The organism is Kaistella montana, from assembly GCF_024436175.1.
GTDB classification, from domain to species: Bacteria; Bacteroidota; Bacteroidia; order Flavobacteriales; family Weeksellaceae; genus Kaistella; species Kaistella montana.
Genome location: NZ_JANFQP010000004.1, coordinates 1 through 56707, shown reverse-complemented (window position 1 = coordinate 56707; position 56707 = coordinate 1). Strand labels below are relative to the sequence as shown.

The 56707-nt window shown below is 36.7% G+C and carries 58 protein-coding genes, 1 tRNA gene, 1 pseudogene and 1 riboswitch (1 of these 61 cut by a window edge); of the genes and pseudogenes, 31 read left to right on the top strand and 29 right to left on the bottom strand.

Annotated features, from left to right (window positions below):
• Positions 1-478: the 3' portion of a DUF4136 domain-containing protein gene (locus tag NOV28_RS11065; RefSeq protein ID WP_380265572.1), read on the top strand. Its footprint begins 101 nt before the window's first position; only the last 478 of its 579 coding nucleotides appear in the window; its start codon lies beyond the left edge, outside the window; its stop codon occupies positions 476-478.
• A 69-nt stretch (positions 479-547) separates the two neighbouring features.
• On the opposite strand, the gene pafA is transcribed toward NOV28_RS11065, so the two are convergent.
• From pafA to NOV28_RS11035, 6 genes and pseudogenes are all read right to left on the bottom strand, one after another.
• Positions 548-2194 carry an alkaline phosphatase PafA gene (pafA, locus tag NOV28_RS11060; RefSeq protein WP_255931051.1) on the bottom strand — a complete coding sequence of 549 codons (1647 nt, stop codon included), beginning with the start codon at positions 2192-2194 and terminating at the stop codon, positions 548-550.
• 195 nt (positions 2195-2389) lie between these two features.
• Positions 2390-3316 (bottom strand): malate dehydrogenase, encoded by a 927-nt coding sequence (locus NOV28_RS11055; RefSeq protein WP_255931049.1) that lies wholly within the window; start codon positions 3314-3316, stop codon positions 2390-2392.
• Between the two features lie 213 nt (positions 3317-3529).
• Positions 3530-3745 (bottom strand): annotated as a pseudogene (locus NOV28_RS11050) (T9SS type A sorting domain-containing protein); the annotation flags it as partial.
• Positions 3746-3757: 12 nt separating this feature from the next.
• Positions 3758-4021 (bottom strand): hypothetical protein, encoded by a 264-nt coding sequence (locus NOV28_RS11045; protein WP_255931047.1) that lies wholly within the window; start codon positions 4019-4021, stop codon positions 3758-3760.
• Positions 3981-5459 (bottom strand): immunoglobulin domain-containing protein, encoded by a 1479-nt coding sequence (locus NOV28_RS11040; protein WP_255931045.1) that lies wholly within the window; start codon positions 5457-5459, stop codon positions 3981-3983. The genes NOV28_RS11045 and NOV28_RS11040 overlap by 41 nt, the downstream gene beginning before the upstream one ends.
• A 14-nt stretch (positions 5460-5473) precedes the next feature.
• The gene (locus NOV28_RS11035; protein WP_255931043.1) at positions 5474-6244 is read right to left on the bottom strand and encodes a hypothetical protein; all 771 of its coding nucleotides are present in this window, start codon (positions 6242-6244) and stop codon (positions 5474-5476) included.
• Between the two features lie 429 nt (positions 6245-6673).
• Here NOV28_RS11035 and epsC point away from each other — a divergent pair, with 429 nt between their 5' ends.
• Entirely contained in the window at positions 6674-7489 is an 816-nt protein-coding gene (gene epsC / locus NOV28_RS11030) for a serine O-acetyltransferase EpsC (RefSeq protein ID WP_255931040.1), read from the top strand.
• A gap of 27 nt (positions 7490-7516) precedes the next feature.
• Positions 7517-8449, top strand: coding sequence for a cysteine synthase A (gene cysK / locus NOV28_RS11025; RefSeq protein WP_255931038.1), 933 nt, complete (start codon positions 7517-7519; stop codon positions 8447-8449).
• A gap of 35 nt (positions 8450-8484) precedes the next feature.
• Here cysK and NOV28_RS11020 read toward each other — a convergent pair whose 3' ends face one another.
• A complete protein-coding gene (locus NOV28_RS11020; protein WP_255931036.1) occupies positions 8485-9216 on the bottom strand; it encodes a hypothetical protein in 732 nt (243 codons plus the stop codon).
• A gap of 34 nt (positions 9217-9250) precedes the next feature.
• The gene (locus NOV28_RS11015) at positions 9251-10267 is read right to left on the bottom strand and encodes a nucleoid-associated protein (RefSeq protein ID WP_255931034.1); all 1017 of its coding nucleotides are present in this window, start codon (positions 10265-10267) and stop codon (positions 9251-9253) included.
• Between the two features lie 487 nt (positions 10268-10754).
• On the opposite strand from NOV28_RS11015, the gene NOV28_RS11010 reads away from it, so the two are divergent.
• From NOV28_RS11010 to NOV28_RS10985, 6 genes are all read left to right on the top strand, one after another.
• Entirely contained in the window at positions 10755-12161 is a 1407-nt protein-coding gene (locus NOV28_RS11010) for a TolC family protein (RefSeq protein ID WP_255931032.1), read from the top strand.
• A gap of 33 nt (positions 12162-12194) precedes the next feature.
• Positions 12195-13151 (top strand): HlyD family secretion protein, encoded by a 957-nt coding sequence (locus NOV28_RS11005; protein WP_255931030.1) that lies wholly within the window; start codon positions 12195-12197, stop codon positions 13149-13151.
• Positions 13152-13178: 27 nt separating this feature from the next.
• Complete coding sequence (locus NOV28_RS11000; protein ID WP_255931028.1) at positions 13179-14432, top strand: ABC transporter permease; 1254 nt, start codon at positions 13179-13181, stop codon at positions 14430-14432.
• Between the two features lie 122 nt (positions 14433-14554).
• Complete coding sequence (locus NOV28_RS10995; RefSeq protein ID WP_255931026.1) at positions 14555-15550, top strand: alpha/beta hydrolase; 996 nt, start codon at positions 14555-14557, stop codon at positions 15548-15550.
• Positions 15551-15631: 81 nt separating this feature from the next.
• Entirely contained in the window at positions 15632-16192 is a 561-nt protein-coding gene (locus tag NOV28_RS10990; RefSeq protein WP_255931024.1) for a Crp/Fnr family transcriptional regulator, read from the top strand.
• Positions 16193-16504: 312 nt separating this feature from the next.
• Positions 16505-17005: a GreA/GreB family elongation factor gene (locus NOV28_RS10985; protein ID WP_255931022.1), complete on the top strand. Its 501-nt coding sequence runs from the start codon at positions 16505-16507 to the stop codon at positions 17003-17005.
• 22 nt (positions 17006-17027) lie between these two features.
• Here NOV28_RS10985 and NOV28_RS10980 read toward each other — a convergent pair whose 3' ends face one another.
• The 7 genes from NOV28_RS10980 to crtID all read right to left on the bottom strand — a co-directional run bounded on the left by NOV28_RS10980 (position 17028) and on the right by crtID (position 22874).
• Positions 17028-18323: a cryptochrome/photolyase family protein gene (locus NOV28_RS10980; protein WP_255931020.1), complete on the bottom strand. Its 1296-nt coding sequence runs from the start codon at positions 18321-18323 to the stop codon at positions 17028-17030.
• Between the two features lie 43 nt (positions 18324-18366).
• Positions 18367-18858, bottom strand: a complete 492-nt coding sequence (locus NOV28_RS10975) for an SRPBCC family protein (RefSeq protein WP_255931018.1) — start codon at positions 18856-18858, stop codon at positions 18367-18369.
• Positions 18839-19573: a lycopene cyclase domain-containing protein gene (locus NOV28_RS10970; protein WP_255931016.1), complete on the bottom strand. Its 735-nt coding sequence runs from the start codon at positions 19571-19573 to the stop codon at positions 18839-18841. The genes NOV28_RS10975 and NOV28_RS10970 overlap by 20 nt, the downstream gene beginning before the upstream one ends.
• A gap of 61 nt (positions 19574-19634) precedes the next feature.
• Positions 19635-20102, bottom strand: a complete 468-nt coding sequence (locus tag NOV28_RS10965) for a sterol desaturase family protein (protein ID WP_255931014.1) — start codon at positions 20100-20102, stop codon at positions 19635-19637.
• Positions 20099-20524: a hypothetical protein gene (locus NOV28_RS10960; RefSeq protein WP_255931003.1), complete on the bottom strand. Its 426-nt coding sequence runs from the start codon at positions 20522-20524 to the stop codon at positions 20099-20101. The genes NOV28_RS10965 and NOV28_RS10960 overlap by 4 nt, the downstream gene beginning before the upstream one ends.
• Positions 20525-20550: 26 nt before the next feature.
• On the bottom strand, positions 20551-21396 hold the full coding sequence (locus NOV28_RS10955) for a phytoene/squalene synthase family protein (RefSeq protein ID WP_124784618.1): 846 nt from the start codon (positions 21394-21396) through the stop codon (positions 20551-20553).
• Positions 21397-21410: 14 nt separating this feature from the next.
• The gene (crtID, locus tag NOV28_RS10950) at positions 21411-22874 is read right to left on the bottom strand and encodes a bifunctional phytoene desaturase/3,4-desaturase (protein ID WP_255931000.1); all 1464 of its coding nucleotides are present in this window, start codon (positions 22872-22874) and stop codon (positions 21411-21413) included.
• A gap of 80 nt (positions 22875-22954) precedes the next feature.
• Here crtID and NOV28_RS10945 point away from each other — a divergent pair, with 80 nt between their 5' ends.
• From NOV28_RS10945 to NOV28_RS10915, 7 genes are read left to right on the top strand one after another with little or no spacing between them, the layout of a single operon-like run.
• The gene (locus NOV28_RS10945) at positions 22955-23608 is read left to right on the top strand and encodes a TetR family transcriptional regulator C-terminal domain-containing protein (RefSeq protein WP_255930998.1); all 654 of its coding nucleotides are present in this window, start codon (positions 22955-22957) and stop codon (positions 23606-23608) included.
• 16 nt (positions 23609-23624) lie between these two features.
• Positions 23625-24950 carry an ABC1 kinase family protein gene (locus NOV28_RS10940; protein WP_255930995.1) on the top strand — a complete coding sequence of 442 codons (1326 nt, stop codon included), beginning with the start codon at positions 23625-23627 and terminating at the stop codon, positions 24948-24950.
• The gene (locus NOV28_RS11220; RefSeq protein ID WP_369413228.1) at positions 24916-25047 is read left to right on the top strand and encodes a DUF2256 domain-containing protein; all 132 of its coding nucleotides are present in this window, start codon (positions 24916-24918) and stop codon (positions 25045-25047) included. Before NOV28_RS10940 ends, NOV28_RS11220 begins: the two co-directional genes overlap by 35 nt.
• A gap of 14 nt (positions 25048-25061) precedes the next feature.
• Complete coding sequence (locus NOV28_RS10930) at positions 25062-25337, top strand: TIGR03643 family protein (RefSeq protein WP_255930993.1); 276 nt, start codon at positions 25062-25064, stop codon at positions 25335-25337.
• Complete coding sequence (locus NOV28_RS10925) at positions 25334-25963, top strand: flavin reductase family protein (RefSeq protein WP_255930991.1); 630 nt, start codon at positions 25334-25336, stop codon at positions 25961-25963. Before NOV28_RS10930 ends, NOV28_RS10925 begins: the two co-directional genes overlap by 4 nt.
• Positions 25964-25965: 2 nt before the next feature.
• Complete coding sequence (locus NOV28_RS10920) at positions 25966-26610, top strand: MarR family winged helix-turn-helix transcriptional regulator (RefSeq protein ID WP_255930989.1); 645 nt, start codon at positions 25966-25968, stop codon at positions 26608-26610.
• A 28-nt stretch (positions 26611-26638) separates the two neighbouring features.
• A complete protein-coding gene (locus tag NOV28_RS10915; RefSeq protein WP_255930987.1) occupies positions 26639-27541 on the top strand; it encodes a TIGR01777 family oxidoreductase in 903 nt (300 codons plus the stop codon).
• A gap of 147 nt (positions 27542-27688) precedes the next feature.
• On the opposite strand, the gene dnaK is transcribed toward NOV28_RS10915, so the two are convergent.
• Complete coding sequence (gene dnaK, locus NOV28_RS10910; protein WP_255930985.1) at positions 27689-29581, bottom strand: molecular chaperone DnaK; 1893 nt, start codon at positions 29579-29581, stop codon at positions 27689-27691.
• 222 nt (positions 29582-29803) lie between these two features.
• Between dnaK and ppk1 the strand changes: the two genes are divergently transcribed.
• Both ppk1 and NOV28_RS10900 read left to right on the top strand, forming a co-directional pair.
• Positions 29804-31873 carry a polyphosphate kinase 1 gene (gene ppk1 / locus NOV28_RS10905; RefSeq protein ID WP_255930976.1) on the top strand — a complete coding sequence of 690 codons (2070 nt, stop codon included), beginning with the start codon at positions 29804-29806 and terminating at the stop codon, positions 31871-31873.
• A gap of 33 nt (positions 31874-31906) precedes the next feature.
• Positions 31907-32105: riboswitch (cobalamin riboswitch) on the top strand.
• A 100-nt stretch (positions 32106-32205) separates the two neighbouring features.
• Positions 32206-34119: a TonB-dependent receptor gene (locus NOV28_RS10900; RefSeq protein WP_255930974.1), complete on the top strand. Its 1914-nt coding sequence runs from the start codon at positions 32206-32208 to the stop codon at positions 34117-34119.
• Positions 34120-34354: 235 nt separating this feature from the next.
• On the opposite strand, the gene NOV28_RS10895 is transcribed toward NOV28_RS10900, so the two are convergent.
• Both NOV28_RS10895 and NOV28_RS10890 read right to left on the bottom strand, forming a co-directional pair.
• Positions 34355-35776, bottom strand: coding sequence for a CCA tRNA nucleotidyltransferase (locus tag NOV28_RS10895; RefSeq protein WP_255930972.1), 1422 nt, complete (start codon positions 35774-35776; stop codon positions 34355-34357).
• Positions 35777-35868: 92 nt separating this feature from the next.
• Positions 35869-36120 carry a hypothetical protein gene (locus tag NOV28_RS10890; protein WP_255930970.1) on the bottom strand — a complete coding sequence of 84 codons (252 nt, stop codon included), beginning with the start codon at positions 36118-36120 and terminating at the stop codon, positions 35869-35871.
• A 216-nt stretch (positions 36121-36336) separates the two neighbouring features.
• On the opposite strand from NOV28_RS10890, the gene NOV28_RS10885 reads away from it, so the two are divergent.
• From NOV28_RS10885 to NOV28_RS10870, 4 genes are read left to right on the top strand one after another with little or no spacing between them, the layout of a single operon-like run.
• On the top strand, positions 36337-36795 hold the full coding sequence (locus tag NOV28_RS10885) for a GtrA family protein (RefSeq protein ID WP_255930968.1): 459 nt from the start codon (positions 36337-36339) through the stop codon (positions 36793-36795).
• Positions 36796-36821: 26 nt separating this feature from the next.
• A complete protein-coding gene (locus NOV28_RS10880) occupies positions 36822-37547 on the top strand; it encodes a lysophospholipid acyltransferase family protein (protein WP_255930966.1) in 726 nt (241 codons plus the stop codon).
• A gap of 44 nt (positions 37548-37591) precedes the next feature.
• Positions 37592-39040, top strand: coding sequence for an MFS transporter (locus tag NOV28_RS10875; protein WP_255930964.1), 1449 nt, complete (start codon positions 37592-37594; stop codon positions 39038-39040).
• Positions 39030-40097 (top strand): DUF3810 domain-containing protein, encoded by a 1068-nt coding sequence (locus tag NOV28_RS10870; protein ID WP_255930962.1) that lies wholly within the window; start codon positions 39030-39032, stop codon positions 40095-40097. Before NOV28_RS10875 ends, NOV28_RS10870 begins: the two co-directional genes overlap by 11 nt.
• 330 nt (positions 40098-40427) lie before the next feature.
• Here NOV28_RS10870 and NOV28_RS10865 read toward each other — a convergent pair.
• The 5 genes from NOV28_RS10865 to greA form a co-directional block, all read right to left on the bottom strand.
• Positions 40428-40501 (bottom strand) — tRNA-Met (locus tag NOV28_RS10865).
• 46 nt (positions 40502-40547) lie between these two features.
• Positions 40548-41831, bottom strand: a complete 1284-nt coding sequence (locus tag NOV28_RS10860; RefSeq protein ID WP_255930960.1) for a TlpA disulfide reductase family protein — start codon at positions 41829-41831, stop codon at positions 40548-40550.
• Positions 41832-41963: 132 nt separating this feature from the next.
• The gene (clpX, locus tag NOV28_RS10855) at positions 41964-43145 is read right to left on the bottom strand and encodes an ATP-dependent Clp protease ATP-binding subunit ClpX (RefSeq protein ID WP_255930958.1); all 1182 of its coding nucleotides are present in this window, start codon (positions 43143-43145) and stop codon (positions 41964-41966) included.
• Between the two features lie 79 nt (positions 43146-43224).
• A complete protein-coding gene (locus NOV28_RS10850; RefSeq protein ID WP_255930956.1) occupies positions 43225-43614 on the bottom strand; it encodes an HIT family protein in 390 nt (129 codons plus the stop codon).
• Positions 43615-43745: 131 nt separating this feature from the next.
• The gene (gene greA, locus NOV28_RS10845) at positions 43746-44216 is read right to left on the bottom strand and encodes a transcription elongation factor GreA (protein WP_123903544.1); all 471 of its coding nucleotides are present in this window, start codon (positions 44214-44216) and stop codon (positions 43746-43748) included.
• A 100-nt stretch (positions 44217-44316) separates the two neighbouring features.
• Between greA and NOV28_RS10840 the strand changes: the two genes are divergently transcribed.
• From NOV28_RS10840 to NOV28_RS10820, 5 genes are all read left to right on the top strand, one after another.
• Positions 44317-44766 (top strand): hypothetical protein, encoded by a 450-nt coding sequence (locus NOV28_RS10840; protein WP_255930953.1) that lies wholly within the window; start codon positions 44317-44319, stop codon positions 44764-44766.
• 30 nt (positions 44767-44796) lie between these two features.
• Complete coding sequence (dtd, locus tag NOV28_RS10835; RefSeq protein ID WP_255930951.1) at positions 44797-45246, top strand: D-aminoacyl-tRNA deacylase; 450 nt, start codon at positions 44797-44799, stop codon at positions 45244-45246.
• 101 nt (positions 45247-45347) lie between these two features.
• Positions 45348-45854, top strand: coding sequence for a hypothetical protein (locus tag NOV28_RS10830; protein WP_255930949.1), 507 nt, complete (start codon positions 45348-45350; stop codon positions 45852-45854).
• A 19-nt stretch (positions 45855-45873) separates the two neighbouring features.
• Positions 45874-46656, top strand: coding sequence for an alpha/beta fold hydrolase (locus NOV28_RS10825; protein WP_255930947.1), 783 nt, complete (start codon positions 45874-45876; stop codon positions 46654-46656).
• A gap of 26 nt (positions 46657-46682) precedes the next feature.
• A complete protein-coding gene (locus NOV28_RS10820) occupies positions 46683-47048 on the top strand; it encodes a DUF1304 domain-containing protein (RefSeq protein ID WP_255930945.1) in 366 nt (121 codons plus the stop codon).
• A 69-nt stretch (positions 47049-47117) separates the two neighbouring features.
• On the opposite strand, the gene NOV28_RS10815 is transcribed toward NOV28_RS10820, so the two are convergent.
• The gene (locus tag NOV28_RS10815) at positions 47118-48125 is read right to left on the bottom strand and encodes a DHH family phosphoesterase (protein WP_255930943.1); all 1008 of its coding nucleotides are present in this window, start codon (positions 48123-48125) and stop codon (positions 47118-47120) included.
• Between the two features lie 294 nt (positions 48126-48419).
• Here NOV28_RS10815 and rpmH point away from each other — a divergent pair, with 294 nt between their 5' ends.
• A complete protein-coding gene (rpmH, locus tag NOV28_RS10810; RefSeq protein ID WP_034701860.1) occupies positions 48420-48578 on the top strand; it encodes a 50S ribosomal protein L34 in 159 nt (52 codons plus the stop codon).
• Positions 48579-48755: 177 nt separating this feature from the next.
• On the top strand, positions 48756-49466 hold the full coding sequence (locus NOV28_RS10805; RefSeq protein WP_255930935.1) for a cell division ATP-binding protein FtsE: 711 nt from the start codon (positions 48756-48758) through the stop codon (positions 49464-49466).
• 134 nt (positions 49467-49600) lie between these two features.
• Here the strand turns inward: NOV28_RS10805 and NOV28_RS10800 are convergent, their stop codons facing one another.
• Together NOV28_RS10800 and gltX are read right to left on the bottom strand one after the other, a co-directional pair.
• Entirely contained in the window at positions 49601-50557 is a 957-nt protein-coding gene (locus NOV28_RS10800) for an acetyl-CoA carboxylase carboxyltransferase subunit alpha (RefSeq protein WP_255930923.1), read from the bottom strand.
• Between the two features lie 49 nt (positions 50558-50606).
• A complete protein-coding gene (gltX, locus tag NOV28_RS10795) occupies positions 50607-52121 on the bottom strand; it encodes a glutamate--tRNA ligase (protein ID WP_255930921.1) in 1515 nt (504 codons plus the stop codon).
• Positions 52122-52216: 95 nt separating this feature from the next.
• On the opposite strand from gltX, the gene NOV28_RS10790 reads away from it, so the two are divergent.
• Complete coding sequence (locus NOV28_RS10790; RefSeq protein ID WP_255931097.1) at positions 52217-52582, top strand: phosphomannose isomerase type II C-terminal cupin domain; 366 nt, start codon at positions 52217-52219, stop codon at positions 52580-52582.
• A gap of 20 nt (positions 52583-52602) precedes the next feature.
• On the top strand, positions 52603-53538 hold the full coding sequence (locus NOV28_RS10785) for a beta-1,6-N-acetylglucosaminyltransferase (RefSeq protein ID WP_255930919.1): 936 nt from the start codon (positions 52603-52605) through the stop codon (positions 53536-53538).
• A 4-nt stretch (positions 53539-53542) separates the two neighbouring features.
• On the opposite strand, the gene NOV28_RS10780 is transcribed toward NOV28_RS10785, so the two are convergent.
• The 3 genes from NOV28_RS10780 to rocD are packed head-to-tail and all read right to left on the bottom strand — an operon-like array spanning position 53543 to position 56546.
• Positions 53543-54550 (bottom strand): WaaS/CpsH family glycosyltransferase, encoded by a 1008-nt coding sequence (locus NOV28_RS10780; protein WP_500793332.1) that lies wholly within the window; start codon positions 54548-54550, stop codon positions 53543-53545.
• Positions 54543-55292 carry a glycosyltransferase family 2 protein gene (locus NOV28_RS10775; RefSeq protein WP_255930915.1) on the bottom strand — a complete coding sequence of 250 codons (750 nt, stop codon included), beginning with the start codon at positions 55290-55292 and terminating at the stop codon, positions 54543-54545. Before NOV28_RS10775 ends, NOV28_RS10780 begins: the two co-directional genes overlap by 8 nt.
• A 3-nt stretch (positions 55293-55295) precedes the next feature.
• Complete coding sequence (gene rocD, locus NOV28_RS10770; protein ID WP_255930913.1) at positions 55296-56546, bottom strand: ornithine--oxo-acid transaminase; 1251 nt, start codon at positions 56544-56546, stop codon at positions 55296-55298.
• Positions 56547-56707 lie beyond the last annotated feature (161 nt).

The window sequence follows — 56707 nt, the reverse complement described above, 5'->3', positions numbered from 1 at the left end:
CTGCAGCCCTTTCAACGTGAAATCTGATTACGCAGAAACCGCAAACTTCAATACTTACAAAACGTATAAACTGAGAATCGATGATTTGAAACTCAATGACCTTGACAAAGACCGCGTTTTGAATGAAGTTTCCAAACAATTGCAAACAAAAGGAATGAGCGTTTCCGACACACCGGATTTGATCGTAAATGTTAAAGCCAACCACAAGAAAATTCAGGATGTACAAAGCACGAGACCTTACGGAATGTACGGTTGGGGCGGACCTTTCGGTTGGGGAGTTGGAGTGAACAGAACTTGGACTTCCAACTATAACCAAGGTGCTTTGATCATAGATTTAATTGATGCAAGAACGCAAAAGTTAGTTTGGCAAGGTACCGGAAGCGGAATTTCGGTAGATTCTCCAAAACAGAAACAAAAACAAATCCCGGAAATTGTTTCGGAAATCATGGCAAATTATCCTCCACAAAAAGGAAAATAGTTTTTTTAATGTTAATAAAAAAAGAACGCACTGAATTTTCAATGCGTTCTTTTTTTTGATGTATTAAATTTACTTTCCTAAAGCTTCCACAATCGGGTTTCCGATGTTTCCACTTGGGAATTGTATTCTGAGTAAAGCTGATAAAGTCGGTGCAATATCGGTCATGTTATATTCTCGGTTGCTTTCTCCGTTTTTGAAGCCATATCCCATGAAAATCAACGGAACATGGGAATCATAAGAGTTCCAAACGCTGTGTGTAGTTCCGGTTTTGGAATAAGGCGGCAACATCGAATCGTGGGAAACCAATTGAATATCACCACTTCTTTGCCAGTTGTAACCATTAATAATTCGAGATTTTATCGGTTCCGGAATAGGTGATTGCCCAATCTTTTTCAGATTCACAGCAAAAAGAACAGTTTGATCTTTATTCAACTCATCCACTAAATAATCCGCAACTTCTTCTGCATTGATTTTATTGGCTTTCATGTAATTTTGGTCCAAATAAATCTGGTAATTATCAATGGCAATGATGAGTTTATCGTATTGATATTTTAATTTCAATAATTGGTTGAGATCTTTCTCTGCGTTATCGCCAAAGAATCCGGTTGCCATTTTATGCTCTTTCATGAAACCTTCCGAATGAGCGCCACCATGATCTGCTGAAAGAAAAACGGTGTATTGCCCCTTCCCTACTTTAGCGTCCAACATTTTGAAGAAATCAGCCAAATCCAAATCGAGTCTTAAATAAACATCTTCTACTTCGATGGAATTAGGTCCGAACTTATGCCCCGCGTAATCGGTTGATGCAATATTAATCGCTAGCAAGTCAGTTACATTATCTTTTCCCATTTGTTCACCATCTAAAGCAGCTTCCGCAGCTTTCAGCGTTAAGGTAGAACCAAAAGGCGTATATCGGATATTGTCTTTTTTGGCTTGATAATCCTGAGCCAAATTGCTGTAAGGAAACGTCGGAGTTTTCGCACTTCCGAGCAAGCCTTCCCAAGCAGAATTGTCAGGTGAACTTTCGGTGTATTGATTGATCGGGAGCAAAGTATTCCATCCGTTTGCGATCAGTTTTTCTGGTAAGTTCTGCGCATTGAAATTCTTTAACCATTGTGGCAAATCGTTCATATAATAAGAACTCGTCACAAAGTTTCCTGAAGAATCATCGAACCAGAAAGCACCCGTCGGATTATGCCCCGCCGGAAGAATCGAAGCGCGGTCTTTCAAAGAAACGCCTACCACTTTTGCCTGAAAATTAGTCGCCAATCGCAACTCATCAGTAATCGTGGTCGACCATAGATTTTTCGGAGAATGGCTTCCCACCTTTTTATCGGTAGTCCCCACAGGCATCACGCTTTCGTCCGTGGTGCAATATACATTTTTCCCGGTCGTTTTGTCGGTCCAGTCGTTTCCTGCAATCCCGTGAATCGCCGGAACAGAACCTGTATAAATAGAAGTATGACCTAAAGCAGTAACCGTAGGAACATAATTAATATGAACATTATTTAAGGAATATCCTTCATTTAAAAGCCTTTTGAAACCGTCGTTTCCGAATTTATCGTAGTAGCGGTACAGGTAATCCCAACGCATCTGATCGATCACCAAACCTACCACCAGCTTAGGTCTTTCGAGTTGGGAAGTTTTATTTTTCTGAGCATTCATCCCGAAAACGGACATGAAAACTAGGGCTAAAATTTGAATTTTTCTGGACATGATTTTTACTTTTATTAAAGAATTACAAAGATAAGAGGTTTGTAGAATAATGAAGTTAAGTTCCTGTTAAATCCTTTCAATTCTATGAAAATAAAATATTTTCAACTTTAATTTTAAGTTCATTAAAGGAATAGAACATAAAAAAACCTTCCAGATTATCTTTCCGGAAGGCAATTTATTTAATGAGAGAAATTTTTAGAATTTCAAATCTCCGTTTACTTCTCTTACTGCTTTTGCAGCTTCTGCGAATTTCGCTTTTTCTGCGTCAGTTAAAGTGATGTCTACGATTTTTTCAACACCATTTGCACCGATAATTGCAGGAACACCCAAACAGATATCGCTTTCGCCATACTCGCCATCAAGCATTAATGAACAAGGAATCATTTTCTTTTGATCGCAAAGGATAGATTGTACCAAAACAGAAACCGCTGCGCCCGGCGCGTACCAAGCGGAAGTTCCCAACAATTTGGTCAATGTAGCCCCGCCAACTTTGGTTTCTTCAGCAACGTAAGCTTGTTGCTCTTCATTTAAAAATTCGGAAACAGGCACTCCGTTTCTTGTTGCTTTGCTCAACAATGGAAGCATTCCGGTGTCGCTGTGAGCCGCGATTACCATTCCGTCAACGTCTGAGATTGGGCACTCTAATGCTTCTGCCAAACGATATTTGAAACGTGCAGAATCTAACGCTCCACCCATACCGATGATTTTATTTTTAGGTAAACCTGAAGTCTTGTGAACCAGGTAAGCCATAGTATCCATTGGGTTAGAAACCACGATGATGATAACGTCCGGAGAATGTTTCACCAAATTTGCAGTCACTTCTTTCACAATTCCTGCGTTGATTCCGATAAGCTCTTCTCTGGTCATTCCCGGTTTTCTTGGAATTCCGGAGGTGATTACGGCTACTTTGGAACCTGCGGTTTTGCTGTAATCTCCGGTAGTTCCGGTGATTTTGGTATCAAACCCGTTTAATGAAGCGGTTTGCATCAAATCCATCGCTTTGCCTTCAGCAAAACCTTCTTTGATATCGACTACAACTACTTCTGAAGCGAAATTTTTCATCGCAATGTATTCAGCACAGCTTGCACCTACTGCTCCTGCGCCTACAACGGTTACTTTCATATCTATTATTTAATTTATTATAGTTTAAAAATAATCAACAAAAAGGAAAATTATGTCTAAAAAATCCTTTGATGTCTTAGGACAAATTTAAGAAATATTGAAGTGGTGGGCAAAAATGATGATGCAAAGTTTCGTAAAAGTTTTATGCTCTCAATAGATTGGAATAAAAAAAGACTGCCTTGTGTGGCAGTCTTCATTTAAAATTTAAAATGATTACTTTTTAATAATGAGTTTTATTGTTTTTTCTTGTTCAGAAGTTTTCACTTTCACCAAGTATAAACCACCTGCAAGGTTATAGTTATTTACATTTAAACTTGCGTTATTTCCGTTTCTCATCACTTTATTGCTATAATCTCCGACGAGTTTTCCAGATGCATCATATAAGTGTACAACCACTTCAGTTCCTGCTTTTGCATCGAATTTAACATTAAACTCGCCATTTTAAGGGTTAGGATAAAGAACGATTGCATTAGCAGTTTCAGGGACGATTGCTTGTGGCTGAGCTGTCGATGCGCTAGTTTCACCTTTTGCAGCCTGAGCGCTTGGACAAGGACAAGTAAGAAGTCCGTTGTTTACTTTTCCACCATCATAGTTATTATTGATGGCATCTACAATTCCATTAATTTCCGAAGCGCTGTAAGGTGAAGGTTCACCACCTAAAATTTTATTCGCCCGCCAAGACTTGATTAACAGTCCAGTTTGCAAAAGTTCCTGAATTCACGATCAAATCACCAAGATGCGAAGTACTCGCTGAGAAATTAGGATCGTAAAGATCGAATCTTACATTCAAGGTTAAAGCAACCACTTGGCCGGCTAAAACATTTGCATAAGAACTTCCAGGATTGGTCATCGTAGTTGCATTTAATGCTCTCGGAGTTGTTCCACTTGGTAAGAAATCGTCAACTGCTTTTGCAGATGTAAGTTTCAAGAATCTTGAACCCGATCCAATCACAAGACCTGTTGGGAAAGCGCCTGCGAATTTTGTATCTCTATATTTACCCCAGTTATTTCCGGAAGCTTTTGCGCCCCAACCTCCTTGAGTTACAGTGGTGAATCCACCGCATGAAGGCGCTTTAATTTCTCCGCTTGCAGTTGCTTTACAACCATTCGCATCAGTAACAGTTACGCTGTAAATACCAACTCCTAAATTCGCGGTAGAATCTTCAGAACCATTTGACCAAAGATAGCTGTAAGGTGCAGTTCCGCCGTTTGCTGTTGCAGTAACCATAACAGTTTCGCTACTACATGTGATTGGCGGTGCAGAAAGTTGAACTTTTAGTGGATCGGGCTGTGTAATGGTAATCGATTGAGTATCGCTACAGCCGTTGGCATCGGTTACTGTATAACTATGAGGTCCTGCTATTGCTGTAAAGGTTCCAGTTCCTACATAAGGAGCTTTTCCGCCAGAAGCTGATACGGTAACAGTAGATTGACCTCCATTACAAAGAATTGGTGTATATTCCACTTTAATCACCAATTTATCCGGTTGAGAAATCACAATCTCTTTAGTATCGCTACAGCCGTTGGCATCGGTTACTGTGTAACTATGAGGTCCTGCTATTGCTGTAAAAGTTCCGGTTCCTGAATAAGGGGCGGTGCCACCAGAAGCTGATACGGTAACTGTCGATTGGCCACCGTTGCAAAGAATTGGGGTAGCTTCCACTTTAATCACCAATTTGTCCGGTTCGGAAATCACAATCTCTTTAGTATCGCTACAGCCGTTAGCATCGGTTACTGTGTAACTATGAGGTCCTGCTCCTACTGTAAAGGTTCCGGTTCCGGTGTAAGGAGCTTTTCCGCCAGAAGCTGATACGGTAACAGTAGATTGACCTCCATTACAAAGAATTGGGGTATATTTCACTGTAATTTGTGGAGGAGTATTCACTGTAGCAATAACGGGTACTCTTTCACTTTCACAGTGCGTCTGCTCATTAAAGCATGAAGCATAGAAAGTAGTTGTGGCACTGATATTCGCAGTTAAAGAATTCCCGTTGATAGTAATATTACCACCGGTTGATAAAGGATTAGCCGAATCGGCTTGTGCATACCATTTAACCTGAGTGCCTGTACATTCTGCTGAAACAGTTACGTTACCAGGTCCACAGCTTTTACCAGGTGTCACATTAGGGGTATGGGGTTTCATATTGAATGAACCACTCACAAAATCTTGGAGCGATGCACTAAGGGACTGCGAATTTCGAGTTTCCAAAATGAAACTTGAAAAAAGTGTGAAAGTCCTGAGCCAGGAGAAATATCAACATATCCTTCAAAAAAAGCACCGGTAGCGTAAGTATTGGCAGGAGGAATTCCTACACTTGGCACATTATCACCTTGATAACTCCAGCCGGGATAAGTAGGTGTTGGCTGATAAATGGCATTTACAAATGCATTTCCTGTGGTTCCTATTTTATCCAATGAACCGTCACTACCACCGGAGCCAACCCATCTGTAGATATTGAGATCTACATTTCCACCACCATTAGTAAAATGGCTGAGTACCAGTAAATCGCCCACTGCATGTTCCGGAGAAAATGTTCCTCCTGGATTTTTTTGGGTTCCGTTGGTAAAGAACCAAAAACCAATGGCTGCATCTCCATTGATGGCGGTTCTGTCTGCTGCAAAATAAATCTTATTGTCTATTAAAACCACGGCTGCGTTAGAAATATCGCCTTTGCTATTGGTATTTCCTAAAACCCATGACCACGAGCTAATAAGACCAGGATCCGATGATCCGCCTGTAAACTGATCATCATTGGTTGCATTTGCATCTCTGGTAAAGTTTTTAATAGTATGTCCATTCAGGGCTGCTGCCCAATCATCTGTTTTCCCATCAAGTGTGATGTTCTGTGCAAAAAACAGATTTCCATAAAGCACCATTATCATTGATATGATAACAGCTCGAACTGAAAAAATAAAATGATTTTTCATGGTAAATGTGTTTGTTTACTTAATAAGGTTTCATTTATTCTCAATCTTCGGAGGTTCCACTTCATTTCGGTGTTAAATCGAGGGTTTTCAGTTAATCCTATCTCCAGAGGTTAATTAATAAATTTCATTCATTATTAAATAAGGTTATTATTAGCATCAAAGTTACACCTTGTCAACTTCAAAAAAACCCGTTTTTTAACGGTATTTTTCATGAAATTTCTAATTAAAAACCACTAGTTAAAAACATAATTGATTACCAGAAAAATACCTTTTCTCTCAAAAAACATAGTAATGAAGGGCATTTCGCAATTTTTATTTTTAATGAAAACCAACTAATGATTTTATAAATGATCCCGGTTGATTTTTATTACCTTACATCAACAGATTTGGTTAAATTCTTGTATACCTTTGTTTGAAATTATTCCTTAAATGAGTTTTACCGAGCACCTCCATTTGGGTTATCAAAACAGAAAATTCGATATCGACAAAAGGAAAACCGAAGATTTTATCGATCGGTTTTTCCGTTTTATCTTTTTCTTGGAATACCAACGTTGCTCAGATATCACACAGATCGAGGAACGGCTGAACGCTTTCAAGGCGGAGTTCACAGAAATTCTTTCGTGCGTCATGAAAGGTCAGGAAGCTGTAGAAAGTGAAGTTTTCTTTGCAAAATTCTCCGATATCTACAGGATGCTCGAAAAAGATGCGCAATACATTTGCGAAAATGATCCTGCTGCACAGAATATGGAAGAAGTAATGTTTTCCTATCCCGGTTTCTTTGCAATCGCCGTTTATCGCTTTGCTCATGAGCTTTTCATCAACAATGTTCCGCTCATTCCAAGAATTTGGACAGAATTCGCACACAGCAAAACGGGAATCGATATTCATCCTGGCGCAGAAATTGACGAAAACTTCTTTATCGATCACGGTACCGGAATCGTCATCGGCGAAACCACCGTCATCGGCAAGAAGGTGAAAATTTATCAAGGCGTAACTTTAGGAGCACTTTCCGTAACGAAAGATTTGGAGCATCAAAAAAGACATCCAACCATCGAAGATCACGTGGTGATTTATGCGAACGCAACCATTCTCGGCGGAGAAACCATCATCGGCGAAAACTCACTCATCGGTGGAAATGTTTGGATCACAGAAAGTGTGGCACCAAATTCGGTGGTCTTTCACAAAGGTCAAGTCACCGTGAAAAACAAATTACCGGTGAATGAACCCATCAATTTCATTATTTAAATAAAATTTAAAATAAATATTCTCATCATGAAAATTAATAATGTTTTAGAAGCCATTGGAAATACACCACTCGTTAAGATCAATTCTATTTTTGATAAAAATGTGGAAGTTTGGATGAAACTCGAACGTCAAAATCCAGGCGGCAGCATCAAAGACAGAATCGCTCTTTCTATGATCGAAAAAGCTGAAAAAGAGGGCGAAATAAATAAAAACACGCTGATTGTAGAACCTACTTCCGGAAACACCGGCGTTGGATTGGCAATGGTTTGTGCAGTAAAAGGATATCAACTCGTTTTGGTAATGCCCGAAAGCATGAGTGTGGAACGCAGAAAATTGATGTCATCTTACGGCGCTAAATTTGTGCTGACTCCGAGAGAACTCGGAACTTCCGGAGCGGTGAAAAAAGCATTAGAAATGGCAGAAACCCTCGAAAATGTCTGGATTCCACAGCAATTTGAAAATGCATCCAACCCTGAAATTCACCAAAAAACTACCGCTCAGGAAATCCTCAACGATTTCCCTGAAGGATTCGATTACCTCATCACAGGAGTGGGAACAGGCGGCCACATCACTGGTGTTACGCAAGTTTTGAAACAGCAATTTCCTAATTTAAAAAGCTTCGCTGTAGAACCAAAAGATTCACCGGTTATTTCTGGTGGAAATCCTGGTCCGCACCCGTTGCAAGGAATCGGAGCCGGATTTATTCCGAAAGTTCTAGATACCGAAATCCTTGATGGCGCAATTCAAGTAGAAAAAGAGGAAGCTTACGAATTCACCAAAAAATTAGCGAAACAAGAAGGAATTCTCGCGGGAATTTCGACTGGAGCTTCTTTGGCGGCGATCAACAAAAAACTTTCCGAAATTCCGGAAGGATCAAAAATTCTTACTTTCAATTACGATACCGGCGAAAGATATTGGTCAGTTGATGGACTTTTCGAAGAAAACGCTTTCGAATTTTAAACAAAAAAAAATCCTGTTTCGGCAGGATTTTTTTATTAAAATAATTTCTGACATTTCGGGCAAATGTAAATTTTTCGGTTATTTTCCGAAGAAATTTTCACTTGAATTTCCGATTTATCTTTCGGGCAAATTTTCTTGTCAAAAATCAGCGCTTTTGCGTTGACCTCATCATTTTTATATTGTTCCACAAGTTCATCTGCGTAATTTACTGCGCTTATGATGAGGAAGATTATTTTCTTTTCAGGAATATTTTTCACCAAACTTTCCGGATGAATTTTCGCCCGATAAAGCGCTTCAGTTCGCACCAAATCACCGAATCCGACAAAAACATTTTGATTCATCAAAGCATTTCCGATATTTTCGTCCGCGAAGCTTTGTTGAAGTTGACTTAATGCCAATTCACCATCGAATTTTTGATTCAAAATATCCGTTGGAAATTGGAAAAAATCAGTCGGTTTTCCTTGATGAATTTGGGTTTCGCAAGAATAAAAATTGATTTCAGAATGTGGAAAATGCAGAGAAAAATCGGCTTCGGTTTTCTTGCTTTTATTCACCAATAAACTCCCGGAATTCTCAAAATTCATACTCAAAAAGAAATCATTAAACACAAAAAATATCAAATTTCCGAAAGAATTGATGTCGATAATTTTGATAAAATCAATCGCAGAAAAATCGGTTCCCGACTTTCCGGTAGCGCGCGAAACGGTTTGTCCCTTGAATCGCTGCAATTTGTTTTTCAGAAAAACGATGAAAGAACCTTCCTGCATTTTTGGTGAAATTTGATGTTAAAATAATAGGATATTATTGTTCTTCTTCGAAATAAAGTCGGTAATATTTTCCTTTTTCATCTTGTCCGGTTTCGATGAGTTTTCGGTCGCCATGAACATAAATATGGAAGTTTTTATCCAATTTTATCACGCTTTTGAAACCTCTACTTTGCTTTTTCACCGCCGCTTCACTAATCGCGAAATCTTCCGAAATAGAAACTTGCATTTCCTGTTCATAATCGGATTTGAAATTACTGAAACTCTCGATAACATTAGGATCTTCCAAAACTTCTTTGGTAAATTCATCAAAATCAAATGTCTCCTTTTCCTTGAAAAAATTGATGGATTTGTTCAGAAAATCGGCTTGGTCGGCTTTCGTAGTTTCAAATTCCTGCGGAAGCTGTTTAGTGATATATTCTTTGTAAACGGTGAGCGTTTCTTGGGTTTGAAAATATTCGTCGTCGCGCTGTTTTACTTTCAAAAAATCCTCGAACCAGTAGTACATATCGCCATTTTTGTTGTTATCAACCACCGAAACAGCGTATCCGGTTTCTTTACTGCTGTTGTAAACCAACGCACCTTTATCCAGCTTTGAAAGCCCGATTCCGTAATCTTTTTCGATTTCGAAAGCTTCATTTTGAGGGAAAATTTTCAGGAAAGGATTCTTATTTTCGGTTTTGAAAATTCCTATAGAATCAATTTTGTTTCCGTCGGCATTTTCTTCGCCTTCAAAATAAACGATGAAGAGTTCCCCGCTTTGCATACGCGGATTTTCGGTGATATCATATAAATGTTGCGCAATATTTTCCGCTTCGTAAACGAATTTGCTTTTGTCTTCAAAAATCTCGGAAACTGAGCTGTACACAGGATTATTAACCAAATACGTGTCGCTGTAAAAACAGAACTGTTCCTCTGATTTGAAGGATTTCAGGAAGAAATCTTCGAGCAATTCTTTCATGTCTTCCTCCAGCTGCAATTCTTCCTGGGAAAGGATTAAAGATTCCTGATTGATTCTGTTTCCTACTTTATGAACGATAATTTTTGAGAGCATTTTTAAGTTTTAAATAAAGTTGCAAAGATATTCTAAAAGGAAGAAGCGAGAAAGTTTCCATGGAAATTTCCATAGAAAACATTTTATTCGAAAAATGGTCCATTTTAACGATAAAAACCTTAACATTGATGATTATAAAAACCGGTTTCTGTGCCTATTTTAAATTTGCGTTTCAGGTTTTCGATATGTATGAAAGATTTTTCCATAATTTTAATTTAAATAAAATCCAATCCGGCGGTTGCCATCTTCATCTACTCATTTTCTGTAGTTCCGGATTGGGAAAGGTTTCTCGTAATGAAAAGTCTAAAAAATTTAAACCTTAATCTGACCAAACATATTTCTAATTCTAACATATAACCTCCAATTTCTAACCTCTAAATCTCAAACCTCTAACTTTAACCTCCACCCTACTTTTTTGACATTTGTCAAAGGAATCTTTCTCAAGCGGTCGGAAATTTGCACGTTCAATTTTACAAACAAACAGAAAATGAAAATTATACACAAATTCCTTATTGGCGCAGCTTTTTCGTTGCCGCTCACGCTTTATGCGCAGCAGGCACCTACCCTGCAGGAACTCATCAGCAGTGCTCTGCAAAATAATGAAACGCTCAACCAGCAGGTTTTAGAAAGCAAATTCACAAAACTCGACGATGAAAAGCTGAATGATGTGTTTCTCCCAAAAGTGGAGATTACCGGGAAAACAGGTTATATGTACACTTCGGCGCATATCAATTCACCGGAAATTAAAGTTCCGGCAGTGCCTCCGGTTTTTCCGGGAGCCGTGGTACCTGAAGGACAGATGAGCAATAATATCAACATTTCCGGTATTTCCGCCTCTGCAAAGGCCGAAGCAAGTATGGTGATTTATTCCGGCGGAAAGGTGAAATATCTGAAGGAAGCCAACCGCGAGAAAAATCTTTCGGAAGAAGTGATGATGCAGAAAACCAAGGACGACGTTATTACCGAAATTTCCAAAGCATACGACCAATTGTCGCTGGTTTACGAATCCAAAAAAGTTCTGGATCAGTCCAAAAAACGTTTGGAAATCAATAAAAAAACGGCCGACAAAGCCTTGGGTTACGGTCTGATTACGCCTTACGACCACAAAAAAATCGAACTTGCACAGGCCACTTTGGATTCTAAAATGGTTGAATATGAAGGTAAGAAGGATCTTCTGATCACTCAGATTCATCTGTTGACCGGAATTGAAAGGGAGCGTATTGCTATGATTGAACACGACCTTCAGCCGATAAACTACGAAGTTCTGAACGAAACCGTAGAAAACAGAGCAGAGATTAAAGCACTTCAACACGGCATTAACGCGACAGATTTCAAAATTAAAGCCGAAGAGAGATGGTGGGTTCCGAAAGTTCAGGCGCAGACTTCGCTCTCGTATTTTGGGCTTTACAACAACCACATTACAACCTCGGATGAAATTTTTCCCGGTACGGGAAAAAAACTCGATTTGCATCCTGGTGCCATAAACGTATTTCCCATGTTTACCGCGGGAATTGGCTTCAAATGGGAGGTTTTCGACGGTAATGAAGGCAAACACGCCATTGAAAAAGCCAAAATAGATAAAGAAATTCTGGAGAGCAAACAGAAAGACGCAATTAAAAAATTGAACTTAAACCTCGCCAACAACCAAACCAATTACAACATCACAAATACACAAATCAAACTGAAAGAAAAGGCAAGACAGATCGCGGCCAAAGGTTTGGAACAGGTAGAAAAGGAATTCAGATACGGCACCAAAACCTCCGCCGCGCTTATCGAAGCAGAAACAGATTTACAGAATGCCGAACTAGAACTGCAGACCGCGATTTTCAATCAGAGAGTTTCCGCCATTGAACTGATGAAATCTACACAAAACCTTAATCCTGAAAATCTTTAATTATTTAAAAAAATTAAAAAACAAACAAACGAAATGAAATCTACATTAAAAATACTTTCTGTTCTTACCCTGTTAACTTTGGTCAATTGCAGCGACAAGCCCGCAGAACGCGCCATTGAAGGTAAAACGAGAAAAGAACTCGTCACTTTTTCACCAAAAGTAACCGGCCGAATCCTGGAAATTTATGTGGATGAAGGGCAAACTGTAAAAGCCGGTGATACGCTTGCAAAACTGGATGTACCTGAGGTTTCTGCAAAAATCGCACAGGCAAAGGGTGCAACTTCCGCAGCCAAGGCACAGGCTCAAATGGCAAGAAACGGTGCCACCGCCGACCAAATGCGACAGTTGAGAGCCAAACAGAAAGGGCTTCAGGAGCAGTACCAATATGCGCAGAAAGCCTACAGCAGGGCAAGAAATATGTACCGCGACAGCCTGCTTTCGCCACAGAATTATGATGAAGCCTTTGCGAAATATCAGGGAGCCAAAGCACAGTTGGATGCTGCAAATGCCGAACTCCACGACGTTCAGATCGGTACGCGTTATGAAAAAATAGAAATGGCGGAAGGACAGGCGAATCAGGCAATGGGTGCACTGCAGGAAGCGAATGTGGCTTATTCTGAAAGATATGTGATCGCTACGAACGATATGGAAATCGAAACAGTTTCTTTGAACAAAGGAGAACTCGCGACCGCCGGTTTTGCGCTTTTTTCAGGCTATATTCCGGACACGACTTATTTCAGATTCACCGTTCCGGAAAGTAAAATTTCAGCTTATGAAAAAGGGAAAACCGTAAAGATGGTGGTGAATTACAACCAAAAAGAAATTACCGGGCGTATTGTTTCCATCAAACAACTGGCAAAATACGCCGATATTACGACGGCATTTCCGGATTATAATCCTGAAGATGCAGTTTATGAGATTAAAGTAATTCCAGATAATCGGGCCCAGTTGGGTAATATTCTGGTGAACTCCAATGTGGTTTTAAAATAAAGTGACGAAATTTTTATTCTATTAAAAATGAAACAGTTAACATATTTACTGAGAAGAGAATTCCGGCTCTTTTTTACCAATAAAACCATGCTTTCGGTGTTTTTTATGGCACCGGCATTCTACGCATTGCTCATCGGTTTCACGTATAAAAAAGGTAAGGTTGAAAATATTCCGGTAATCGTCATCAACCACGATAAAACACCGCTTTCCGACCAGGTAACCCAAATGTTTGAGGATAATCACACCATAAAGGTCCTGAATTATATCGATGAGCCGGCTCCCCTGAAAGACGAGGTCATTAAAACCGAAGCGGCCGCCGTTGTCATCATTCCGGAGCGGTTTGAGGCACAGATGCTTCAGAAAAAATATCCGGAAATTACGGTTTACGTCAACACGTCAAATGTCCTCACAGCAAATTTTGCTACGAAAGCCATTCAGCAGATCCTGGGAACATTTTCGGCAGGTGCAGAGATTAAGGCGTTGCAGAAAAAGGGCATGAATGCAGAAATTGCGAAAACCCAGTACGAACCGTTTAAAGCCAATTACATCACGCTGTTCAACACCACGAGCAATTACCTGATTTTTATGTGGCCCGCGATGATGGCGGTGGTACTGCAGCAGGTGATTTTGATGGCAATGGCAGTGACTTTTGCTGAGGAATTCAAGCGCGACAGTTTTAAACGTGATTTTGCCGGAAAACACAAATATGCGATTTTGGTGATGGCGATAAAATGCCTTCCGGTGTGGGTTTTTGCCAATTTCAATATCCTGTTTTTCTACCTATGCAGCCTATATTTTAAAATTCCGTCACCGGTAAATGTGCCCAACTTTTTCCTGCTTACCGCAGTTTTCGTGGTGGCATCAACCAATTTGGGCGTGCTGTTCAGTATTTTGGTTCCTGATGCGCTGAAGGCGACACAATATCTGATGGTGATAGCTTCTCCGGCGTTCATTGTAAGTGGATTTACGTGGCCAACGTCGGCGATGCCTCAGTTTGTGCAGTATTTCAATTCCATTATTCCCTTAACCCCTTATCTGGAGGCATTGAAAATAATGGTTGTGGAGCGTGGTTCAGATTATTTAACCCAAAAATACTTCATCCATCTTTTGATTTTGGCGTTAGTGTATTTTGTATTAGGCTGGATTGCGCTTAAAATTAAAATCAATTCACTCTACAAAAAATACCATATTTCAGAAGATGATGAAAGCGATGATTTTGATGAAATTACAGAATCAGAAAATAACCTCAACGAAAACGGCTCAACACCGCAAGAAATATAAAGTTTTCATTTCTTTATAGTTTGTTTGTTCGTCCGGGAAGCAATTTCCGGACGTTTTTTTGATAAATGTCAAAGCCAAATTTCAAAGAAAGCCCGAACTTTGCGTTAACAAACAACAGGACAATGAAAAAGAACTTTTTACTGCTGATTTTCCTTTCGGGATTTTTCTTTTCGCAGGAATATACGCCGAATATTTTGGGAAACGGTTTTGAGCAGAAAACATTGAATTTTCCCAACGATTATGAAGGGAAAGTTACCGCAACAGTCATCCGCAAAAAAGCGGCAAGTCCTACCCATAAAGCTGTGTTGTATATTCACGGGTTTAACGATTATTTTTTTCAGAAAGAAATGGCCGAAAGATTCAATGAAAAGGGGTTTGACTTTTATGCTTTGGATTTAAGAAAATATGGGCGTTCGTATCTGCCGCATCAAACTTTTAATAATGTCAGAAACCTGGACGAATACAATGCCGAAATCGATGAAGCTTTAAAAATCATTGCTGCTGAAAATCATAACAAAATTCTGTTGGCAGGGCATTCAACCGGCGGCTTGATTACGACACGGTATATGAAATATCACCCTGAAAATCCGAACATTGCCGGACTTTGGGTTAACAGTCCCTTTTATGATTTCAATATGGGGTTTCTGGCGCAAAAAATTGGGGTTCCTATCATCAGTGGTTTGGGAAAACATCATCCTGACACGAAAATTGGCGGTGGATTTTCCACTTTCTACGGTGAAAGCCTACATAAAAATTTCAAGGGCGAATGGAATTATGATTTAAAACTGAAACCCAATGCCAACGGGAAAGTGAATTTTGGCTTTATCCGAGCTATTCACCGTGCACAGAAAGACATCCGCAACGCAGAACTCAAGGTTCCGGTATTGGTGATGCATTCAGAAAAATCGGGCTATCAAAAAGTCTGGAATGAGGAAGTGACTTCTACCGATATCATCCTGAACGTGAAGGATATTCATAAAAATGCTGAAAATTTTAAGGGGAATGTCACGATAATTCCCGTTAAAGGCGGCATTCACGATTTGGTGCTTTCCAAAAAACCGGTGCGCGCAAAAGTGTACAACGAGCTTTTCAGTTGGCTACAGAAGATTAATTTTTAATAGTTTATTTTTAATGTTTAGTTAGTGAATAATGCCTCATTTTTGGGGCATTATTTTTATTTTTGTACAAATTGAAACCTAATGACTTTTCCCGAAATCCTTGCCACCTACATTACCATCGACGATGATATCCGCAGTTTTCTGAACACCCAGACCGAAAAAATATCTGTAAAAAAAGGAACCATTATCAGCGATCAACACACTTTAAACCGCAAGGTGTATTTTGTAGAAAAAGGGCTTCTGCGCTCGTTTTATTTTGAAAAAGGAAAAGACATCACCACCAATTTTTACCCCGAAAACAGCATTCTCGCCAATAAAGACACCATTTTTGAGAGAATTCCGGCACGGCATTCCATTGAAGCCATAGAAGACAGTGAGATTGTCTTTTTCCGTTACTCTAAAATGGAAGAACTCTGCGAAACTTCGCTCACCATAGCCAATTTCAGCCGCCGCGTTTTAGGACTTCTGATGACGAATATGGAAAGGCGCATCAATTCCTTGCAGTATATGACGGCAAAGGAAAAATATATTCAGCTTTTAGAAGATAATTCTGATATCCTTTTGCGTGCACCTCTTGGGATGATAGCTTCCTATCTTGGTATTTCTCAGGAAACTTTGAGTAGGATCAGAAGTGAGGTTTAGAAAAGTTATCAAAGTACAGACAGAGATGCTGCTTGAGTGGCGGTGCGAAAAATAATTGTGCATTTTGTAAATATTTTAAGCTTGCGTCTGAAGAACGGCTAAGTGACTTAAAAAATGTATATTTACAACAAAGACCATGAAGCAATGGCGTCTTTACGGCTGTTGGCTGCGGTGCGTGATTTGTAGTTAAGTGCTTTCGGAACAGGTTTTCAACCTTTATAGCCTTAAAAAGCTTGTGTTTATCTGGTAGTTTTAAACTCAAAACATATCAATAATTTTAAGTGTAACGGAATAAATGTATAACTGGAATATATGAGTAGAGGATTTGTGAAAGAGGGTGATCAGGAGGAAATTCCGCTGATTCCGCCGCGTGCCGATTTACCGCCCGGTACGGTAAACTTCGTTACAGAGATCGGATACGCTCAGTTACTTGCCGAACGTGATCAAATGATTCACGAGCGCGACAATACCTTAATTTCGGACGAAAATGAAAATCGCATTGCCGTAAATTTAATCAATGCGAAATTGCAATTGTTACTCGATCGAATTTCGTCTGCGAAAATTGCTAACCTTGCCAAACAGCCAAAAAATATAGTTAGGTTCGGTGCTGAAGTGTACTTTACGGTTGATTCCGATCCCAAAGTCCAGCATTATCAAATCGTCGGCGTCGATGAGGCAAATGTTGCAGAAGGAAAAATAGCTTTTATCTCTCCTATTGCGAAAATCTTTATGGACAGAAAGGTCGGCGATCGCGTAACATTGAAATTGGGCAAAGCGGAAAAGCAATTTGAAATTGTATCGATAAAGTACTGATGGATTTTAATACATGAGTATTTCAATCACTGTTTAACGCATCTTTATAGTACTCGATGGCTTTTTTTCTTTCCTCATCGTGGTTAACCATTTCCAATGGATACGCTGCTGTTCCAAATTCGGGAATCCATTTTTTTATGTATGTAAAATTTTTATCAAATTTCTCCTGTTGAAGATATGGATTAAAAACTCTAAAATATGGTGAACCATCTGCACCTGAACCTGCTACCCATTGCCAATTTCCAACATTTTGCGCCTGATCATAATCCAACAATTTATTGGCAAAGTATGCCTCCCCGATTTTCCAATCTATATGCAAATCTTTGATTAAAAAACTTGCTGCGAGCATGCGAACTCGGTTGTGCATGAAACCAGTTTCATTAAGCTCTCTCATGCCCGCATCCACAAGTGGAAAACCTGTTCTTCCTTCGCACCATTTTTTAAATTTATCATCGTCGAACTCCCATTTCACCTGATCATATTTAGGCTTGAAGGATTTGGTGACAGTGTGTGGAAAATGATAGAGCAACATCATAAAAAATTCTCTCCAAATTAATTCCCGAAGGAATTTATTACTGTTTTTCCGGGCATAATTCACTAATTTTCGGATTCCCACTGTTCCAAACCTTAAGTGGACTGACACTTGTGAAGTTGCACCTGCTGCGGGGAAATTTCTTTTTGCACCATATTGCTTCAGTAATTCCTCACTTAAATTGGGCTTTTGAAAAATTTCTCCTGCATTTTCAAAACCAATATCTTTCAGAGTCAGAGGATTTGGTGTAAATTGAAAAAAATGATCTAATAAATCTTCTGATTTATACTCTTCTAAATTTTCAGGTAACTGAGATTCCCATTGTTTAGCATACGGGCTGTACACTTGAAACGGCTGCCCATCTTTCTTTAAAACTTCCTGTGGTGCGAAAATAACTTGATCTTTAAAAGTTATAAATTCAATGCTTTCTGCGTGTAGAAATTCACGAATTTGTTCATCTCTTCTCCGGGCATAAGGTTCGTAATCTTCGTTGGTGAAAACGGAATGAACATCATATTTTTTAATAATTTTTTCGAAAACTTCCTTTGGATTGCCATAATACAGATCTATTCCAGAAGCCACCTTTGCTAACTTCCTGTTTAACCTCTCAATTGCCTGGTAAATAAATTGAACGCGCTTGTCTTTCTTATCGGAAAGTTGAGTTAGAATTTGCTGATCGAAGATGAAAATGGGAACTACTTTTAAATCTTCAGATAATGCCTGATACAGCCCATGATTATCATTCAATCGTAAATCTCTTCTAAACCAGAATATATTAATTTTCATTATTAAAACTATATTTTAAAAATGGTGGTATGCCGTGCGCTTACTAACTGTGAGCAGGAAACAAGTCTCCCAAAATTTTGAATCTGCTTTCAAAGATTTTTCTCACTTTGTTTTTCACAAAAAATCCTGCAACCAAATCGCCAACAAATCCCATCGGCAATTTGAAATTAACAATGTCCGTCATCAGAACTTTTCCATCTTGTAGTTCTTCAAAATGGTGTTCATGGTGCCACATCGCATAAGGCCCGAAACGTTGTTCGTCTACAAAAAACTCACCTTCTTTCAGGTGCGTAATTTCCGTTACCCAATTATTTTTAATGAAAGGAAAAACTCCTATTTTATAGGTAATAATTTGTCCCTGATAGGTATAATTTGGTGGATTATTGGTGATGGAAAACGCCATATCATCTGGGGTAATTTTGTCTAAATTTTGCGGCAAAGAGAAAAATGCCCATGCTTTTTCCAGGGGCATTGGCAAAACCTGTCTAGAAGTCAAGGTATAAATGCCGGATTGTTTAGTTATTTTTATGTCCATGATTGATTCTAATAGGTTGATCTAAATTCATTTTTTTCTTTAAAAATTCAAAAAGCAATACACTGCTATAAAGCATCGAAAAGCAATAGAAAGAATCTTCCAGTGGCATGGTTCCCACACGAATTCCAAGATTTTCAGCATTATCATAATAAACTACGGGATTTGCCGAATAACTTCCCGTCAAAGCACCATTTACAAAATAAAATGGCAGGTAAATCAGGATAAAACTTAGATAAAAACGTCGGGCATATTTCCATTGATAGATGATTTGGGTCAACATGAGCAAAGCAAATAAACCGAAACTGCACAAGGTGTACAATCTATCGTAATTACTCAGCACAACTCCCAATGAAATAATTAGTAGCGCGATGCTGATGATCTGGATAGCTATTTTACTTAACTGTAATTTTGGAAAGAAATATTCCAGTGAGTAATGGATAAAATTACTGGAATAAGGAATTAGAAGAAAGAACAGCCATTCCTCTACAGGCAATTTCAATATTCTAAAACCTAATAAGTATTGATCGTTGAAACCCCAAATATCGGAATATGCAAAGAAGACATCCCAAATAATAAAGAATAAACCAACGCTGATAATTGCTAAAAAATATGGTTTCCAAAATCTTGCAAAATGCATCCACTTCTTTTCAAAACTAAAAAAAAATGGCACTGAAAATGTCGCGATATTCAAAAGGATGTAGTAATATTTCTCCATAATAACGGTTAGTTAATCGTTAATCATTAATGTAAAAAGTCCAACAAAACATCATGATCAACTATTTACGCATTTTCCTGGCTTCAATAAAATATTTTTTGGGAACGTATAGCATTCCAAAACACTCACCGTCTTCTTTTCCTAAATGTTTGTGGTGAATTTTATGTCCTTTTCTCAACCCTCGGAAGTACCAATGGTCCACTTTATCAAACCATTTAAATCTTCGGTGTATCAGTACATCATGGACCAAAAAATAGCAAATTCCGTAGAGTAAAACTCCCGTTGCTAAAAATGCTAACCAGGTAATTCCGCCCACAGTACCGAGATAAAACAAAATCATACAAGGAATAGCAAAAACCACAAAGAAAAAATCGTTCTTTTCGAAAACATGTGGATAGCCAGGTTGGTGATGATCTTCGTGAAAATACCAGCCGAGAAATCCATGCATGATGTATTTGTGTGTCAGCCAGGTAATGCCTTCCATTGCTACAAAAGTAACCACTGTAATTGCCAAATATAATAGAATCATTTTTTTAAATATTTTTTAATGAAAATCTTCAAATCTTCGTCCGTTTCATTGTCATAATTTTTCAAGATAAATGACCGATCTTCTTTAATATTATCTGTATAATTCAGAAAAGCTGGTGCCTGTTCTTGGGTCATCAGTCTGAACAATCTCAATTCCAAATTTTTCGAATCGCTATTAATCGCATGATTTAAGCTTTTTTTTCCTTCTTTAAAATAGGATAATTTTTTAAAAGGATTGGCAGCGTGTTTCGCCATGAAAAATTGTCCAACACTGTAAAAACCTTTATAGATAGGCAATTTACTTTGTTTAAAAAGCGCCTCAGACTTTTCAATCAATTGTATTGCTGCAACTGAAGATTTTTCACCTTTAATTAAATAATTTCTCAGCTCTTTAAGGTTTTGAGCAAAAATAACATTGCACATCAGCGTAAAAATTATGACCAAAAATTTCATCGAATAAAATATAAATTCTTAGTTAGAAGCATCTCTCCCATCAGATAAATTTTCCTTGCGTTAGAAACACGGATTCTACTTTTCATGAGGGTTTCTGCGCGCTGTTTTTTGATCTTCTTGAAAAGACTGATGTAATACTTGTACGCCATAAAAACTGCACTTCTGCTTGATAAAGGAAGCATCTTGATTCCAATCAGCGCCTTTTCAAAATCGCTCTTAATATTTAATTCTATTTCTGTTTTTTCTTTTTCTGAAAAATCCAGAAAATTCACATTGGGGAAATAGGTGCGATTCAAATCGTTGTAATCAGCGGAAATATCCCGAAGAAAATTGATCTTTTGAAAAGCTGCACCAAGACTTTGTGCATAAGGTTTCATTTTTTCGTAGTCCTCTTGCGTTTTCACAAAGACTTTTAAACACATTAATCCCACCACTTCTGCACTTCCATAAATGTAGAGATTATACAATTCATCATTCAAATCTTTAATCTCGCCTAAATCCATTTTCATGGAATATAGAAAGGCATCGACCAAATCCTGAGGAATATTATTTTCTTTTTGAGTTCTGCAGAATGACTGAATCACAGGATTAAGTGAAATTCCGTCTTCCAAAGTTTCTCTGTAATTTCTTTCGAATTCATTAAGCAATTTCTGCTTATCATAATCATGGAAGGTATCCACTATTTCATCAGCAAACCGTACGAAACCGTAAATATTATAAATATGCTGACGAATCTCCCGACTGAATAACGAAGAAGCCCAGTAAAAAGAAGTGCTGTACTGTTTGGTTACCAACTGAGAAGTACAATCTGAAATTTTATTGAATTTTTGGAAATTATTCATAATGATCTTCTTTATTAATTAAGTTTTGCTTTGCTTAAAATATATTCACTTACTACCTTTCCGGAAATTAATGCGGGCGGTACCCCAGGACCAGGAACGGTTAACTGACCTGTATAAAAGAAATTATCTAATTTTTTATTTCTTATGGAGGGTCTTAGCACAGAAGTTTGCATTAACGTATTTGCTAAACCGTAAGCGTTCCCCCGACAGGAATTATAGCGATTTTTGAAATCTTGGGTTCCAAAACTTTTTTTGAATAAAATCTTCGGCCTCAGATCTTCACCGGTTGAATCCTTAATCCTATCTAAGATTAAATTAAAATAATGCTCATGGATCTCTTCCGAATCTTCTAAATCCACCGCAATAGGAATAAGGAAAAATCCAATTTCTTTACCTTCCGGACAAAGAGAGCTGTCCGTTTTGCTGGAAAAATTAGCGTAGAACAAAGGCGCTTTCGGGAAGGTCATTGTGTCGTAAATTTCCTCAGCGTGCTGCTCAAAATCGGTGTCAAAAAATAGATTATGATGTTCCAAAGTTTCAACCTTCTTATCAAAAGCAACATAATAAAGCAGCGAACTGGGAGCAAAAGTTTTCTTTTTCCAGGATTCTTCGCTGTAGTTTCTGTTATTCTGCAGTAAATTTTCAGTGTGGGCATAATCCGCTCCCGACACAAAAACATCGGCAGCGAAGGTTTCATTTTCCGTAAAAACACTCACTACTTTACCTTTTTCTGTCTGTATAGACTGCACCGCAGCATTGGTCTTGAAATCCACACCTAATTCCTTGGCCAGCTTCACCATCCCTAAAGCAACGGCATTAAAACCGCCTTTCGGATACCAAGTTCCCAAACCAAAGTCGGCATAATTCATAAAATTATAAAAAGCTGGTGTATCTTTTGGTTTCGCGCCCAAAAACAGGACGGGAAACTCCAAAATGCTTCTTAGCTTTGGATTTTTTATATTTTTTCGGATTTGTTGACTGATATTTTTCACGAAGAGACCTAGTCGCGTTGCTGTTTCCCACGACACCAATTCGGTTACAGAAAGCCCCGGCTGATAAACCAAATCCTTCATAGCGATATCATAATTCTCTTGCGATTCATTCATGAATTTTTTCAGATGCTTTCCCGAACCTTTTTCAATTCTTTCAAAGGTTTGGATAATTTTTTCGGGGGTATCTTCTATATCAATGAAATCATTTTTACCAAAAACCACACGGTAGGCCGGAGAAAGTTTTTCAATCGTGTAATATTCTGATACGCTTTTTCCAAAATCTGCAAAAAAACGTTCGAAAACATCAGGCATCCAATACCAACTCGGTCCCATATCGAACTTGAATTCATCAATCTCCATCATGGAAGCCCTTCCTCCCAGCTGTTCATTTTTTTCTAAAACAGTTACATGAAGTCCCGATTTTGCAAGGTAGCACGCAGCAGACAATGAGGAAAAACCGGACCCAATAATTATAGCTTTTTTCATGAGTAAAAATAATTGTCCAAATATATACTTTTATTTTTATATTTGTAAAATATTTTACAAATAAATAAATCACATATAAAATGAAAACACAAACAATCACAAAAGACAGCATTATCGAAGCTTATTCTGACTATATTTTGATTCATGGCGAGCGTCCAAAAAATATTTACCAATTTACTAAAGATTTAAACACCACAGAGCAAGAATTTTATAAATATTATGGAAACTTTGAAGCCATCGAGCGAGATTATTTGAAAATTTTATTTGAAAAATCGCTGGAATTAAGTATCACTGCGGAGGGATACGCATCTCAATCTTCAAAAGAAAAGTTGCTGAATCTCTATTATATTTTTATTGAAAATTTAACATTAAATCGCTCATTCGTCCTAGAATTACTGAAAGGCAATGCAAGACAGATGATGATCAAAATGCAATCGCTGAAAAATTTGCACAGGCAATTTGTGGAAACTTTGCATTTTGGGGAGTTAGAACTATTAAAAAAGACCTCGAAAGATTTCCAAAGATGGAACGAAAAGTCTCGTGAAGAGATTCTTTGGATACATTTTGTATCAATAATCGAATTTTGGAAAAACGACCTGTCGCCTCAGTTTGAGAAAACCGACCTCTACATTGAGAAAACAATTGACACTGGTTTTGAATTGATCGACAACGAACCTATTCGAAAATTTATTGATTTAGGTAAGTTTCTTTATCAGCAAAAATTCGGGAAATAAACAAAATCCATTAACAATGAAAACGCTGAATAAAATACCGACTGGAAAAATAGAACGCACTACAAACTTGCTAAAAGCAGGTGCCAAAGTTGGCGTAAATTATATAAAATATTTCGGCAACAAAATCACCAAAGACGAAGAACAAGCCAAGCAAATTCTACATGAAGATAATGCTGCTGATATCTATGACAGCCTAAAAGAATTGAAAGGCTCTGCTCTAAAAGTGGCACAAATGCTAAGCATGGAGAAGAGCATTATGCCACAGCAATATGTGGAAAAGTTTTCTTTATCACAATTTTCTGTTCCGCCACTTTCCGGAGCATTGGTTAAAAAATCGTTCAGAAAATATTTTGGGAAAAATCCTGAAGACCTTTTTGATGAATTTTCAGCCGAATCAGTAAATGCAGCCAGTATCGGGCAAGTGCATAAAGCGAAAAAGGGAGGAAAAGAGTTAGCAGTGAAAATCCAGTATCCTGGCGTACGGGAAAGTATTTCTACAGACTTAAAAATGGTTAAACCTATTGCGATGAGAATGTTCAATATTCAGAAAGAAGGTTCAGAATCTTATTTTAATGAAGTAGAAGAAAAACTTTATGAGGAAACGGATTATGAGTTAGAAATCAAACAAAGCCAAGAAATCGCAGCAGCATGTAAACATTTACCCAACCTTAAATTTCCGAAATACTATCCGGAATTTTCTTCTGAAAGAGTGATTACTATGGATTGGATGCGCGGCTTGCATTTCTCTGAATATATTTCAACAAATCCCAGCCAAGAGCAGAGAGATAAAATTGGACAAACGTTGTGGAATTTTTATATGTACCAACTACACCACCTGAGAAAAGTGCACGCAGATCCTCACCCGGGAAATTTCCTGATTTCAGGTAAAGACGAGCTCCAAGTGATCGATTTCGGCTGTATCAAAGAAATTCCCAATGATTTTTATGTCCCCTATTTTGAATTGGCAAAAGAAGGAAACCTGAATAATCAGGAATATTTTATTAAAAAATTGTATGAATTAGAAATTTTGCTCGAGAAAGATAGCGAGGAAGAAAAGCTGTTTTTCAGTGAATTGTTTCATGAAATGCTGCGTTTGTTTACAAAACCCTTTAATCAAGAGACATTTGATTTTTCGGACGAAATCTTTTTCGCGCAAATTGCAGAACTGGGCCAAAAATATTCAAAAATGAATGAACTGAGAAACATGAATACCAACCGTGGATCCAGACATTTTATTTATATGAACAGAACATTTTTCGGTCTTTACAATATGCTGCATGATTTGAGAGCAAAAGATATTGAGATCAATGAGTGGCAAACAATTTCTTTGGTTACCATTTAACTTACTGAAGAAGAAATCCGACTTACCCATGAAATTTTGCGCTGATTGCAACAGAACATTTAGTTGGCGCAAAAAATGGCAAAAAGTATGGAAATAACTCTTAAAAACGCTATGCTTATAGAACAGAAACAAATAGACAGAATCATAGAAATGGCCTGGGAAGATAGAACTCCTTTCAAAGCCATCGACTATCAATTTAAGCTCTCGGAATTCGAGGTGATTAAGCTGATGCGAAAGCACCTTAAGCCCAGTTCCTTTCGAATGTGGAGAAAGAGGGTGAATTCGGGAGTCAGCCAAAAACACCTCAGGAAAAGAAATCCTGAAATCAGCAGATTCATGTGCTCAAGACAACGTAACATTTCATTTAATAAAATATCAAAACGATGATTCAGATTTCCGGCAGTGATTTAAAAAATTTAGATAAAAGATATAGAACAACACTAATTAACTCGCTTTCAGGCATTAGGCAAGTTGCGTTGGTAGGAACAATGGATAGAAATAGGCAATCTAATTTATCCATCATTAATTCGGTCACCCATTTGGGTGCGGAACCTTCGTTATTTGGTTATATTTCCCGTCCACACACCGTAGAAAGGCATACCTTGGAGAATATTTTGGAAACGAACTACTATACATTTAATTTTGTTACTCAGAATTTTATAAAAAATGCACATCAAAGCTCTGCACGGTATCCTAAAAATAAGTCCGAATTTAAGGAATGCGGTTTCCAGGAGGAAATTTTTGAAAATCAGTTTGTTTTTGTGAAAGAAGCGTCGGTAAAAATGGGAATGAAATTTCTGGAAAAGATCACTATAAAACAAAACAAAACGGATTTGGTTGTCGGCGAAATCCAAAATGTGTTTATTGAGCCTTCTCGCTTAGAGAAAGACGGATTTGTAAACTTAGATAATACACTGATGAATTCCGGGTTGGATACGTATTATGTACCCGAAAAAATTGCGAAGTTGTCTTATGCAAAACCAAATTCAGAACCTCAATTTTTAATCTATTAATCATGAATACCAATTTTTTTATCAATTTACTTTTAGAAGTTCAAGAATTTGAAAATTCCGGACGTTCTAAAAACGATTCCACCATTGAGGATTTTCGTAATTTTTTAAATGACAAGCATTACAAAAGTCAAAGCCCACGATTTATCTCGGAGAGTGAACACAAAAAGGTCAACGATTTAGAAAATGAAATTGCCAAGCAAGTAATCCTGTTGTCTCGTTTTACAAAGCAAATGATTCGCAGGGGTTTACAAGAATTTCCGGAATTATACAACGAAGAGTTCACCTACCTCTACAGAATTATGGACGAACCTTTGCTAACCAAAATGCAACTGGTAGAAAAGAACGCGCATGAAAAACAGACCGGAATGGAAATCATCAGAAGATTAGTGAAAAACAACCTGCTGGAGGAAATTCCGGACAGCAAAGATAAGCGGGTAACCCGATTGAAAATTTCCGAACTTGGCAAACAGTATTTTGATCAATCCGTTGAATCTGTAAGCATCACTTCCAGAGTTTTATCTGCAAAATTAGATTTTGAAGAAAAGAATAATTTACTTAAAACGTTAAAAAAATTAAACGAATTTCACTTTAATGTCTATCACCAATACAAAGATTCTGATATTACTGAAATTAATAATTTGATCTAAATCTCCACAACATTAAAAAAAAATCAAAATGAAAAAAATTTTAATCACGGGAGCTACCGGAATGGTAGGGAAAAAATTGTATTCTGCGCTTAAAGAACGAGGTTATACTGCACATTGCCTCGTGAGGAAAAAACAAAACATTTTCGAAAATGAATTTGTCTGGAATTATGAAAATGACTATTTGGAAGAAGGTGCACTGGAAGGTATTCACAGCATCATCCACTTGGCAGGCGCAACAATTGCTAAACGGTGGACTGCGGCATACAAGAAGGAAATCATCAGTTCCCGCGTGGATTCTGCCCTATTTTTAGAGAAAAAAGTTAAAGAAAAAAACATTAAATTACAGTCATTCATTTCGGCTTCAGGAATTAATTATTACGGTGACTGGAACGATGAAAAAGCTGCTACGGAAAATGATGAGCCGCAAAAAAAAGATTTTCTTACGGAAGTTTGTCGCTTGTGGGAAGATTCCGCAAACCGCTTCGAAGCAATTTCGGAAAGAATTGTAAAACTTAGAATTTCTCCTGTAATTTCAGCTCACGATGGATTTCTGGAACCTTTAAAAAAATTAACCAATCTTCATCTTGCTTCACCTGTTGGTAGTGGTAAGCAATATTTTCCGTGGATCCATGTGGACGATTTGGTTGGCATGTTATTATTCGCTCTTGAAAATGAAAACGTGAATGGTCCCTTCAACGCTTGTTCGGACGAAGTTCCCACAAATGCACAATTAATGAAAACCTTAGCGAAATCGATGGATAAAAATTACATTCCAATGGCAGTTCCTGCCGTGGTTTTGAAACTTACCATGGGTGAAATGAGCGAAATGATTTTAAATGGAGTCAATGCCAGCAACCAAAAAATTAAATCAAAAGGTTTCATGTTTAAATACAATGATCTTCATCACGCCTTGAAAAATGTTGTAAACTAAGCATCAGCACCTTTAGATTAAGATTAATCCACCATAATTTTTAAGGATCTAAAAAAAACTGTAAATTTTAAAAAAAACAAAAAAAACGCTGTAAACTGATAGTTTACAGCGTTTTTATGATTATTGTAAATCGGTTTTATTCGATCCTTATTTTACTTCTTCGAAGTCTGCATCTTGTACATCATCTGCATTGTTTGCTTGACCTTGAGATTGACCAGCATCTGCACCCTGTGCTTGCTGACCAGCTGCGTACATTTCTTCGGAAGCAGCCATCCAAGCAGCGTCTAGAGCTTCAGTTTTGGTTTTTACAGAATCTAAATCTTTAGCTTCGAAAGCTGTTTTCAATTCAGCAACTGCAGTTTCGATGGCTGTTTTCTTGTCCGCAGACAATTTATCGCCAAATTCTTTCAATTGTTTTTCGGTTTGGAAAATCAATCCGTCCGCTTTATTGAATACTTCAACTTCTTCTTTTTTCTTAGCATCTGCTGCAGAGTTTTCTTCTGCTTCACGCTTCATTCTTTGGATTTCATCGTCAGAAAGCCCTGAACTTGCCTGAATTTTAATGGACTGCTCTTTTCCGGTTCCTTTATCTTTAGCAGAAACTGAAAGAATTCCGTTGGCGTCGATATCGAAAGTTACCTCAATTTGTGGAACTCCTCTTGGAGCTGGCGGAATATCTGTTAAATCAAATCGTCCGATTTCTTTGTTATCGTTGAACATTGGTCTTTCTCCCTGTCCTACTCTGATGCTTACAGCCGGCTGATTGTCAGACGCGGTAGAGAATACTTCAGATTTTTTAGTTGGGATTGTAGTGTTGGCTTCAATTAGTTTAGTAAAAACAGAACCCATGGTTTCGATACCCAAAGAAAGTGGAGTAACGTCTAATAAAAGAACATCTTTCACATCACCAGTTAAAACTCCACCTTGGATTGCTGCACCAATCGCTACAACTTCATCTGGATTTACTCCTTTTGAAGGTTTTTTACCAAAGAATTTTTCTACTTCTTCTTGGATAATTGGGATTCTTGTAGAACCTCCTACCAAGATCACCTCATCGATATCTGAAATAGTAAGACCTGCATCAGCTAAAGCTTTTTTACAAGGCTCCATAGATCTTCTTACCAAATCTGCTGACAATTGCTCGAATTTCGCTTTGGTCAAAGTTTTCACCAAGTGTTTTGGACCTGTAGCAGTTGCAGTGATATATGGAAGGTTGATTTCAGTTTGGGTTGAAGAAGACAACTCGATTTTTGCTTTTTCAGCAGCTTCTTTCAATCTTTGCAATGCGATTGCATCAGATTTTAAGTCAACACCTTCTTCAGATTTAAATTCATCTGCCATCCAGTTGATGATTACATCATCAAAATCATCACCACCAAGATGGGTATCTCCATTGGTTGATAATACTTCAAAAACTCCGTCACCAAGATCAAGGATAGAAACGTCGAAAGTACCACCACCTAAATCGTAAACTGCAATTTTTTGGTCTTTATGATTTTTATCTAAACCATACGCCAAAGCTGCAGCGGTAGGCTCATTGATAATTCTTTCAACCGTTAAACCAGCGATTTCACCAGCTTCTTTAGTAGCTTGTCTTTGCGCATCGTTAAAGTATGCAGGAACGGTGATTACCGCTCTGGTTACTTCTTGTCCCAAATAATCTTCCGCAGTTTTCTTCATTTTCTGAAGAATCATTGCAGAAATTTCTTGTGGGGTATATTCTCTGTCGTCGATTTTTACTTTTACAGTATCGTTTGGTCCGCTTACCACTTGGTAAGGAACTCTAGAAACTTCTTTAGCATCATCTTTAAAGTGGGTACCGATAAATCTTTTGATCGAATATACGGTTTTGGTAGGGTTGGTTACTGCTTGTCTTTTTGCAGGATCTCCTACTTTTCTTTCACCATCTTCGGTGAAGGCAACAATTGAAGGCGTGGTTCTTTTACCTTCAGCATTAGGAATTACAACAGGGTCTTTACCCTCCATTACAGCAACACAAGAGTTGGTTGTTCCTAAATCGATTCCAATTATTTTACTCATATTTTTATTTTTTTTAATTTAAAATTTACAAACTGAGTTTCTCCAATTTTGTACCAAGACAAAAAACATGACAAATTGACATAGTCTCACCGTTCTCACCTTTCGAAAACAGTTAATTAGTGGCCCTATCAATACGATTTAACGATTTTTTATTGTAAATGACAATATTTATTATGACTTAAAATTCTTATTTTTGACCAAATCATAATTTCATCAATTACCATGTCGAATCAGTTTAATCCAAGAGATGTAACTTGGCTAGCCTTCAACGAAAGAGTTTTGCAAGAAGCAATGGATGAAAACGTGCCACTCCACTTGCGAATCCGTTTTCTAGGAATTTTTTCGAATAATTTGGATGAATTTTTCCGGGTAAGAGTCGCTGGATTAAAACGTGCAATGGATTTCAAGAGCAAATACATTTCCGAATCTTTCTACCAGCAACCTACCAAAATCTTACAGCGAATCAACGAAGTGGTGATTAAGCAACAACAAGATTTCAACAAAACCTGGAAGAAAATTCAGCTGGAAATGGCGGATCAGAATATCTTCATTAAAACTGCCAACAATCTTACTGCAGAGCAAAAATCATTTGTACAGCAATACTTCGACGAAATGGTGGAAAGCAACGTGATTCCGATTTTGCTTCATGACAATTCACCAATGCCCTATTTAAGGGACAAATCGCTGTATCTCGGTATAGCGATGCGCAGAAAAGATTTCTTATACGAAACCAAATTCGCCATTATCGAAATTCCCTCCAGGGAAATCGGAAGATTTGTTTTGCTTCCTTCTGAAAATCAAAACGAAAAAAACGTAATGCTTTTGGAAGATGTTATCACCTTCAATTTGCCGCATATTTTCTCCTATTTTGGTTATGATGAATTTTCGGCGCACTGTTTTAAAGTAACCAAAGATGCAGAATTTGATTTGGATAATGACATCAAAACTACCCTCGCCGAAAAGATCGAAAAAGGCATTAAATCCCGAAGAAAAGGGAAACCCACCCGTTTTGTTTTCGATAAAGACATGGATAAATCTTTAATAGAATTCCTAATCCGAAAACTGAACTTATCCAAGAAAGACAGCATTATTCCTGGTGGAAAAATTCATAATTTCAGACATTTTATGGATTTTCCGGACGTTTTCAAAACTTATACAAAACCGGAAGAAAGAACCTCTTTCGACCACCCGGAATTCATCGGAAAACGTGTAACAGATGTGATTCAGAAAACTGATGTTTTGCTTACTTTTCCGTATCACAAATTCAATCCAGTTATTGATTTGTTGCGGGAATCTGCGATGGATCCTGATGTGAAAACCATACAAATTACTGCTTACCGATTGGCGAGCAACTCGAAAATCATCAATGCTTTAATCAATGCAGCCCGAAACGGAAAAGATGTGACCGTAATGGTAGAACTTCGCGCCCGATTCGATGAAGAAAGCAACTTGGTTTGGAAGGAAATTCTGGAACAGGAAGGCGTGAAAGTATTGGTCGGAATTCCTAATAAAAAAGTGCATGCAAAGCTTTGTGTCATCAAGAAAAGAGCGCATAACAAAACCATTCAATACGGATTTGTAAGTACCGGAAACTTCAACGAGAAAACGGCAAAAATCTACGGAGACCATTTGTTGATGACTTCTGACAGAGGAGTTATGGCAGACATTAATAAAATTTTCCACGTTCTACGAAAGCCAAAAGAAGATATTTTGCCAACCTTGAAGTCGTGCAAGAAACTTCTCATTTGTCCGCAATTTATGCGTGAAAAAATCATTGCTCATATCGACCGCGAAATTGAAGAAGCCAAAGCCGGCCGTAGATCCGAAATGATCATTAAAACCAATTCCCTGAGCGACCGTACCTTAATCGAAAAACTATATGAAGCCGCAACAGCCGGCGTGAATATCAGATTGATCGTACGAGGAATTTATTGTGCAGTAAATCAAAAGGAATTTAAAGAAAAAATAAAAGCGATAAGCATAGTGGATGAATATTTGGAACACGCGCGGGTAATGTATTTCTACCATAAAGGCGCCGAAGATCTATACATTTCTTCCGCCGATTGGATGACGCGAAACCTCGATCACCGAATCGAAGCTGCCGCAAAAATCACTCAGAAAAACCTGAAAAAAGAGCTAAAAGACATCCTCGAAATTCAGTTGAGCGACAATGTAAAAGCCAGAATTCTCGATAAAAAACTACGAAATGAGTATGTGAGCACCGATAACAAAGAAATTCGCTCGCAAATAGAAACTTATCATTATTTGAAAAATAAAGTTCCGAAAGAATAAAAAATACAAAACCCGAAAATTTTTTCGGGTTTCTTTTTTGCCGCTGTTCTTGAAATATCAGCACAAAAACAGTACATTTGCACCACTTTTAGAAAAGGGAATTGTGCGCAAATCACAAACTGTCCCCGCAACTGTAAATCACAATAAAAAAATTGTTTCAAAAAAAACCACTGGAAACGGGAAGGTGAAACAATGTGAAAGTCAGGAGACCTTGCTAAAAGAACGTTTATTAAACGCTTTCGGAGGAAGAGTCGTGAATTGCTGAATGTTCTGTTCAGTACTTTTACCTACATTTTTCCGATAAGTAAATTCTTAACTCAATTTAATTTTTAATGAAAAAAAGATTAATTTTTGTTGGAGCAATGCTTGTCGTAAGTTCAAACATTTTTGCACAACAAGAAAACGAAACCCAAATCGAGGAAATCACCATTGCCTCCAAAACCAAACAACAGCTCTACAAAACCGGAAAAAATGTACAGCTAATTACCGGAAAAGACCTGGAAAAATACAAAGGTCAGGATCTTCCAAACGTTCTGAACCAACTTGCAGGTTTTCAAATCAGTGGAAACCAAAACAACAACCAGGAACCTAAGTCGTTGAAAATACGCGGCGGAAAAAGTGCAAATGTATTGATTTTGATCGATGGAATTCCGTTGAAAGACGTTACAGGAAACGATTATGTGGTTTCAGATTTAAGGTTGATTGCTCTAGAAAATATTGAAAGTCTGGAAATTTTGAACGGCGCTTCTTCGGTACTTTACGGAAGTAATGCGACGGTTTCTGTCATCAATATTACCACCAAAAAATCTTCAACTAAAAAGATTGAAGGTGTTCTAGGAGCGAGAGCCGGATCTTTTTCAACCTTTGCGCAAAATGCTTTGGTTAAAGGAAAAATCAATCAATTCAATTATCAAGTTTCAGGTTTTAACGAAAAATCGCAAGGACTTTCTTCCGCAGAAGGCGAAAATTTCGAAAAAGATGGTTTTGAAAAGCAAAACATCAATGCAAATTTCGGTTACACCACTGAAAACTTCAATATCAACATCAACGGAGGCTGGAATCATCATCTTTTCAGTTATGACGAAGGTGCTTTCACCGACGGAAAATACCGTTCTGATGACCAACAAAGTTATATCGGCGGTAATGCAAATTACAAATACAAAAACGGCGAAATCACTTTAAACACAAGATTTTCAGGGAATGAAAGATTGGGACAAAACTTCGTTGGCAACGAATATCAAGACCAATTTTCCTACACCGGACGCAATTTTTTCACTGAATTGTTTAACCATTATAAAATTTCCGAAAACGTAAGTTTCACCGCCGGAATTCAGTATGAAGACCAAAAAATGGGAGCAAAATCACTTCCTTGGGGCGGAACTTCTTTGGTTGAAGATTTAAAAAGAGACGATACCAAAATCAACACATTCGATGCTTTTGCTAATGTAAATTTGAAATATCAATTTCTGAATCTAGATGCGGGAGCCAGAATGACCGATCATTCCAAATTCGGAAATCATTGGGTTTACAGCATTAATCCTTATGTTTTAAAGGAATTGGAGACATTGTATTTCAAAGTTGGATATTCCTATTCCACGGCATTTATTGCACCGACGCTTTATCAAAATTATGGCTCATTACCTTATGTTTTAGCCAATTTCGACCTGAAACCTGAAACCAATTCTTCCCATGAAATCGATTTGAGTTTAGGCAAAAAAGACCAAAGTATTGTCTTTAATGCAAGTCTTTTCCAAAGATCAGAAGAAGATGCTTTTGCCTACGAAACGGTAGATTTTACCACTTTTGCGGGTCAATTTAAAAATGTTGGTGATAATAAAGTGAAAGGTTTTGAACTTGCATTGAAATACAAATTAAACGAAATGATCAATTTCGGTGGAAATTTCAGTTTTGTGGAAAAAGATAAAGAAGAAACCATGTTGCGACAACCGAAACAGCGCGTCAATTCTTACCTCGAAATCCTTCCGTTTACTTCCACAAGAATTAATTTGAGCCATCAATTTGTTTCAAAAAGAACAGATTCTTACTACAATTCAGCGACTTTTTCAGTTGATAAAGTGGATTTAGAGAGTTATAATCTCTTTAATTTGAACATTAATCAGAAAATCAATTCAAAAATTGAAAGTTATTTGAATATTGGAAATCTCTTCAATACTTCTTATGTTGATGTAGTTGGATTCACCACAAAACCAAGAAATTACACGTTTGGCGTGAATTATAAATTCTAAATTTTAAGGTTTTTATTGTTAAAAAAAAACGGGTGCAATTTTCTTGCGCCCGTTTTTGTTTTGACTTTATTAAATGTAAATTGTAACCGCAAAAGGCGCAAAAGCTTTTTTAAGTTATTCAAAAGTTTGCAAAACGATTAATCGATAAGAATTTCTACTTTTTCATTTTTTTGAATTACTTTCTAAAGTCATTATTCTTTGTTAAATCTTTTGTGTTAAAAAAAAATCGCTTTACTTAAGCAGGCTTCAATCCTAATATTTCCGCTTCTTTGATGACGAAATTTCGGGCTTGGTCTTTATCATTTTCGATTTCACCTTCCAAGATCGCTTCTTTCACTTTTTCCTTTAAAATTCCGATTTCTCTTCCGGGTTTCAGGTTGAAAAGCTCCATAATTTCCTCTCCAGAAATCGGCGGTTGGAAGTTCCGAACTTGATCTTTTTCTTCAACTTCCTTTATTTTCAACGCAACATATTCAAAATTCTTTTTGAATTTTTGCTGTTTTGAAGCATTTTTCGTGGTAATATCAGCTTTGCAAAGTGTGAAAAGATCCTCCAAATCATCACCAGAATCAAAAAGCAATCGTCGAAGCGCCGAATCCGAAGTTCCATCGTCGATTAATGCAATCGGTCGTGACGAAAGTTTAACCATTTTTTGTACATACTTCATATCGCTCCCCATCGGTAATTTCAGTCGGTAGAAAAGACTTTTCACCATTTTTGATCCCAAAAATTCGTGTCCATGAAAAGTCCAGCCGGTTCCTTCCACGAATTTTTTGGTCGGTGCTTTTCCGATATCGTGAAGCAAAGCCGCCCAGCGAAGCCACAGATTTTCGGTATTTTCCGAAATATTGTCAACCACTTCCAGCGTATGCCAGAAATTGTCTTTATGCGTTTGTCCTTCCACTTCTTCGATACCTCTCAACGCGGTCAATTCAGGAATAATTATTGGCAAAAGTCCTGTTTCTTCAAGCAGTTTCAGTCCAATTGACGGTTTTTCAGAAAGCATAATTTTGTTGAATTCTACCATAATTCTTTCCATGGAAACAATTTTGATTCTTTCCGCTTCTTTTTGAATCGCTTGAAGTGAATTTTCTTCGATTTTAAAATTTAAAGTGGAAGCAAATCGAATCGCTCTCATCATTCGCAAAGGATCGTCGGAATAGGTTTGGCTGGGTTCCAGCGGTGTTCGGATGATTTTTTTCTCAATGTCGGAAATACCATCGAAAGGATCAATCAATTCCCCGAAATTGTCTTTATTTAAGGAAATCGCCAATGCGTTGATGGTGAAATCTCTACGTTTTTGGTCATCTTCCAAAGTTCCGGTTTCTACCGATGGTTTTCGGGAATTTTCGGCGTAACTTTCTTTTCGGGCCCCCACAAATTCCAGCTCCAAACCTTCGTGTTTGAACATTGCGGTTCCGTAATTTTTGAAAACAGAAACTTTCAATTTTGGATTGATTTCATTCGCTGCAGCACGCGCCAAATTGATTCCGCTTCCTTCGGTTACAAAATCGATATCGGTGGGAACTTTCCTTTTCATGAGCAAATCACGAACGTAGCCGCCTACGATGTAAACGGTTTGGTTGTTGTGTTCTGCAACTTCTGAAAGGGTTTTGAATAATTTGAAATTTCTATTTTGGGTAAGGTTGATCAGCATACTTTGGAAATCCGAATTCCGGAAATTTCTGCAAAGATAATTAAAATAGAAAAAGTGGCTTTTTCGGCTCTATTAAATCAAAAAAAATGATTCTACTGAATCGGATTCTCTAAATTAAGGAGCCAATCATCAATTTCATCTTCCAGATATTCAGTTTGGAGTTTTACAGCGTTGAGGAAATCGTCAGGAATATTGGTAACATCACTGTTTTCTAAATCCCATAGTTCATCAGACATTAATTCATATTCTGAATAGATTCTTTTGAACAATGGACTTTTTTTTTCCAATGCTTCGATTTTCTGTTGTTGGGGAGTGAATTTTCGGTACTTTCTAGGTCGGTTCATGAGTTTGGTTTTTAGTTGTCATCAAGAAAAAAAATAGGTCAATGTGGTGTTTTAAGATAAAAACCATTCTCACAACCAATTGAAAATGAAAATTTTATCAGGATGTATTTCTTATTTGGGAAAATAAAGTTATACATATTTCTGAAATAAAAAAATATTTTAACAAGAATTCTAATTGTTTAACATATAGTTATAAATTTGCAGTGATTAGATCCTATGAAAGAACTTTTACTGAGACAGAAACAGGTTTTGCTTTTCATCATTGCAGGTGCGCTGAGCGCGATTGTTGAAATCGGCTCTTTCAAAATACTGAGTGTGCACTTGCCTCAGATTTTTATTCATGAAAACAATTTTCATGGAATTCATTATCCTTTAAGCAACATTTTTTCTACAAGTTGTGGAATCATTACCAATTATTTTCTGAGTATTTGGTTTGTTTTTGAACGAGGCAAACATTCAAAAAGAAGGGAATTTGCCTATTTCATGTCGGTTTCTTTTTTATCAACCATTTTGAGTTTGATTGTTTTCCAGATGTTCTTCCGTTTTGTATTTACGGATGTAATTAATGTGGGATTTTTTGTCTTCAGCCAAGAAATGATCAGTAAAATTGCTGCAATATTATTGGTTTCGATGTTGAATTATACGGTAAAAAAGAAGGTGATCTTTAACGGCTGATTTTCTCAGAAAAAGAAAAATTTTATATGAAAAAAATCTTGAATTATATATGGCGCGGATGGATGGTTATTTTGGGAGCGGTGCTTACCATCATTCTGGGAATTCCGGTTTTGCTGCTATCGATAAGAAAAAAAGATTACAAATACGCCTATAAATTCATCCGAATTTGGTGTTTCGGTATGTTTTACGGAATGGGATTTCGGTATGAACTGAAAAAACTCACCGATAAAAAGATCGACAAAAACACTCAATATGTTTTCATTTCGAACCATACTTCGATTATGGACGTGATGCTTCCTTGTATTTTGATGCCGCACCATCCGCTTTGCTATGTAGGAAAGAAAGAACTGGTGAAGATTCCGATTTTTGGAATAATTTATAAAAGAATTTGCGTGATGGTGGATCGAAGCTCTGCCAAAAGTCGTGCAGATGTGTACCGCAGATGCGCCGAACGTATGGAAGAAGGTCAAAGTATCGTTATTTTTCCGGAAGGTGGCGTTCCCGATGACACTTCGATTGTTTTAGATTATTTCAAAGATGGAGCGTTTATTTTAGCCTCGAAACATCATTCTCCTTTGGCGGTTTTCACTTTTGTTGGCTTAAAGGAAATGTTTCCGTTTGATCATTCAAAAGGTTATCCTGGGAAGGTAAAAGTTTATTTCACCGACATTCTGGCTCCAGATCAATCGACTGCCGAATTGAAAGCGTATGCCCACAACGAAATAAAAAAAGTTCTGGAAAACTCAAATTGAGAAAATAAATAGTTATATTTGTTTTTAAGAAATTATTAACAAATATGTCTACAAACTATTCTAAACAAACCAATTGGGGACAATTCGTTCCACTGGTTACTGTGTTTTTCTTTTGGGGATTTGTTGCAGCGAGCAACGATATCTTAATTCCTGTTTTCAAAAAAGCATTTGATCTTACCCAAAGTCAAAGCCAATTGGTATCTGTTGCATTTTATGTAGCATATACAGTAGGTTCTTTGATCTACATGGTTATTTCTAAATCAATAAAACAAGATTTGGTCAACAAAATCGGCTACAAAAATGGGTTAATTACAGGACTTTTAATTTCAGCAGCAGGAACTTTATTGTTCTACCCCGCAGCGAATTTAGGTTCTTTCCCTTTAATGATTACCGGCTTGTTTATTTTAGGACTTGGTTTTTCATTACAACAAATTGTAGCTAACCCACTTGCAATTGAAGTAGGTCCATCCGAAACCGGCTCTCAAAGACTTACCATGGCGGGAGGAATCAATAATTTGGGAACGACTATCGGGCCGCTTATCGTATCATTTGCTATTTTTGGTTCCGCAACTGCATCCAATACCGAAGCAAGCATTGAATCGGTGAAAATTCCTTATATGGTTTTAGGAGCAGCGTTTGTTTTGGTGGCAATTTTATTGAAGTTTTCATCTCTTCCGCAAATTACACCTACTATTAGTGAAGATACTGAAGATGCTGTTGTTGGGGAACACAGAAGTTCTGCTTTAAAATACCCTCAACTGGTAATGGGAATGATTGCCATTTTCGTGTATGTTGGCGTGGAGGTTTCTACAGCAAGTAATTTACCCGCATACATGGAGAAATCATTAGGGTTTGCAACCAAAGATATTGCTCCTTATGTATCACTTTATTGGGCTTCATTGATGATCGGTCGTTGGACTGGTGCTGTTGAAGCTTTTGATATAAGTGCTGGTTTTAAGAAAATCCTAAGATTTTTAGCTCCTTATCTTGCTTTTGGAGTTTTCCTTTTGGTCAATGCAATCGCGAAACACGATCTTACTCATTTCTATGTTTATGGAGTGATTATTTTGGTAATGATTGCTTGTGATATTTTAAGTAAAGGAAATCCGGCAAGAATGCTCCTTATCTTCTCTTCAATGGGAATTTTGGCTTTGCTTATCGGTATGTTAACTTCCGGAATGATTTCTGTTTATGCCTTTACAAGTGTAGGTTTATTCTGCTCTACTCTTTGGCCATGTATTTTCGCTTTAGCGATTAATGGTTTAGGAAAACACACCAACCAAGGTTCGGGATATTTGATTATGATGATTATGGGAGGCGGAATTATCTCTTGGCTTCAAGGAACTTTAGCTGATATAACCAATATTCATTTCAGTTATATTGTGGGCATTTTGTGTTTTGCTTATCTTGCGTTCTATGCCGTAAAAGTTTCCGGTATATTAAAAGCTCAGGGAATTAATCTTGATCAAGTGAAAAACGAAGGTGGACACTAATCAACAACCATATTATCAAAGAAAAAGATTTTGGGCGGGTATTTTACTTGCCCAATTTCTTTTGTTCTATTTGTTCTCGAAAACGCCGTTTTTCGTCGATAAATTTTCCACATTTTTCGAGTGGCAAAAAGGTTTTCATCAAAAACTATTTTCATCGATTCCTTTTTCGGTTGGAGACGTTTTCTATACCATTCTTGGAGCTGCTCTTCTTTTATTTTTAATTAAAATTTTAAAAAAGAAAACACGAAACGGTTATTTCGTAAAGTTTTTAGTTGTTTTAAATTTGGTCTATTTCACTTATCAAATATTTTGGGGACAACTCTACTTCCAGAAACCAATTATCGATCAATTACCTCCCGAAGAAATCTCTTTAGAAGAAACAAAATCATTAACCTTAAAATACTTGAATCTTTGCAAACAAACTCGAAACCTTCTAAAAGAGGATGAAAATGGTATTTTTAAAATACAGAATTTACCTCTAATTGAATCCGAAATTCTTTCTAATCAAAGTCAACTTCCAACTTTTATCAGCTCTAAGAAAAGTACAGAAATCAACAATTTCAAACCCAGTTTATTTCGCAAAATAATGAGTTACACTGAGATTTTAGGATATTACAATCCGTTTACCGCTGAAGCGCAATACAATGCAGAACTACCTTCAACTCAAATTCCTTTTACGCTAGCTCACGAAAGCGCTCATCAATTGGGATTTGCGCGAGAACAGGAAGCCAATTTTATCGGATATCTTTTAGGAAAAAATTCAGAAAATGTAGAATTGAAATACAGTGTTGAATACTTTGTTTTGCGATCATTATTGAACTCATTGGTCGAAAAAAATCCCCAATTTGTGAAGCAAATACTTGAAAACTACTCTCCTGCTATGAAAAGGGATCGAATTGCCGAAAAAATATTCGCCAAAAAACATGATGGATTTCTTGCCATTTTCTTCGACCTCAGCAATGATTTATTCCTGAAAAGCAATCAACAACAAGGCAGCATCACTTACTCCTATTTTGTAGATTTGATGGTACGTTACGAGAGATTGAACACCCGATAAAACAAAAAAAGAATCGCATCTTGCGATACGATTCTAAAAACACAAATGATGAAAAAAAATTTATTGTCCTTTTGATAATTTGCATCATCATTAAGACTGCGTAAAATTAATACTAATCTTTGAAATGACAAAATTATTTGGATAAAAATCTATTTTTTCTAGATTTTACAATAATTTTAATTGGACGATTGACAATCTTAGCTTATTTCAATCTAAATATCGTCAATAAATAAGATAAATTGAATATTATTCTTTAGAAAAACTATATTTTTTATGAGAAAAAAAAATTATGAAAATAAAAAAACCCAACATTTTGTTGGGTTTTTTTCGTAGCGAAGACGGGAATTGAACCCGTGACCTCAGGGTTATGAATCCTGCGCTCTAACCAACTGAGCTACCTCGCCTTTTGAGTGGTGCAAAGATAAAAATATTTTGGAATGTAGCAAAAAATTAATTCAATTTTAAATAGGAAATTACATCTTCAGCGTGATCCGGCTTGGCAATAATCTTATTATTTGAATCCAAAACAAAATAAGTTGGAGTAGCTCTCACGTTATAAGTCTCTGCAAATGAGCTGTACCAGCCTTTGAGTTCGGTATCATTAATCCAAGGAAGGCTTTTCACCTTAGCATCATAATTTGCTTTTTCAGAATCCAAAGAAAATGCAATTACTTCGGCATTTTGAGATTTTATTGCATTATATTTTTCAATAAGCTTTGGCAATTCAGCTTCACAGTGGGAACAAGTTGATGCCCAGAAAACAATAATTTTCTTACTTGCCTTCACTTCTGCTAGCGATTTCGCTTTCGTATTTGTCGGATTCTGGAAAATATAGTTAGGGAAAATGGCTCCCAATTCAGTATTTTTATTTGTTGCAATCGTGCTACTCAATCGATCATTGATGGTACATTTTAGATTTTTTGCTTCGGTAAGATATTTTTCCTTCAAATCAGCCATATCATAAGTATCAAAAATCTCGATCAATTCTGACAAAATAGTTTGTCCGCGAGGAGTTTCTACATTGACAGCTTTTAATAATTTATCGACATCGTTGGTTACATTTGAACTTGGACCCACGTTCAAATAAGCCATCAAAACAGGCCTCAGGAGTGAAGACGTTTCAAGCATATCATTGGAATTGCTCAGATAATGGATGATTTCATCATGAGTAATGTCCTTTTTTGCGGTTGTTTTATCTAAAAATTTAGAGTAATTGGTATTGTAATACTGTATGAATGGATATTTACTAAGATCCGTTACACTTCCGGAAAGTCTATCAATTTCATCATTCAGAGCCTTTCTAAAAACTGTGGAGTTCTCATAATAATCTTTGATTTGAACCAACGCTGGCAAAATATATTCTTTTTTCTGCTGAACATCTTGTAAATTATTCATCACAGAATTACTTTCATCCAGGTACTGAACATTGGTGATTTTACCTTTATCAGAATCAAATTTTAGTTTTACATCTTTGTTTTCTGAAATGAAATTCAGCGAGATATTACCTTCTGGGAAATAAAGCTTCATCATTCCTGTATAAGGTTTTGCCACTTTAAATTGCCAATTATTTCCTTTTCTGATTTCTTTGGTATTTAATACATCTTTGGAGCCATTTAAAGTATAAAGATATACTTCTTTTGGAGTAAATGTATTGGGAGCTTCAATATCGATTTTAAACTGTGCCGATAGCGAATTCAGCACCAACAAGCATGTAATTCCTAAAACTTTTTTCATAATGTAAATATAAAAAAACTCACCGAGTTTCGATGAGTTTTGTATTGTTAAAAATTATTTATCCTAAGCTTTTTCGAGTTTTAGAATGACACCACATTACATCATTAAGTGACACTACAAAACCACAAATAATTAGAAAATAAGTTGATCTTTAGTAATAATGATTTCTTGTTGTTCCGCGATGTTGAACATATAATCTTCCAGCACTTTCTCTGTAGTACCTCGCAAACCTCTTGCACCAAGTCCTTTCTCCATAGTTTCTTCTACGATTTTCTCAATCGCATCATCAGTAAATTTCAAATCAACTCCATCCATTTTGAAAAGCTCTACAAACTGATTGATAATCGAGTTTTTGGGCTCTTTCATAATCCGAATCATGGTCTCTTTGGTGAGTTTGTCCAGATAAGTTACGATTGGAAATCTTCCCAATAATTCCGGAATCAACCCAAATTTTCTTAAATCTATCGCATTGAGTTGGCTCAAAATATACTCTTCATCTTCCGTTTTAGTCAATTTTTCAGCGCTAAAACCAATAGCTTGTTTATTGAGTCTTCTTTCAATAATTTCTTTAATTCCATCAAAAGCGCCACCCGCGATGAACAAAATATTTTGGGTATTTACCTGAATATATTTCTGGTCAGGATGCTTTCTTCCGCCTTGTGGTGGTACATTGACGATACTTCCTTCCAAAAGCTTCAACAAACCTTGCTGAACCCCTTCGCCCGAAACATCTCGTGTAAGACTCGGATTATCGGATTTCCTGGCAATTTTGTCGATCTCATCAATAAAAACGATTCCTTTTTCTGCCTTTTCCACATCATAATCTGCCACCATCAAAATTCTGGAAAGAATACTTTCCACATCTTCTCCTACATAACCTGCTTCTGTTAAAATCGTAGCATCTACGATACAAAACGGAACATTCAATTCCTTAGCAATCGTTTTGGCCAAAAGCGTTTTCCCCGTTCCGGTTTCACCAATCATGATGATGTTGGATTTTTCAATCTCTACTTCACGGTTTTCGGTTTTAGCATGCAAAAGCCTTTTATAATGATTATATACAGCGATCGATAGCTGTTTTTTCGCTTGATCTTGTCCAATTACAAATTGATCAAGATGTTCTTTTATTTCTTTTGGTTTTTTTAAATCTTCCATGTTATCGGCTGGTGAAAAGCCTTCGCTTTTGGCATTTTCCACCACGATAGCATGCGCTTGCTCGATACAGTTTTCGCAGATAAAACCTTCGTTTCCGGAAATCAATATTTCTACATCTTTTCGTTTTCTTCCGCAGAAAGAGCATTGGTTTGAATTCATATCTCTTTTTATAATAAGTGTAAGATTGTTTGTTTAAAAAAATTTTGTCAAAGCTTTTCGACCTTGACAAAATAATATTTTATGAATTGAGGATGGTATCTTGTATTTGCCTGTATTCATCCACTGAAAGTTTCAACCTTTCGTTTCTGAAGTTCATGTCGTCCATTTTATCAATCGGAATCAAATGAATGTGCGCATGAGGAACCTCCAAACCTACCACTGCAACCGCAATTCTTTGGGTCGGATAGGCTTTTTCAAGTTTCTTGGCAACGGTTTGTGCAAAACTCCACAGGTTTTTGAAATCCTCATTTTCAAGATCGAAAATAAAATCGATTTCTTTTTTTGGAATCACCAAAGTATGTCCTTTTACCAAAGGCATAGCATCTAGAAAAGCCAGATGTTGCACGTCTTCAGCAATTTTGTAGGATGGAATTTCTCCTGAAACAATTTTTGTGAAAATAGAACTCATGACTTTTAGATTTAATTTTTAGTTAACTGATAAAAAAGAAAATTCTTCATTTTCTTATTGTACAAATTTAAGGCTAAAATAAAAAACGAGGCGAAAAATCTACATTTTTTTACCTTTTGAAAATCACTTTTTTACAAAGTAATCTCTAAAACTTCAAAAGAAAGCTTGTTCCCGTTTGGCAACACGATATCGGCAGTTTCGCCCACAACTTTCCCTAAAAGTCCTTTTGCAATCGGTGTGTTTACCGAAATTTTTCCTGCTTTCAAATCGCTTTCGTTATCGGGAACCAAGGTGAATTTCTGCTCAGCTTTGGTCGCATTATTTTTCAATCGAACTGTTGTCAGGATTGAAACTTTCGAAGTATCAAGTTGGGTTTCATCAATCACTTTCGAGTTGATGATGAGATCTTTCAATTTCGAAATTTTCATTTCCAACATTCCTTGGGCTTCCTTGGCAGCGTCATATTCTGCGTTTTCAGATAAATCGCCTTTATCTCTAGCTTCAGCAATTTGCTGGGTAATTTTTGGTCTTTCGATGGTTTCCAGTTGTTCCAGTTCAACTTTCATTTTATCTAAACCATCTTTGGTAACATAACTTGCCATAATTTTCTGTAATTTGCGTTAGTATAAAAAAATAATCCGACATTTGTCGGACAATGATTTCTGTTTGTATTCGTTTTACAAATATATAAATTTATTTTAAATGAAAAGAAACATTTCGGTTCTACTTTTATTAACAACACTCATTTTCAGCACTTTAAGTCTAAATTCTTGCTCAACACGCGAAGAAACCGTGAGTTGCTTTCCGAATGTTCCGATTAACGTTGTTCTCAACCTTAATTTGCCTGCTTATTACAATCTTCAGAATGTAAATGGATGGATTTATGTGAACCAACAAGATTCCGGAACACGCGGACTCATTGTGGTTCGTACTACGAATGGATTTAAAATTTATGACCGAAATGCTCCTCATATTTGTCCCGACAACACGACAACGCTGGAAGTTAAAGACAACATCAAAGTAATTTGCCCGAAAGATGGTGCAGAATGGATTCTGATTACCGGAGAACCCACCAAAATAGCGCAAATAGCTCCCAAAACTTATCGATACAACTATGATGCAGCGACGGGAACACTTTCTATTTTTGATTAATTTTTATTTTTTTTAAGTATCTAAATCTCCATGAAAATTGTTATTCAAAGAGTTTCCGAAGCCAATGTAAAAGTTGAAGGAAAAATTGTTGGTGAAATCTCAAAAGGCTTATTATTGCTGATCGGAATTGATGAAGAAGATGAAAAAACCGACGCCGATTGGCTCGTTCAAAAAATCTTAAACCTAAGAATTTTCGGTGATGATGAAGGGAAACTGAATCTTTCGGTGACCGATATTTCTGGGGAAATCCTCTGCATCAGCCAATTTACCTTAATTGCCGATTACAAAAAAGGAAACCGCCCATCTTTCATAAAAGCTGCAAAACCCGACAAAGCCATTCCTCTTTTTGAATATTTTAAAACTGAAATCGCAAAATCTGGATTGAAAACTGAAAGCGGAATTTTCGGCGCGGATATGAAAGTTTCTTTACTTAATGACGGTCCGGTAACGATTGTGATGGACTCCAAAACCAAATCGTAAAGCCCAAGCGATTGCTTTCGTCCCTTCATTTCCTTTTTCACAAAAAAAAGTGGAATGTTTAGATTTTTAACTAAATTTGAATCATTCGATTATGAATGGTTATGAAAAAAAACATCATTATGCTCTGCGGTATTTTATTGCTCTCCTGCTCCAAAAAGGAGGGCGAATCCACCAATACCCAATCCGACAGTACTAAAATCATTGATTCTATAAACGCGGTCCGGAGCCAAATCAACGATAGTATCAAATTAAAGAACGAACAAAATCGGTTTTCAGACCTGAGTGGAAATCATCAATTAAAGTTCAGTTCAGATGCGATTTCACCAATCCTGGGAAGTGCAAAATTTGAAAAAATCGGAAGAGATGAATATTCCGTTTCGGGAAAAGCAGCTTCGGGGAAAAACACTTTAACAATCGAAGGAAAAGTTTCTCGGGTTTCCGATAAACACCTGAATTTTGACGGAAAAATCAACCAAAATATTCAAGGAGAAAAATATACGCGAACCAAGAAAACAACATTTTTCAATGAAAGGAAAGGAAAATTCTGGCGTTTGCAAGATAAAGTGAATAGCTCCGGATTTGTGGATTATATTGACATTTATTTTTAAACCATTTTAAATTAAAATCATGCTGCACTACGAAATATCCGGAAAAGGAAAGGAATATCTGGTTCTACTCCACGGTTTTATGGAAAATTCTATGATTTGGGATGACTTAGAGAAATACCTTTCCAAAGATTTTACTTTAATAAAAATTGATTTACCGGGACATGGCTTATCGAAAATTTACCATGAAATCCATACGATGGAACTGATGGCAGAAGAAGTGAAAAAAGTCGCCGACAAGCTGGGATTAAAAGAATTCCATCTGCTGGGACATTCAATGGGCGGTTACACTTCGCTGGCTTTTGCAGAGAAATTTCCGGAAGTTTTGAAGAGTTTCACTTTGTTTTTTTCTACTTTTTTTCCGGATGATGATGAGAAAAAAGAACAGCGCAGAAAAAGTTTCAGGATCATTCAGGAAGCATTTCCGAATTATGTTCGCGCGGGAATTCCCAATTTATTTAATGAAAATGAAAAAGATATTTTGGAAGGAAAAATAGAACTCGCCAAAGAAATTGCACTTTCCACGAAGAATGAAGGTGCTCTCGCCGCTGTAAAAGGAATGATCGAACGAACCGACAAAACTTCAGTGATGCAAAATTTCGCTGGAAAAATCCTAGTAATCGCCGGAAAACACGATAATGCCGTGAAATCTGAGCTGTTACTGAAAAATCTTCCTGATAGAACCAATATCAAGTCGTATCTTTTGGATTGCGGACATAACGGACATTGGGAAAAACCGGAAATCTGTGCGGCAATCCTCAACACAGAACTTCTTCATAATCTTCCGAAAAACCTCATTTTCTAAAAACAACCATTTAAAATAAATAAAACATGGAAATCTTATCAAAAATACTAATCGGATTAGTTGCCATCGAGCATCTTTACATTTTATACATGGAAATGTTTGCTTGGGAAACTTTGGGCAGAAAAACGTTTAAAGGTTCCTTAAAAGACGAACTTTTCGAACCAACGAAAGGTTTGGCAGCAAATCAGGGTTTGTATAATGGTTTTCTGTCGGCCGGATTAATCTGGTCTTTCTTTATCGAAAATGAAATCTGGGCTAAAAATGTAGCTGTATTTTTCTTGGGATGCGTAATAGTAGCCGGAATTTACGGAGCATTATCAGCTTCAAAAAAGATATTTTTTGTACAGGCTTTACCAGCGATTATTGCTTTGGCGGTTTTGTTGTTGAAATAAAAACAACAAGAAATAAACAAAGGAAGCTGCCAAAAATTGACAGCTTCTTTTATTTTTATTTACTAGAAACTAAAATTCCTCCAACTCTATTCTCTCTTTAAAATCCTCAATCGTTTCTTCAATGGTTTTCATATACTTTCCGCCGGCCGCGTTGATGTGTCCACCACCGTTGAAATATTTTCTTGAAAACTGATTTACATCTACATCGTCTTTCGAACGGAAAGAAATTTTAATAAAATCTTCATAAAGATCTTCCATGAAAAATGCAGAAACCCGTGTTCCCATAATACTTAAGCCATAATTAACAAAACCTTCAGTATCCCCTTTCTGGAAACCAAATTCTTTCAATTCATCTCTTTTTAACCAAAGAATTGCCACTTTTCCGTCTTTTACCACTTCAATTCTTCCCAAAATAAGAGCCAGCAAATGCAATCGAGAAACCGTGTTGGTATCCCAAGTATTTGAAGAAATTTTGGCTGGATCCGCTCCTTTTTCTATTAAATTCGCTACAATTCGATGAGTATCAGCACTTGTTGAACGGAAACGGAATCCTCCGGTATCAGTCATAATTCCGGTGTAAAGACACTCCGAAATCTCCTGATTCACGAGATTCTCTTCATTCATTGTCTGAATAAAATGATAAATCATTTGGGAAGTTGCCGGAACCGTCACATCAGAATAAACAAAATCAAAATGATCCGGTTGCTGATGATGGTCTATAAGAATTTTTTTAGCTTTAGCCTTTTCAATCCATGGTCCTACAAGATTTCCACTTCGGTGGGAAGCATTGAAATCGAGAATAAAAATTACATCCGCATTATAAATAGCTTCTCCTGCTTGTTTTCTTTTATAATCTGCAATGATTATTTTCTTGGAATCCGGCATCCATTTCAGAAATTTAGGAAAATCATTCGGAACGATTACATCCGCTTCCAAACCTTTTTGTTGCAAAAAATGTTTTAGTCCCAAACTAGAACCAATCGCGTCTCCGTCGGGGTTGTAATGGGTAATAATAACGATTTTGTTCTGCGGTATAAGAAGTTTTTGGATTTCTGAAATTTCTGAAGAAGTAAACATATTTTAGTGTAAATTTTGATGGCAAATATATGTTTTTTGATGGGAGAAATCGAAAACAAATGGCAAGAAAGCATTTGAATTTATTTTAAACAACCTCTAAAACTGATTAAAAATAGTGATATAGAAAAGGAATTGGTTAAAAAGAACTGATTAAAATCAACAGGTTGAATAAAGTAGGAAAATCTTATTGATATTATTTTTGAAAATAACTGAAATATATTTGCAGAAAATAAAAACTTTCCTATCTTTGCAATCTGAAAAATAAGAGATAGTTTTTACTAAAAAATATAAGCAATGAGCAAGAGAACATTCCAACCATCAGAAAGAAAGAAAAGAAACAAACACGGTTTCAGAGAAAGAATGTCAACCCCAAACGGCAGAAGAGTTTTGGCGGCTAGAAGAGCAAAAGGTAGAAAGAGCTTAACTGTAAGTGCTGCGCGCGCTAAGAGATAATCTCAGAAATCATCATATACAAATATGCTTGAAAAGAACATTTTCAGGCATTTTTTGTTGTTAAAATTTGCCAAAATTTAGCTAAACGAAAAAGTTTTCTTTATTTTTGAATAACTAATCAACCTCTCGATTTTATTTAGGTTTTGATTAGCATTTATCTTTAATTAATTATACCTTATGCCACATTCATCTCACGAAGGACAAAATGTAATCCAACTGAAAAATGCCAAAATTGCTCAGAAAAATTTCACTGTACTTAATGATGTAAACCTTAATATCAAACAAGGAAGATTCTGCTATCTGATCGGGAAAACTGGTTCCGGAAAAAGTTCATTGCTGAAAACCCTTTACGGACACATCCCAATTTCAGCTGGGCACGGAAATGTTGCAGGCTTTGATTTGGAAAAGCTTCGAGCTTCGGATGTACCGAATTTGAGAAGAAAATTAGGCATCGTTTTCCAGGATTTCCAATTGTTGACAGACAGAACGGTGGAGAAAAACCTCCGATTTGTTTTGGAAGCAACTGGTTGGGATGATAAAACCAAAATTGATGATCGAATTAATGAAGTTTTGGGAAGCGTAGGGATGAAATCGAAAAAACACAAAATGCCTCACGAACTTTCTGGTGGTGAACAGCAACGTATCGCCATCGCTAGAGCGCTTCTAAACCATCCAGAATTGATCCTCGCTGATGAACCGACAGGTAACCTTGATCCTGAGACTTCCAACGAGATTATGACCCTTTTGAAGCAAGTTGCTTTTGAAAATAATTCTGCGGTAGTTATGGCAACCCACGATTATCACATGATTCAAAATTTCCCAGGTGAAGCCATCCGTTGTGAAGACGGAAAAGTGACTGTTCTGAATACGGCTGAGCTTTTTGAATAAAATTCAAATTGATAAATAAATAAAAATCCTGTAAAATAATTACAGGATTTTTTTTGAGTTCGTCTAAAGCATCTGAAAATACTCCACAAAAAAAAACGGGCTGAAACCCGTTTCTATTGATATAAAATATTTTTTTATCCTTTAAATTGCCCCATTGCAATAAATTTCTCTTGTCTTTGAGATTCAAGTTCCTTTCCTGAAAATTTAGAAAAGGCTTTAATATTTTGTAAAATCGAAGCCTTTAAATGATCATAAGCAACTTGTGGGTCATAATGGGCACCACCAAGCGGTTCTTCTACAATTCCGTCGATAAATTTCTCTCTCAACGCATCTTGTGGAGTCAGTTTCAATGCGTTTGCTGCATCTTCTTTGTGATCCCAGTTTCTCCAAAGAATTGATGAACAACTTTCAGGAGCAATTACTGTGTACCAAGTATTTTCCAACATATAAACCTTGTTTCCAACGCCAATTCCCAATGCTCCTCCACTCGCTCCTTCGCCAATAATGTAAACGAAAATTGGAGTTTTCAGCATGGTCATTTCGAAGATGTTTCTGGCGATTGCTTCACCTTGTCCACGTTCTTCAGCCTCCAAACCAGGATATGCTCCTGGAGTATCAACAAAGGTAATTACTGGAATTTTAAATTTCTCTGCGAGTTTCATCAAGCGCAAAGCTTTTCGGTATCCTTCGGGATTACTCATCCCGAATCTTCGGAGCTGACGTTCTTTGGTTGTTCTTCCTTTTTGCGTTCCAATGATCATCACTCGTTGTCCATCTATGGTTGCTAAACCACCAATCATTGCAGGATCATCAGCAAAATTTCGGTCGCCATGCAACTCTAAAAAACTGTCTTTATCTGTAATTCCTTTAATAAAATCTAGAGTATAAGGACGATCCGGATGACGAGAAAGCTGAACTCTTTGCCAAGGGGTAAGGTTTCCGTAAATTTCTTTTTTCTTTTCTATAATTTTATCTTCGATTTGCGAGCAAGCCAATTTCACATCTACTCCGCTCTCTTCACCTACCAATGAACAAGTTTGGTACTGATCCATCAGTTCTTTTATGGGAAGTTCAAAATTTAAGTATTCCATTTCTTTAGTTAAGAATTAATCTTTCAAATTTAATAAAAATTATAGAAAATTAGCCGATATTATTCACCGCATTTTTTATTCTTTCGATGCTTTCCTCTTTTCCAATGATTTCAACGATTTCCGGAACATCTGGCCCTTTCAGTTCTCCTACGAGGCTCAGACGAAGTGGCATCATCACTTTTCCCATACCGAGTCCTTTTTCTTCAGCTACATCGTGGATGGTTTGTTTAATTTCAGCAGCTTGAAAATCAGTAAGATTCATTAGTTTTTCAGAAAAATCGTTCAAAATCGCAGGAGTTTCTTCATTCCAAGCTTTTTTCACTGCTTTTTCATCATAAGAAATTGGAGCTTCAAAGAAAAATTTCCCTTCGTTGAAAATATCTTTCGCAAAAGTTGCCCGATCTTGCATTAATGAAATGACTTTCAATAATTTTTCGTCACTTGAAGCATTTAAATTAATTCCTTCAACAGCTTTTAATAAAGATAAAATCTCTTCACCGGATTTTGATTTCAGGTATTCTTGATTGAACCATTCTGCTTTTTCTTTGTTGAATCTTGCACCGGCTTTATGAACTTTATGCAAATCAAATTCTTTGGTCATTTCCTCTAAAGAAAGGATTTCTCTATCATTTGCAGGGCTCCATCCAAGCAACGCAACCATATTAATGAAAGCTTCGGGAAGATAACCTTCTTCGCGGTAACCTTTTGAAATATTTCCGGTTTCAGGATCTTTAAAATTCAAAGGGAAAACTGGGAAACCGAATTTGTCTCCATCTCTTTTACTGAGTTTTCCTTTGCCTTCTGGCTTTAAAATCAACGATAAATGTGCAAATTCTGGTCTTTCCCAACCCATTGCTTCATACAAAAGGTAGTGTAAACCTAAAGAAGGCAACCACTCTTCACCTCGGATCACATGCGTGATTTCCATTTCGTGGTCATCGATAATATTGGCAAAATGATAAGTCGGCATTCCGTCGTTTTTCACCAAAACTTTATCATCTAAAGTATTTGTATTTACCGAAGTTTTTCCACGAATAATATCTTCCAAATTGAGCACACGATCTACCGGCATTTTGAAACGTACTACATAAGGTACTTTTTCGTCCAACAACTTCTGAACTTCCTCTTTTGAAAGGGTTAACGAGTTTCTCAAACGGTTTCTAGTGATATAATTATAGGCGAAAACATCCCCATTTTGTTCGAATTCTTTGCGAATTTCATCCAATTCTTCCGGTGTATCGAAAGCGAGGTAAGCATAATCGGTTTTTAGGATTTCGGCTAAATGTTTATCGTAAATGTCGCGTCTTTCAGATTGTCGGTAAGGCGCAAATTTTCCACCGTGTTTTGGACTTTCATCCGGTATAATCCCACACCATTCCAACGCTTCCATGATGTATTCTTCGGCACCTTCCACATATCTTGCGGTATCGGTATCTTCAATTCTCAACACGAAATCTCCGCCTTGATTTTTGGCGAAAAGATAATCATACAATGCAGTTCTCACTCCACCTAAATGTAAAGGTCCGGTCGGACTTGGCGCAAAACGCACTCTTACTTTGCTCATTATTGTTCAAAATTTAGGGTGCAAATTTAAGGAAAAAAAGGGTGTTGAGAGAATTTGAGATATTTTATTTAGTTTTGCAATAAATTAGAATGAAAATGTTAGAAATCGGCGAAAGACCTTGGGGAAAATATTATGTTTTGGCAGATGAATCTCATTATAAATTAAAGAGAATTGAAGTAAACCCTGGGCAAAGACTTTCTTACCAATATCACCATCATCGCCAAGAATTCTGGACGGTAATCGCCGGTGAAGCGGTTGTAGTCTTAGACGAAGTAGAACATATCGTAAAATATGGCGAAAGCATTTTCATCCCACTTGGCGCGAAACACCGAATCGAAAACCGAACTTCAGAGTTACTAGAATTCGTCGAAGTACAAACCGGAACTTATTTCGGGGAGGATGATATCGTGAGAATTCAAGATGATTATGAACGCTCCGATGAGACTTCAGTTTCGGAATAATTAATTTTCTCACCATTTTCATGAAAAAAAAATACCTCATCCTTTCTCATAAAAATCCGCAACAAATTTGCAGATTAATCAACAGATTGGATGATGGAAGCTCTCAATTTTTCGTTCATGTAGATTTAAAAAGTGATTTAAAAGAATTTGAAATTTTAAATTCATTAAAAAATACGCACATAATTCCCGAAAGAGAAAATTGTATTTGGGGAGATTTTTCTATCGTAAAAGCCACTTTACATTTGCTTGAGAATTCCATTAAAAGTGGAAATGAAGGCTTTACTATTTTGCTTAGCGGACAAGATTACCCGATAAAACCGAATCAATTTATCAATCAGTTTCTTTCTGAACATAGTGATTTTAATTTCATTGAAGTTGTTCCTATCGAAGAAAAATGGAACAAAAAAATGGTTCGAGACAAGGTGGAACATTACCATTTCATTCATTCCGAACAGAAAAGCGATAGCAATAGTTATGCGCCTTTTCACCATACTTCTTTGAAAGAAAAAGCGCGAAACATTTTTCACCTCATCAAAGGTAGAATGGCATTGAAAACCTTTCGGGAATTGTTGGTTCTTCCCAAAAGGAAACCATTTTTCGAAAAACAATTTGCAGGGTCTCAATGGTGGGCATTCAATGAAGAAACCTCGAAATCGGTTCATGATTTCATCAATAAAAACATCAAGGAATTAGAAGATTATTACTGCTACACTTCGGCGGCTGATGAAATTTTTTTTCAATCAGTAATCATGCATTTAGCGGAAAACAATGGAAAAATTAAGATAAAACCATCCCAAACCTATGTCAATTGGGAAAGAAAAGACGTTGTGCTTCCGGTAACTTTTGACGACAAAGATTTACAGGAACTTTCTGAAGCTAAACATTTATGGGCAAGAAAATTCGATATCGAATATAATGAAAAAATCCTCGATTTGATCGACGAAAAACCGCTATAATTAATTACAAAACATATTTGCTCAACCAACTGCTGAACGAGTATTGATCAACGATTTCCTTTGGAATTTCTTTATATGGTGAGCTGATAAATTCTCCTAATCGGCTCATATCATCATGATGTATTATAAAAATATTTTGTGGATCATAGAAATCATAATCCATCACAGTTTTATTATTCGTAATGATTTTTTTCTGATATCGAAGTGCTTCAAAAAACCTTAAGGACAAACCATCATGGTCCACTACTTTAAAATCCAAGATCACACTTGAAGATTTTAGTCTTCTGATATTATCTTTAAAAGTAAAATTGTCTTTGAAAAACTTAATATCAGGTCTATTGATCGGCCTTTTACTTCGGTAATACTTTAAATTAATATCAAAATTTACATCAAATTTGTTGAGTTCTTTCATTGTATAAATCAAATCGTCAATCCGATTTTCTATGTAAGAACCTACGTAATAAATGACATTATTCTTCTGACAGTTTTCGGCTTCTTCATCATAATCAAAGAAAAAATTCTCGCATAACTGGATATTCGGATATTTGATGTGATAATTATTATAATCATTTTCATCAAAAATAAGGAATTTTTCGAAAAGTTGAATATAATTGAATACTTCCGGATAACGCTTCAAACCATCCCATTGATAAGCAACAACTTTTTTACCAATCTTCAGAAGTTTTTGAATGGTTTCTTTGTCAAAAATATCAGGTCGAATAATTAAAATATAATCAATACTTTTTTCACTTAAATGCCCAATTTCCTGACACATGTGACTTGAACGAAATTGACGAATTAGTTCTTTTTTATAATTTCGATTCCGGAAAAAATTCTTTAAGAAAAAGTTTTTGACCCGTAAAACATTATTTTCATATTTAAAATCTGCAGGAACAATTGAAGTCAAATCAAAACCAAATTTTTGAATATTAAATTCAAAGATTTCATAAATTTTAAAATCATTAGGAATAATTAATATAAAAGATTTGCCTTTAACAGATTTTTCAAGCATCGGATTCGGATTCTATAATTTTAGCTAGAGTATTAAATTTATATTGTGCTTTCAAAGTAGCAAATATTAAGCCTTCTTTGCCATCTAAAAATCCTTTTTTGATAAAATAATATTTAAAAAACCAAAAAAATGGTGAATAAATAAGCTTTCCAAAACTTACTTTTTTCCCTTTTCGTTTAGCTATTTCTGCCGTGGAATAAGTATTATTTTTCTCTAAAATCACTAAAATTGAATCATCTGCAAGATGCTCTAACGCAAGATTTTTCTCTTGTGGAGAAATCTTCACTACTTTTCCGCTGATTTCCGGTTTCGAATGTATGAACGGCGGCCATGCGATGCTGTCTTTGCGAAAAAATCGATAAACATAATCTGGATATGCTGCACGCATCCATTTTCCTAAAAAATAATTTTTCCGAGGAATTGCCAATGCAGTATTGCCTTCTTGGTTATTTTTAAACTGATATAACTTTGCTTTTAAGTCGGTAGTTATTACCTCATCGGCATCCAAAAGAAGGATCCAATCGTTTTTGGCACTTTGTATCGCAAAATTCCTCGCTGGTTCTACAAAACTTATTTTTTCGTGAAAAATAATATTGCAATTGTATTTTCTTGCAATTTCTAAGGTAGAATCCGAACTGTGCATATCGCAAATTAGAATCTCATCAAAATCTTTCACAGATTCCAACACTTTTTCCAAATGCAAAGCCGCATTATAGGTATTGATTACTACAGAAATTCCCATCAATTATTTCTTATACTCCGTTACCGTTTTCTCAATAATTGCTACACATTCTATCAATTGCTCTTCGGTGATCACCAAAGGTGGAGCGAGGCGGATAATGTTACCGTGAGTAGGTTTTGCCAATAAACCGTTTTCTTTTAAAGCCAAGCAAAGATTCCACGCAGTGGAACTTTCCGGTGTATCGTTGATTAAAATAGCATTAAGCAATCCTTTTCCACGAACTTTGGTAATTAAATCTGTTTTTTCGATAAGTTTCTCGATTTCCGATCTGAACAATTTTCCCAATTCTTCTGCTCTTTCCGAAAGCTTCTCTTCTTCTACTACATCCAATGCTGCAATGGCAACCGCACAAGCGATAGGATTTCCTCCGAAAGTAGAACCGTGCTGTCCTGGATGAATCACATTCATGATTTCATTATTGGCTAAAACTGCTGAAACGGGATACATGCCTCCGGAAAGTGCTTTTCCTAAAATCAAAATATCAGGTTGCACATTTTCATGATGACAGGCAATCAATTTTCCTGTTCTCGCAATTCCTGTCTGTACTTCATCAGCAATGAAGAGTACATTATATTTCTGGCAAAGTTCAGCCGCTTTTTTAAGATAATTTTCGTCTGGAACATATACTCCGGCTTCACCTTGAATTGGTTCTACCAAAAATGCAGCAATATTTTGAGCATCATTTTCAAGAGTTATTTCTAAAGCACCCAAATCGTTGTAAGGAATTTTCACAAACCCTGGAGTGAAAGGTCCGTAATTGTTGTTAGCATCCGGATCGTTGGAAAAAGAAACAATGGTAGTGGTTCTTCCGTGGAAATTGTTTTCACAAACAACTATTTTTGCAGCATTTTCAGCAATTCCTTTTACTTCATAGCTCCATTTTCTAGCCAATTTCACGGCAGTTTCAACAGCTTCTGCACCAGAATTCATTGGCAAAACTTTATCAAAACCAAAAAGTTCAGTGATTTTTTTCTCGTATTCACCTAAATTTGAATTATAAAAAGCACGAGAAGTTAAAGCTAATTTTTGAGCTTGATTAACCAACGCATTAACGATTTTCGGATGAGAATGTCCTTGATTTACAGCAGAATAAGCAGACAAAAAATCATAATATTTCTTTCCTTCCACGTCCCAAACATATACTCCTTCCCCTTTTTCTAAAACCACCGGAAGCGGATGATAATTGTGAGCGCCATATTGGTTCTCTAAATCGATGTAATATTGTGAATTTTTTGTGATTGATGTTGTCGACATAAATTTTGCTTTTTTACAAAGTTAATAATTTAATTGTAAGCTCCCCCGAAAACAGTACGGTTTAAAAGTATAAAAATTATTAACTTTAAATCGTAATTAAGACAATGAAAAAGAGTACATTCAATCCTGCAAAGATTGCAGGTGTTTTAAAGGAGTTTGCC

Coding starts and splice junctions, on each gene's coding strand:
- pafA (WP_255931051.1), bottom strand. CDS start 2,194: ATGTCCAGAAAAATTCAAATTTTAGCCCTAGTTTTCATGTCCGTTTTC.
- NOV28_RS11055 (WP_255931049.1), bottom strand. CDS start 3,316: ATGAAAGTAACCGTTGTAGGCGCAGGAGCAGTAGGTGCAAGCTGTGCT.
- NOV28_RS11040 (WP_255931045.1), bottom strand. CDS start 5,459: ATGAAACCCCATACCCCTAATGTGACACCTGGTAAAAGCTGTGGACCT.
- NOV28_RS11035 (WP_255931043.1), bottom strand. CDS start 6,244: ATGAAAAATCATTTTATTTTTTCAGTTCGAGCTGTTATCATATCAATG.
- epsC (WP_255931040.1), top strand. CDS start 6,674: ATGAGTTTTACCGAGCACCTCCATTTGGGTTATCAAAACAGAAAATTC.
- cysK (WP_255931038.1), top strand. CDS start 7,517: ATGAAAATTAATAATGTTTTAGAAGCCATTGGAAATACACCACTCGTT.
- NOV28_RS11020 (WP_255931036.1), bottom strand. CDS start 9,216: ATGCAGGAAGGTTCTTTCATCGTTTTTCTGAAAAACAAATTGCAGCGA.
- NOV28_RS11015 (WP_255931034.1), bottom strand. CDS start 10,267: ATGCTCTCAAAAATTATCGTTCATAAAGTAGGAAACAGAATCAATCAG.
- NOV28_RS11010 (WP_255931032.1), top strand. CDS start 10,755: ATGAAAATTATACACAAATTCCTTATTGGCGCAGCTTTTTCGTTGCCG.
- NOV28_RS11005 (WP_255931030.1), top strand. CDS start 12,195: ATGAAATCTACATTAAAAATACTTTCTGTTCTTACCCTGTTAACTTTG.
- NOV28_RS11000 (WP_255931028.1), top strand. CDS start 13,179: ATGAAACAGTTAACATATTTACTGAGAAGAGAATTCCGGCTCTTTTTT.
- NOV28_RS10995 (WP_255931026.1), top strand. CDS start 14,555: ATGAAAAAGAACTTTTTACTGCTGATTTTCCTTTCGGGATTTTTCTTT.
- NOV28_RS10990 (WP_255931024.1), top strand. CDS start 15,632: ATGACTTTTCCCGAAATCCTTGCCACCTACATTACCATCGACGATGAT.
- NOV28_RS10985 (WP_255931022.1), top strand. CDS start 16,505: ATGAGTAGAGGATTTGTGAAAGAGGGTGATCAGGAGGAAATTCCGCTG.
- NOV28_RS10980 (WP_255931020.1), bottom strand. CDS start 18,323: ATGAAAATTAATATATTCTGGTTTAGAAGAGATTTACGATTGAATGAT.
- NOV28_RS10975 (WP_255931018.1), bottom strand. CDS start 18,858: ATGGACATAAAAATAACTAAACAATCCGGCATTTATACCTTGACTTCT.
- NOV28_RS10970 (WP_255931016.1), bottom strand. CDS start 19,573: ATGGAGAAATATTACTACATCCTTTTGAATATCGCGACATTTTCAGTG.
- NOV28_RS10965 (WP_255931014.1), bottom strand. CDS start 20,102: ATGATTCTATTATATTTGGCAATTACAGTGGTTACTTTTGTAGCAATG.
- NOV28_RS10960 (WP_255931003.1), bottom strand. CDS start 20,524: ATGTGCAATGTTATTTTTGCTCAAAACCTTAAAGAGCTGAGAAATTAT.
- NOV28_RS10955 (WP_124784618.1), bottom strand. CDS start 21,396: ATGAATAATTTCCAAAAATTCAATAAAATTTCAGATTGTACTTCTCAG.
- crtID (WP_255931000.1), bottom strand. CDS start 22,874: ATGAAAAAAGCTATAATTATTGGGTCCGGTTTTTCCTCATTGTCTGCT.
- NOV28_RS10945 (WP_255930998.1), top strand. CDS start 22,955: ATGAAAACACAAACAATCACAAAAGACAGCATTATCGAAGCTTATTCT.
- NOV28_RS10940 (WP_255930995.1), top strand. CDS start 23,625: ATGAAAACGCTGAATAAAATACCGACTGGAAAAATAGAACGCACTACA.
- NOV28_RS11220 (WP_369413228.1), top strand. CDS start 24,916: ATGAGTGGCAAACAATTTCTTTGGTTACCATTTAACTTACTGAAGAAG.
- NOV28_RS10930 (WP_255930993.1), top strand. CDS start 25,062: ATGCTTATAGAACAGAAACAAATAGACAGAATCATAGAAATGGCCTGG.
- NOV28_RS10925 (WP_255930991.1), top strand. CDS start 25,334: ATGATTCAGATTTCCGGCAGTGATTTAAAAAATTTAGATAAAAGATAT.
- NOV28_RS10920 (WP_255930989.1), top strand. CDS start 25,966: ATGAATACCAATTTTTTTATCAATTTACTTTTAGAAGTTCAAGAATTT.
- NOV28_RS10915 (WP_255930987.1), top strand. CDS start 26,639: ATGAAAAAAATTTTAATCACGGGAGCTACCGGAATGGTAGGGAAAAAA.
- dnaK (WP_255930985.1), bottom strand. CDS start 29,581: ATGAGTAAAATAATTGGAATCGATTTAGGAACAACCAACTCTTGTGTT.
- ppk1 (WP_255930976.1), top strand. CDS start 29,804: ATGTCGAATCAGTTTAATCCAAGAGATGTAACTTGGCTAGCCTTCAAC.
- NOV28_RS10900 (WP_255930974.1), top strand. CDS start 32,206: ATGAAAAAAAGATTAATTTTTGTTGGAGCAATGCTTGTCGTAAGTTCA.
- NOV28_RS10895 (WP_255930972.1), bottom strand. CDS start 35,776: ATGCTGATCAACCTTACCCAAAATAGAAATTTCAAATTATTCAAAACC.
- NOV28_RS10890 (WP_255930970.1), bottom strand. CDS start 36,120: ATGAACCGACCTAGAAAGTACCGAAAATTCACTCCCCAACAACAGAAA.
- NOV28_RS10885 (WP_255930968.1), top strand. CDS start 36,337: ATGAAAGAACTTTTACTGAGACAGAAACAGGTTTTGCTTTTCATCATT.
- NOV28_RS10880 (WP_255930966.1), top strand. CDS start 36,822: ATGAAAAAAATCTTGAATTATATATGGCGCGGATGGATGGTTATTTTG.
- NOV28_RS10875 (WP_255930964.1), top strand. CDS start 37,592: ATGTCTACAAACTATTCTAAACAAACCAATTGGGGACAATTCGTTCCA.
- NOV28_RS10860 (WP_255930960.1), bottom strand. CDS start 41,831: ATGAAAAAAGTTTTAGGAATTACATGCTTGTTGGTGCTGAATTCGCTA.
- clpX (WP_255930958.1), bottom strand. CDS start 43,145: ATGAATTCAAACCAATGCTCTTTCTGCGGAAGAAAACGAAAAGATGTA.
- NOV28_RS10850 (WP_255930956.1), bottom strand. CDS start 43,614: ATGAGTTCTATTTTCACAAAAATTGTTTCAGGAGAAATTCCATCCTAC.
- greA (WP_123903544.1), bottom strand. CDS start 44,216: ATGGCAAGTTATGTTACCAAAGATGGTTTAGATAAAATGAAAGTTGAA.
- NOV28_RS10840 (WP_255930953.1), top strand. CDS start 44,317: ATGAAAAGAAACATTTCGGTTCTACTTTTATTAACAACACTCATTTTC.
- dtd (WP_255930951.1), top strand. CDS start 44,797: ATGAAAATTGTTATTCAAAGAGTTTCCGAAGCCAATGTAAAAGTTGAA.
- NOV28_RS10830 (WP_255930949.1), top strand. CDS start 45,348: ATGAAAAAAAACATCATTATGCTCTGCGGTATTTTATTGCTCTCCTGC.
- NOV28_RS10825 (WP_255930947.1), top strand. CDS start 45,874: ATGCTGCACTACGAAATATCCGGAAAAGGAAAGGAATATCTGGTTCTA.
- NOV28_RS10820 (WP_255930945.1), top strand. CDS start 46,683: ATGGAAATCTTATCAAAAATACTAATCGGATTAGTTGCCATCGAGCAT.
- NOV28_RS10815 (WP_255930943.1), bottom strand. CDS start 48,125: ATGTTTACTTCTTCAGAAATTTCAGAAATCCAAAAACTTCTTATACCG.
- rpmH (WP_034701860.1), top strand. CDS start 48,420: ATGAGCAAGAGAACATTCCAACCATCAGAAAGAAAGAAAAGAAACAAA.
- NOV28_RS10805 (WP_255930935.1), top strand. CDS start 48,756: ATGCCACATTCATCTCACGAAGGACAAAATGTAATCCAACTGAAAAAT.
- NOV28_RS10800 (WP_255930923.1), bottom strand. CDS start 50,557: ATGGAATACTTAAATTTTGAACTTCCCATAAAAGAACTGATGGATCAG.
- gltX (WP_255930921.1), bottom strand. CDS start 52,121: ATGAGCAAAGTAAGAGTGCGTTTTGCGCCAAGTCCGACCGGACCTTTA.
- NOV28_RS10790 (WP_255931097.1), top strand. CDS start 52,217: ATGTTAGAAATCGGCGAAAGACCTTGGGGAAAATATTATGTTTTGGCA.
- NOV28_RS10785 (WP_255930919.1), top strand. CDS start 52,603: ATGAAAAAAAAATACCTCATCCTTTCTCATAAAAATCCGCAACAAATT.
- NOV28_RS10780 (WP_500793332.1), bottom strand. CDS start 54,550: ATGCTTGAAAAATCTGTTAAAGGCAAATCTTTTATATTAATTATTCCT.
- NOV28_RS10775 (WP_255930915.1), bottom strand. CDS start 55,292: ATGGGAATTTCTGTAGTAATCAATACCTATAATGCGGCTTTGCATTTG.
- rocD (WP_255930913.1), bottom strand. CDS start 56,546: ATGTCGACAACATCAATCACAAAAAATTCACAATATTACATCGATTTA.